The organism is Collinsella sp. SGI.095 (genome assembly GCF_050314535.1).
In the GTDB taxonomy this organism is placed as follows: domain Bacteria; phylum Actinomycetota; class Coriobacteriia; order Coriobacteriales; family Coriobacteriaceae; genus Collinsella.
The window spans coordinates 1-42,457 of sequence record NZ_JBNPNG010000016.1 but is presented as its reverse complement, the minus strand read 5'-3'; the positions used below and the strand labels follow the sequence as shown (position 1 = coordinate 42,457).

Sequence of the window (42,457 nt, the reverse complement as noted above, 5' to 3'; positions counted from 1 at the left end):
GGTAGGAGAAGTCGTTCTATATTGAAATCGCCCTTGAGTTATCCTGTCGTGCAATGAAAAACAGAGACTATCCGTAGTCTCTGTTTTTGTAAGGGGGTTCCTTTCAAAAGGAGGGCATCCCCTATTTTTGATTTAATCGTGCTGCTGACTGGATTGAAATGCTGGAAGTCATGCCGTTGGGCATTGTCGTTTCCCGTCAAACTTGGAAAGAATGAATAACGGGGAAATGAGAAACTGTGAAGTTGGAATTGGATGACATTGGGGGCGGCGATGCAATTCTGGCGCCATCTTCGATTGACAGTGAGGCAGATAGGGGATAGGCCATGGCTGAAACGTTCAATCCCAAGAACATCATCGTCACGGGCGGCTGCGGCTTCATCGGCAGCAACTTCGTGCACTACGTGGTCAACAACCACCCCGGGGTGCACGTCACCGTCCTGGACAGGCTGACCTACGCCGGAAACCCCGAGAACATCGCCGGGCTGCCCTCCGACCGCGTGGAGCTCGTCGTGGGCGACATCTGCGACGCGGAGCTGCTGGACCGCATCGTCCCCGGCCACGACGCCATCGTCCACTACGCCGCCGAGAGCCACAACGACAACTCAATCGCCGACCCCGAGCCGTTCCTTCGCACCAACGTGGAGGGCACCTTCCGCCTGCTGGAGGCCGTCCGCAAGCACGGCGTCCGCTACCACCACGTCTCCACCGACGAGGTCTACGGCGACCTGGCGCTCGACGACCCGGCGAAGTTCACCGAGGAGACGCCCTATAAGCCGTCCTCCCCGTACAGCTCCACCAAGGCCAGCTCCGACATGCTCGTGCGCGCCTGGACCCGCACCTACGGGCTTCGCACGACCATCTCCAACTGCTCCAACAACTAAGGCCCCTACCAGCACGTGGAGAAGTTCATCCCCAGGCAGATCACCAACATCGTCGACGGCGTCCGCCCCAAGCTCTACGGAAAGGGTGAGAACGTCCGCGACTGGATCCACACCGAGGACCACTCCTCGGCCGTCTGGGACATCCTCACCAAGGGTGAGATGGGGGAGACCTACCTCATCGGAGCCAATGGCGAGAAGAACAACATCACGGTCCTGCGCATGATCCTGGAGGCGATGGGAAAGGACCCCGAGGACTTCGACTGGGTTGCCGACCGCCCCGGCCACGACCGCCGCTACGCCATCGACAGCTCTAAACTCCAACGCGAGCTGGGCTGGAGGCCGATGCACACCGACTTCGCCGAGGGTCTGAAGCAGACCATCGACTGGTACGTGGCCAACGAGTCCTGGTGGCGCCCGGCCAAGGAGGCCACCGAGGCCCGCTACCGCTCCCAGGGTCAGTAGGGGGCGTGGCGCTGGGCTTTTGACGTTGTTAATGCGCGCCTGTCAGATTCGCATTGCAATGGGTTGCTTGGGTTTTGGTGCCCTGTGCGATGGCATTGATATGCTTTTGCATGTGACCTAAGAGTTGCCGTGCCGACTAAAGTGCCGTCGACCTAAGGAAGTTATTCCAAATAGATCAAGCGGCTTTATCGGCTTCGGGCCATTTATTCGCCATGGTTCTTTTGCTTTTAGCGGCGATATCCTGATTCTTGCCAGTATTGTTTTTGTATGCCTGTTCGTATTTCCTAATCTGGTCTTTGTATTCCTTAATGAGGACCTCTAAGGATTCATCGAGAAACAGCAGCATTTCGCTCCCGTCATATCCATCTACTGTATCGTCCATGAATCTGCATCCCGAGAGCGGGATATCGCAGGAGCATTTGCCGATCAGGTTTTCTAGTATTTCTAGTCGACGGAGCAGTACTCCTGCATCGTCAAGAATGTCGAGCCAGCTTCGTACCTCTTTGCAAAACAGCATGTTGATTCCTTTCGCGTTATGGCTTCGCATGACGTAAGGAATCTAAAGATTCGTGCGGACACATATGCGCCTATCATTAATTGGTCCAAATTGTTATGCATGAGCGTGGCGTTGTCACTTCGTTGTGCGGGCGAAAAGCTATGGAGACTTCCGGTTGCCTTGTGTCAAGTCCAAAATTGGAGTAAATTTGTGTCAGTGAAATTGACGTGGAGCTCCTGCGGGAACCACGTCCACCTGAAAGGCGGTCTCCGTTTGGCGGCCGCCTTTCGCATTTTCTATGAGGACTTGTGTCTAAGCCGTTTCTTACGATTGAGGAGCAGGTTGGATTGCTTAGTTCTCGTGGCCTCATCGCCGATTCGGAAACTGATCGCCTTTTGATGAGGGTGATCTAACCTTTGGTAATCTCGAGCACTTTTTAATTTAATGAAACCTCAAGAAAAGAAAGACGTCGCGAAGATGATTGCACTTTCAACTCGTGAACTCAACGCTCCTAATCCGGGCTTCCTTGAGGTAAATGACATGAGGACGCATCTGGAGGTGCTTGTAAAGATTCGCAATATTTGTGCTCATGACGAGCGCTTGTACTGCGCCAAGGTTGGTGGAAGAAAAGACGTTAGTTACCTCAAGATGACCTGGATGCTCGAGCACTACTTAACTCGCTCGGAATCCATGGAGTATTTGAAGGACTTGTTGGGGCTTATTTCTACGGGTGTTAACGACGCCTCTATTGGACACGTCTTGTCTGGACTTGGATATCGAGAGTTCAATGCTCAGCTCCAAAAGAGATTGCGCTAACTGAAATCGAAGTTCGCATACAATGATAATCAATACAAAGAAGTTGGTTGAGATCTTCTTATCGGGGACGCATTCGCTGAGTGTGCCCCGTTTTCTTTATGGCCGAAGTGGCGTATATTCCGATAGGACGCTTGTCACTCTGCCATTTGCTGCGAGGATGGGTTTATATTGGAGCGTTTCGAATTAACTGAAAGCTGAGAGTCCTTCGGGTAACGTTTTCTGTTGTGTTGAAGGCTTATTACATGAGCTGTTTCCGGAAGTGCGGGGGAAATCGAGACCTGTCGACCACGACCGGTTATTCGTCATTAAAACCGCAGGTCACAATTGTTTAAAAGTGTGGCTTGGTTGGCTTGAAGTCGTTTCCCCCGCACTTCTGAGAACCGATGCCGGAAGTATGCGTCAAATTCTGGAAACTCTGAGCACACGCCCCATTTTGTCCAAAGAACCCGCATGTAGATTGATTGCGGTGTTCCCGTGTGGTCGGCGTGTTTCAAATTTGCCGCATACTTCCGGATTTAACGTTCTGATGCAGCGCGTGCTGACGTATTTACTTGGCAAATTACTGCAATTTAGGGGGGTAAGTCGTTGAGTTACCCAAGTGTCATTCATTGCCCCGCCGTCCACAGATTGCAAAAACGATTTACGCCGAATTGTTCGCTTATCCCGGCGTACTTCGATTTGCCACGGATCAAATCTCGATACATTAATAGATGCTGCTACCAGGCCATTTTCTGGTGCAGGTCTATTGGCTTTCCGTGGAGATCGGAGCGGCCATGTCAGTCGTTTTTTCCAGTCATCATCGTCTTCAGTTTCTGTTTGTTGCCATGGCCTGCCTTTGCGTTTTGCTGGGCGGGCCTTCTTATGCCGCGGGTGCGGATAGCCTTACCATCGCGGGCCAAACATACGACGAGCCGGGTGTCTCGGGCACCGGCTGGGCCTGGACCGATGCCGACCATCTGCAGCTTAACGGCTACGCAGACGAGGCCATTGGCGCGGAGGGCGACCTGGTGGTAACGCTGGTGGGCCAAAATGTTGTGGACGAGGCGCAGGCCGAGGATGCGGACATGTGCACGAGGCGGCCTTGAGGTGTGGGGCAACCTTACGCTTTGCGGCGCGGACTCGCTGCGCGCGACGGGTTCGCAGTGCGGTGTCTTTGCGTTGGGCGCGCTGGTGATCGACGGCTGCTTGGTCGATGGCCGGGCTGACGGCAGGGGCATGATCGATGCTTCGGTGGCCGGCGTGCGCGGTGCCACCGTTAGCGTACGCGGCGGTGCGCATGTTGTTGCCGCCGGCAGCGGATCAGGCGACGATTGCCACTTCCTTGGTATGTACGCCTCCGATGGCCAGTTTGCCGTGGATGCCTCCTGGGTGGACGCGACCGGCGCCAAAGCCGGCGTTGCCTGCGAGAGCGGTTCACTTACCTCTGCACTGTTTGTGACGCCGATGGGCGGGGCGTTTGGTAGCACCAGCGTGATTGATGCCAACGGGTCTGTGACGCAGCATGTGGTAATTGAGCCCACGGGCGCCAATCCGCCGGCGGGGGAGACCCGGCCCGGTACCGATGAGTCCGCCGGCGGTGATCCCGCGGGGGATACAAAGTCCGGTAGCGAAGAAAAACCCAAGGACGAGAACAAGCCCAGCGAGGATCTCATGCCTATGCCCGATCCGGCTCCTGGGCCGGACGAAAAGCCGGTGCCTGCTTCCGCCAAGACGCCTGCGACCAAGACTGCCAAGAAGACCAAGCCCGCACCGACACCGGCCGCCGCTCTCGCCAAAACCGGCGACGGCGATTGGATGATTGTTTCTCTGGCATGCGTAACGATGGGGATGCTGCTACTTTGTTTAGCTTTACTGGCTGCGAAGTGATTGTCGCTAGACATGCCTCAAGTGGCTCATTAGTTTCCACGCGCATCTACCCTGCGACCTATGGCGTGTCCGTTGATGCCGCTGGCGCGAATGTGGCCTACCACGCGCTCAACATCTAGGCGAGCAATCGCCTATCGGCGCTATACTGCAGCCGTTGCCCACGATGTGGGAAACATCCGCATCGTGGGCTTTTGTTTTGAAGGGACGGTGTCACGTGGACGCACAACAGCTAGAAGAGGCCTGGGCTGCAAGGGCTGGCGCACGCGAGGCGCGACTGGTTGCGGCCTCGCATGTGCCGGCGGCGCTTTCGCTTCTGGGGATTGTGCGCCCCGGCGATCGCCTGGTGGCCTTTGCGGATGACTTTGCCGAAGCGTTTGCTTGCGGCTTTGAGGGCTGCGATGTCGTGCTGGTGGGCTCGCCGTCTGCCGAGGCGTTTGCTGCTGCGTCCGAGGGCTTTGATGCTTCGCTTGATGTCGAGGGGCCGCACCTGTGGTGGTTCGCCAACTCCATTGGCGCGTTCGGTCTGCGTGTGCCCGATTTGCGCGCGTTAGGCCGCGCCGCGCGTGAGGCCCATGCGCTGCTGGTTGTTGACAACACCGTGGCTGACGTCTTTGGCTGCAATCCGCTGCGCTTGGGCGCCGTGCTGTCGCTCGAGGCACTCGACCGCGTGTGTGCCGGTAAGGCCCCGCGTAAGCTCGTTGCCGCTTCGGTGGCGCGATCGCAGCTCAAGCGCCATCGTGTGGACGCTGCGGCTGAGTGCGCGCATGCGTTGTTTGCGGGCTGCGGTGCGTCGGCGCTCGATCTTTCTGCTGAGGAGGCCGACGTGCTGGAGCGCGGGCTTTCCTCGCTTAACGCTCGCATGCAGGCGCATTTCGACCGCGCCCGTGCGCTGGCCGAGTATCTGGCCGCGAACGAGATGGTGTGCAACGTGCGCTATCCCGGGCTGAGCTCGCATCCTGACCATGCGGTTGCAACGGGAATCCTCGAGCATGGCTTTGGCCCGGCAGTTGAGTTTGACCTTATCGAGCGTAGCGCGGGAGAGTTATTCGACGCTTTGCCGGGGGAGTTCCGCACATCGCCTGCCGGCGGCGCAACGACGCGTCTTTCGGCCCCACGTGGCAAGCAGGGGGACACCATCCGCCTCTTCGCCGGCACCGACGATCCCCTGACGGTAGCCGCCGCCCTCGATAACGCCCTCCGATAGTAGCTAATTTGGGACGGGGCTTTTTTAGCTACCCAATGTCAATTTTTGGCTATGAGTTAAGAATGCTCTGGATGGGTAGCTAAAAAAGCCCCGTCCCAAATTAGCTACTCTTTGATGGTGTCGATCAGGTCGTTGGCCCTTGCGGCTATGACTTCGTTGATCTCTGCCTGCAGCTCCTCGTAGGCCGCTATGGCTCGCTCGCCGGCGGGGGTGAGCGAGCTCCCGCGGGCGCCGTCGCGCTCGATGAGCTTGCACCCCAGCTGCCCCTCGGCCTCGTTCACAATGCGCCATGCCTTGGAATAGGCCATGCCCATGCTCTTGGCGGCGCGGTTGATCGAGTGTTCGCGGGCGATACCCTGCAGCAGCAAGACGCAGCCGTGGCCGAACACGCCCGGCAGATCTTTGTCGCACGACTGAATGACCAGTTTTGCCGTCGTCTTGTACTCCATGCGCTCCACGTCTCTCCGCTAAAGTGTCTGCTGGGCAAACGCAAAGCCTGCGTTAAGCCCTCGTGTGCTCTTCTTAAATCATGCATTGTAGCAGTCAAAGTGCGTTAAGATACTTGCCCAGTATTGGGCGCCCAAGGTTGGGCTGGGTCCTACGAGGCCTGCAGCCGACCGGTCGCATGGAAAAAGGAGAAACATGGCTACGTTCTTTCCCGGTGAGTCCCACACGTTTTCGGAGTATCTGCTGGTCCCTGGTTATTCGTCCTCGCAGTGCATCCCCAACAACGTCTCTCTTAAGACGCCGCTAACCCGCTTTAAGCGCGGCGAGAAGCCGGCAATCACCCTGAACATCCCCATGGTTTCCGCCATCATGCAGTCCGTCTCGGGCGTCGACATGGGTGTCGCGCTCGCTACCGAGGGTGGCCTGTCCTTCATTTACGGTTCCCAGACCCCCGAGTCCGAGGCCGCCATGGTCAAGGCCGTCAAGGATCACAAGGCCGGCTTTGTCCAGTCCGATTCCACGCTGACCCCCGATATGACCATGGAGCAGGTCATCGAGCTCAAGGAGAAGACCGGTCACTCCACCATGCCGGTCACCGACGACGGCACTCCCAAGGGCAAACTCCTGGGTATCGTTACCAGCCGTGACTATCGCCCCAGCCGCGATGACCACCAAAAGAAGGTCTCCGAGTTCATGACCCCGCGTGAGCAGCTCATCGTGGGCGACAAGAACATCAGCCTCAAGGTTGCCAATGACGTCATCTGGGACAACAAGCTCAACGCCCTGCCCATCGTCGACGACAACGATCACCTTATGGGCATTGTCTTCCGCAAGGACTACGACAGCCACAAGACCAACCCCAACGAGCTGCTCGACGGCGATAAGCGCTACATGGTCGGCGCCGGCATCAACACCCGCGACTATGCCGAGCGCGTGCCGCTGCTCATCGAGGCCGGCGCCGATGTCCTGTGCATCGACTCTTCCGAGGGCTTCAGCGAGTGGCAGAAGCGCACCATCGAGTGGATCCGCGCCAACTACGGCGAGGATGTTAAGGTTGGTGCCGGCAACGTCGTTGACGCCGAGGGCTTCCGCTTTTTGGCCGACTGCGGTGCCGACTTTATCAAGGTGGGTATCGGCGGCGGTTCCATCTGCATTACCCGCGAGACCAAGGGCATCGGTCGCGGCCAGGCCACCGCGCTGATCGACGTCTGCCGCGCTCGCGACGAGTACTACGAGGAGACCGGCGTCTACGTGCCCGTGTGCTCCGACGGCGGTATCGTCTACGACTACCACATGACGCTCGCCCTTGCCATGGGTGCCGACTTTATGATGCTGGGCCGCTACTTTGCCCGCTTTGACGAGAGCCCGACCGAGCGCGTCAACGTCAACGGTCAGTACATGAAGGAGTACTGGGGCGAGGGTTCTGCGCGTGCCCGCAACTGGCAGCGCTACGACCTGGGTGGCGCCGCGAAGCTCAGCTTTGTCGAGGGCGTCGACTCCTACGTTCCCTACGCCGGCTCCCTTAAGGACGGCGTGGGCGGCACGCTCTACAAGATCAAGTCCACGATGTGCAACTGCGGCGCCCTCTCGATTCCCGAGCTCCAGAAAAAGGCACGTCTGACCCTGGTGAGCTCGACCTCGATCGTCGAAGGCGGCGCCCACGACGTAGTCGTCAAGGATTCTCAGCAAAGCGTCAGCTACCGCTAAGCGGCTTTCCCAAGCACCGCACCTTGCCGTTCAAACCGTCGCTCGCGTACCAAAGTACGCGTCGCTCCTCTTTCACGGCAATCTGCGGCACTTGGAAAACCCGACCATGCTTGAGCGGGTAGCAATTAGCGGTTGATTCACAACCACGTTATTAAGATAAAGCGAGATGCCTGCAAGTCGCAGGTATCTCGCTTGTCGTATTTGCTATCATCAGTCAAGTTAACCTTAGGGTCGGTCGGCTTGGCTTTGTTCGCTACAAGTTCCGCACGCAAAGAAGAGCACTTAATGTGCTCTTCGTCTTGCGCAGGACTGTCCGCAGTAGCGAATAAAGCCAAGCCGACCGACCCCAGCTAAGATTAAAGGAGCTGATATGTGCGATTGCACAGATCATAAGGACGAGATCCCTGCCTACGACGCGCAGGCCATTGAGTCCAAGTGGATGAAGGCCTGGGAGGACTCCAACCTCTTTGCCGTCGACACCGACGACAGCAAGCCCAAGAAGTACGTGCTCGAGATGTTCCCGTATCCTTCGGGCGACCTGCACATGGGCCACGCGCGCAACTATACCATCGGCGATGCCATGGCCCGTCAGGCCCGCATGCGCGGCTTTGACGTGCTACACCCCATTGGCTTTGACGCCTTTGGCCTGCCCGCCGAGAACGCCGCCATCAAGCACAACACGCAGGCTGCCGCCTGGACGTATAAGAACATGGACCAGGCGCTCGCCACGATGAAGCGCATGGGCTTCTCCTACGATCTGGATCGCATGGTCAAGACCTGCAGCCCCGACTACTACCGCTGGGGTCAGTGGATCTTTGAGAAGATGTGGGAAAAGGGCCTGGTCTACCGCAAGAAGAACCCGGTCAACTGGTGCCCCAACTGCAAGACCGTTCTGGCCAACGAGCAGGTTACCGAGGGCAAGTGCTGGCGCTGCGGCACCGAGCCCGAGAAGCGCGACCTTGAGCAGTGGTACTACAAGATTACTGAGTACTCCCAGGAGCTGCTCGACGATCTGGAGAAGCTCCCCGGCTGGCCCGAGCGCGTTAAGCAGATGCAGGCCAACTGGATCGGCCGCTCCGAGGGCGCCGAGGTCGACTTTACCCTGTGTGATGCCAACGGCGATCCCATCGAGGGCGACGAGGGCAAGATCACCGTCTTCACCACGCGTGCCGACACGCTCTTTGGCGTCTCCTTCTTTGTCCTGGCTCCCGAGTACGCTCGTCTGCACGAGCTCGTCGAGGGCACGGAGTACGAGGAGGCCGTGACCAAGATCGTCGAGGACTCCAAGCATATCTCTGCCGTCGAGCGTGCCCAGGGCACCCTCGAGAAGCACGGTGCCTTTACGGGCCGCTACGTGGTTAACCCCGTCAACGGCGAGAAGGTTCCCGTGTGGGTTGCCGACTATGTCGTTGCCGATTACGGCACCGGCGCCGTCATGGCCGTTCCCTGCGGCGACCAGCGCGACTTTGAGTTTGCCCGCAAGTACGACCTCCCGATCGTCCCGATCATCCTGGACGATGACGACCGCGCTGCCGTTGAGGCCAGTGGCGAGACCATCGATACCTTCCATGCCGAGACCGTCGACTGGGATTGCGCCCACGCTGCCGAGGGCACGCTCGTCCAGTCCGGCAAGTACACCGGCATGCGCGGCGGTAAGCACTCCGAGGGCGAGGCTGCCATCGTGGCCGACCTCGAGGCCATGGGCTGCGGTCGTCGTAAGGTCGAGTTCCGCCTGCGCGACTGGCTCATCAGCCGTCAGCGCTATTGGGGCAACCCCATCCCGGCCATCCATTGCGAGCACTGCGGCATTGTGCCCGTGCCCGAGGACCAGCTGCCGGTGACGCTGCCCGAGAACCTGGACCTGGGCGCCGGCGAGACCCTCGCCGAGTGCAAGGACTTCTACGAGACCACTTGCCCGGTCTGCGGCCGCCCGGCCAAGCGCGAGACCGATACCATGGACACCTTCACCTGCTCCAGCTGGTATTACCTGCGCTATACCGACCCGCACAACACCGAGCTGCCCTTCTCCCGCGAGGCGGCAGACCGTTGGATGCCCGTCGATAACTACATCGGCGGCATCGAGCACGCCATTTTGCACCTTCTCTACAGCCGCTTCTTTACCAAGGCGCTGCGCGACCTGGGTCTGCTCAGCGTGGACGAGCCCTTTACCAACCTGCTGTGCCAGGGCATGGTCAAGGACGAGAACGGCGACACCATGTCCAAGTCCAAGGGCAACGTCGTGCCTCCGAGCTCGGTTATCGAGCCCTACGGCGCCGACACCATGCGTCTGGCGATCCTGTTTATCGCCCCGCCCGAGAAGGACTTTGACTGGGATCCCAAGGCCGTCGAGGGTGCCAACCGCTTTATCAAGCGCGCCTGGCGTATCGTGTGGCAGCTTGTCCAGTCGGGTGACGCCAACGTTGCCTTCGACAAGTCCGTGCTCGACGAGACCGCGATGAAGCTCTATCGCGAGCGTCACCGCACCATCGCCAAGTGCACCGAGGACTTCGATCGCGGCCAGTTTAACACCGCGATCTCGGCCGTCATGGAGCTCGTCAACGCAGTGAGCGCCTACCTCAACGCCACCGAGGGCGCATCGCGCGACAAGGCACTGTGCTACGGCGTGGCCAAGGACATCGTGAGCGTCCTTGCCCCCATCTGCCCGTTCTGGGCCGACGAGCTGTGGCACGAGGCGCTCGGCTGCGAGGGCAACGCCTACACCGCCTCCTGGCCCGAGTTTGACCTGGCCGAGTCCATCGAGGACACGGTGCAGATCGTCGTCCAGGTGCTCGGTAAGGTCCGCGGCCGCATCGATGTGGCCCGCGATGCCTCCAACGAGGAGATGCAGGCTGCCGCCGAGGCCGCTGTTGCCAAGTGGCTCGAGGGCAAGACGGTCGTCAAGGCCATCTGCGTGCCCGGCAAGCTGGTCAACCTGGTGGTTAAGTAAACCTCGCGCATATAGTTGATGCACAATAGACGAGGGACGATCCGGCTGGGTCGTCCCTCTTTTTGGATATGGATACTTGCGACTACATCCAATTATCCATTTCTTGTGGAGAACCTGTGCTCACGCTGACCTGCGGGTTTGTGCTATGGTTGCACGTTTTCGCAGGTATTGGTATAGTTTGGTTGCAAATGAAGTTGTAATTGAAAGAAGTGGGGTTTCGGCCCCGCTTCTTTTTTGTATGGATGGAGGTGCCGCAATGGTCAAGACCAAGACCGAGCAGGCGATCATCGACGCGCTCGAGGCCGTCGCCCCCCAGCACGATGTCGATATTGTCGACGTTGAGCTCGTGGGTGCCACCAAGGCCCCCTGCGTGCGTGTGCGTATCGAGGGTGCCGAGGGTCAGAGCCTGTCGCTCAACGACGTCACGGCCAACACCAAGTGGGTCGGCGACGTGATCGAGGAGCTCGACCCCATCTCTTCGAGCTATACGCTCGAGGTGTCGAGCGCGGGTATGGCGCGCCCGCTGCGCCGTCCGCGTGACTTTGCCCGCTTTGTGGGCGAGGACTGCGAGCTTTCCTCCACCGCCACCGAGGGCCGTCGCAAGTACTCCGGCAAGATTGCCGCCGCGACCGAGACCAACGTAACCCTCGAGCTCGAGGACGGCGATTCTGTCACCCTCGATTATTCCGATGTTAAAAAGTGTAAGTTGAAGCCCGTCTATGACTTCAAGCCCGCGAAGGAAGGAAACTAACATGGCAGCATCCGACATGATGTCCGCCCTGATGGAGCTTTGCCAGGAGAAGCACATCGACCAGCTCTACCTGATCGACCGCCTGGAGCAGTCGCTCGCCAAGAGCTATGCCGAGATCCTGCATCTTGAGTGGGGCGCCAAGGTGACCATCGACCGCACCACCGGCAAGATCTATGTCTACCGCCTGGAGCCGATCGACGATTCCATGGACGAGGAGGGCAACTTCACCGAGTTCGAGGAGATCGACGTCACCCCCAAGAACACCAGCCGTATCGCCGCCCAGCACGCCAAGGCCGAGATCAACGCCATCGTGCGCAACTCCGCCCGCGAGCAGATCTACGAGGAGTTCTCCGGCCGTATCGGCGACCTCATCAGCGGTACCGTACTGCAGTCCACACCCGACTTTACGATCGTCAAGATCCGCGAAGGCGTCGAGGCCGAGCTTCCGCACTTTGATCAGCGCCGCTACGAGAACGAGCGCAGCGAGCGCCCCATGGGCGAGCGCTATCTGCACAACCAGCACATCAAGGCCGTGATCATTGACGTTCGCGACCCCAACTCCACGCTTCCGCCGGTTCGCGGCGAGCACAGCCGTCCGCCGATCGTTATCTCGCGTACCCACCCCGAGCTCATGCGTCGTCTGTTTGAGCAGGAGGTGCCCGAGATCTATGAGGGCACCGTCCAGATCAAGTCGATCGCCCGCGAGCCCGGCCAGCGCTCCAAGGTCGCCGTCCACTCGCTCGACGACCGCCTGGATCCCGTGGGCGCCTGCGTCGGCCCCAAGGGCAGCCGTGTGCGCGCCGTCGTGGGTGAGCTGCGCGGTGAGCGCGTCGACGTCATCCTGTGGGATGCCGATCCGGCCGTCTACGTCGCCAACGCCCTGTCGCCCGCCAAGGTCACTCGCGTCCTTATCGACGAGGAGAAGGCCTATGCCGGCGTCATTGTGCCCGACGACCAGCTTTCGCTCGCCATTGGCAAGGAGGGCCAGAACGCCCGCCTGGCCGCACGCCTGACCGGCTGGCACATCGACATTAAGTCCGAGACCCTTGCCGCCGACATCCTCAAGAACGTTCCCGTTCACGAGGAGCCTGCCGCCGACCTGATCGGTGACGAGGAGGATGACGACGCCCGTCGCTGCGAGTACGTGTCCGAGGACGGCATCCAGTGCCGCAACCAGGCCCGTCCCGGTTCCCGTTTCTGCGGTGTCCACGACACCGACGCCTTCGATGATGCGGAGGACCTGATCTAGCGCGCGGTTGCGCTGGACAGGTTCCGGCGCACATCCCACGCTCGTTCAGTCTCTAGGCACCCAAGGTGCCAGAAAGGGTAGGTGAAGTCATATGGCAAAAGTCCGTGTTTCCACCCTGGCCAAAGAGTTCGGCATGACCTCCAAGGAACTGATGGGTCACCTCGCCGAAATGAAGATTCCCGCTAAGTCTGCTTCCTCCGCGCTGGAGGACGCTTATGTTGCCATGGTCCGCAAGCAGCTTGCCTCGGTGATCGAGGCCCGCGCCCAGGAAGTCGAGGCCGCCAAGCAGGCCGAGGAGGAGGCTGCCGCCGCCGAGGAGGCGGCGCGTGCCGCCGAGGCCGAGCGCGAGCGCATCGCCGCCGAGAAGGCACGCGAGGAGGAGCGCCGCCAGTTTGCCGCCGCCCAGGCCGCCGAGGAGGCAGCCCGTGCCGAGGCCGAGGCCAAGAAGAAGGCCGAGCAGGAGCGCCTTGCCCGCGAAAAGGAGGAGGCTGCTCGCGAGGCCCAGCGCCGCGCCGTTCCCGCTTCCGACTCCGGTTCGCGCTTCCGTTCGCTGCTCGATCAGATCGCCGCACAGGAGACCGTGCTCAAGGAGAAGAAGGACGCCGAGGACAAGGCCAAGGCCGAGCGCGGCAACCGTCGCGGCGGCAACAACGATCGTCGTGGCGGCCGTCGCAACGACCGCAACGCCTCCGAGAGCCGCCCGCACAGCCATCGCACCAATGCCAGCAACAATGTCGCTGCCGGCATGGATTTCCCCAACCCCGATAAGCAGGGCAAGGGCAAGAAGCGCAAGGGTGGTCACAACAGCGAAGAGGACCACTACAGCCGCATGGCGCGCGAGGCCGAGGAGTACAGCCGCGAGAAGGTTCTCGAGGAGGCCCGTGCCGCCGTCGAGGAGGCCTCTCGCGAGTCCACCGGTCGCCGCAAGAAGCGCAAGGAGAAGCGCGAGCGCGAGGCCGCTAGGGCTCAGGAGGAGCGCAAGATTGAGGAGGCGCTGGCCCAGGGCGTGAACCCCGAGGAGCTCGACGCCATCAAGGTCTCCCAGGGCGTTACCGTCCAGGAGCTTGCCGAGGCGCTCGACGTTCCGGCCAACGACATCATCAAGCGCCTGTTCCTGCTGGGCACGCCGCTCACCATGACGCAGTCCATGTCCGACGACCTTGTCGAGCTCGTTGCCGACGACTTGGGCCGTCAGATCAGGATCATCACCCCCGAGGAGGAGAACACCTTCTCGTTCTACGATGATCCTGCCGACCTTAAGCCCCGCGCCCCGGTCGTCACCGTCATGGGTCACGTCGACCACGGCAAGACGAGCTTGCTCGACGCCATCCGCCACACCGGCGTCGCTGCCGGCGAGGCTGGCGGCATTACCCAGGCCATCGGCGCTTCGCAGGTCATGATCAACGACCGCAAGATCACCTTCATCGATACCCCGGGCCACGCTACCTTTACGGCCATGCGTGCCCGTGGCGCCAAGGTGACCGACATCGTCATCCTGATCGTCGCCGCCGACGACGGCGTCATGCCCCAGACGGTCGAGTCGATCAACCACGCTAAGGCCGCCGGCGTTCCCATCGTCGTCGCCGTCAACAAGATCGATAAGCCCGGCGCCAACCCCGACCGTGTGCGCCAGGAACTCACCGAGTACGGCGTCATCCCCGAGGAGTGGGGCGGACAGAACATGTTCGTCAACATCTCGGCCAAGCAGAAGATCGGTATCGACGACCTTCTGGAGACCGTGCTGCTCCAGGCCGACGTGCTCGAGCTCAAGGCCAACCCCGATACCTTCGCCTCGGGCAACGTCCTCGAGGCCAAGCTCGACAAGGGCCGCGGCTCGGTCGCTACCGTGCTCGTGACCCGCGGTACCCTGCACGTGGGCGATACGCTGGTCGCCGGCCTTACCTATGGCCGCGTCCGCGCCATGCTCGACCCCAAGGGCCGCGCCGTCACCGAGGCCGGACCCTCCGACGCCGTCGAGATCCTGGGCCTGCAGTCCGTCCCCAACGCCGGTGACGAGTTCCGCGTGTTCGAGGACGAGCGCGAGGCGCGCGCCCTGGCCGATGAGCGCTCGCTCAAGGCCCGTATCGAGGAGCAGAGCCGCGTGAAGCACGTCACGCTCGAGAACCTCTTCGAGACCATCGCCGACGCCGAGGTCAAGGAGCTCAACCTGATCATCAAGGCCGACGTCCAGGGCTCCATCGAGGCCCTTCAGGACTCGCTCGACAAGATGGATCAGTCCGAGGTCCGCATCAACACGATCCACTCCGCGGTCGGTGCCATCAACGAGACCGACGTCGTCCTGGCCGACGCCTCCAACGCCATCATCATTGGCTTTGGCGTGCGTCCCGACGGTAAGGCCCGCTCCGCTGCCGAGCGCGAGGGCGTCGAGATTCGTTGCTACGACGTTATCTACAAGTGCCTCGAGGAGCTCGACGCTGCCCGTATCGGCATGCTCAAGCCCACCGAGGTCGAGGTCTCCACGGGTACCGCGACCGTCCTGGACACCTTTAAGGTGCCCAAAGTCGGTATCGCCGCCGGTGTCCGCGTCGAGGAGGGCGAGATCGCCGCGACCGATTCCGTGCGCCTGGTGCGCGACGGCATCGTTGTCTTTAATGGCAAGATCGCCTCGATGCGCCACTACAAGGACGAGGCCAAGAGCCTCAAGAGCGGTTCCGAGGGCGGCATTGGCCTGGAGAACTTCCAGGACATCAAGCCCGGCGACCAGATCGAGGGTTACCGTATCGACCAGGTTGCCCGTACCGAGTAGGGGGTAGCGCTATGAAGCAAACGCAGGCAACCCGCCGTCTGGGCGAGCAGCTTCGCGAGAAGCTCGGTTATATCCTTCTCTTTGAGGTTTCCGATCCGCGTCTCGACCTGGTCACCCTGACCGCGGTCGAGGTCGCGGTGGACCGTTCGTTCGCGCGCGTGTACGTGTCGTGCGATGCGAGCCGCTACGATGAGGTCATGGAGGCGCTCGCCAGCGCCAAGGGCCGCATTCGCAGCCTGTTGGCTCGCTCGCTCGACTGGCGCGTCACGCCCGAGCTCGATTTTCGCATCGATCGCTCGACCGATGAGGCCGAGCGCATTACGCGTGCGCTGGAGAATGTCCCGGCCACGCTGGCGATCGAAAAGGACGAGGACGGCTATCCCATAGCGGATGCCGCCCAGGAGGCAGCTTTAGATGACTAATTCCGCCGACCTCGTCTCGTGCGAGTCTGCAGATATTAAACGACGCATCCTCGAGCTTATCGAGGGTGCGTCCTCCATTGCGATCTCGGGTCATACCTCTCCCGACGGCGATGCCCTGGGCTCCGTGTTGGGCTTGGGTCTCTCGCTCATGAAGGCGTTCCCCGACAAGGACATCGCGCTGCTGCTCGCAGACGACGATCCCGTTCCGCGTATTTACCGCTTTATGGAAGGCGCCGATCGTCTGGTGCCGGCTTCGAGCTTTACGGGCGATCCCGACCTGTTTATCTCGGTGGATGTGCCGGTTGTCGAGCGTCTGAACAACTCGGCCGACGTGCTCCGCCGCTCCAAACATGTGGTGTGCTTTGACCACCATCCGGCGCGCGAGGAGTTTGCCGAGGTAAGCCTGAGGCGTGTCGATGCTGCGGCGTGCGCCATGATCATCGACCGCTTTTTGGATGATTGCGGCATTGTCGTTCGCGATCGCATCGCCACCTGTCTGCTCTGTGGCCTGGTTACCGATACCGGTCGTTTTCAGTATCAGAATGCCGATGCCGCCGCGTTCCATGCGGCTTCGCGCCTGGTGGCGCACGGTGCCGACCCGGCGCGTGTCGCGCTCGAGGTCTATCAGAGCATGCGCGTCGAGTTCTTGCACCTCAAGTCCATCGTCATGGGCCGCATCAAGACGGTCGCGCACGGGCGCGTGGCGTATAGCTACGCGTACGAAAGCGACCTTAAGGAATGTGGCGTCACCTCGGATGAGTGCGACGGCTTGGTCGATGTGGTGCGCTCGGTGATGGGTGTCGAGGTCTGCCTGTTCCTTAAGGGCATCGAGGGCGATACCAAGGTGCGCGGAAACCTGCGCTCCAAGGGCGACATGGATGTCTCCGAGATTGCGGCCAACTTTGGCGGAGGCGGACATCACGCTGCTGCCGGCTTTACCAATAACGGAACGATTTTCGAGACGCTCACCGCGGCACTTCCCATGCTGGCCGAGCTGGTGGGGGAGGATCCCGCTTCGGTGACCGTCGAGCTCTAACTTTTTGGATGGTACATGGCTCGTCGTACGCCTTCTCAATTGAATATGCTGCTCGCCGTCGATAAACCGGTGGGCTGCACGTCCCACGACGTGGTATCGCGGTGCCGGCGCGCCCTCCATGAGCGGCGCGTCGGTCATGCCGGCACGCTCGACCCCATGGCGTCGGGCGTCATGGTGGTGGGCGTGGGCCAGGCTACGCGTCTGCTGGGCATGCTTACCCTCGATACCAAAAGTTACGTCGCCGATATCTCGTTTGGCGCCGAGACCAATACCGACGATGCGGAAGGCGAGGCCGTCCGTACTGTTGCCATTGCACCTGATCTGCGAGATCCGGCCTATGCCCGTGAGCGCTTGAGCGCCATGCTGGGCCCTCAGATGCAGGTCCCGCCGGCGTTTTCGGCTATTTCGGTCAACGGCGTGCGCGCCTATAAGTCTGCACGTGAGGGCAATGCCGTTGAGTTGCCTGCGCGCCCGGTCGAGGTATATTCTGCCGACCTGATCGCCGTGAGTGGCGAGGGCGATTCCTGCATTTGGACCGTTGCCTTCTCGGTGAGCAAGGGCACCTATATCCGTGCGCTCGCTCGCGACCTGGGTCGCGCCTGCGATAGTGCCGCGCATATTTCCGCGCTGCGCCGTACCGCTTCTGGCATTGTCTCCATCGGTGCCTGCCATGCGGTCGAGGAACTTTCTGCCGAGTCCGCTGCCGGCTTTGCCTTGGACCCCATTGCGGCCCTCGGCGCCACGCGTGTCGACTTGCCGGGCAATCTTGCCGACGATCTGCTGTGCGGACGTCGTATTCCTATTGATCGCGCGCTTGCCGGCTTCGATGTGTCGAAGGCACCGTTTGCGCTGGTGCTCGATGGCGGGCTCAAGGCTTTGGCTCGTATCGAGGATGGTCGCTTTGTGATGGAGCACGTCTTTCCGCAGGCGATCGGCGGTGTTCGATGATGCTGGACCCTCGCGAGCTCGCGCGCACATTTTTTGTGGGTGCGGCGGCGGAGGCCCGCATCGTTTTGGCTGATGCTTTTGGTGACTGCGAGTCTATGGGTGCCGCCTCGATTGCCATCGGCGTGTTCGATGGCGTGCATAGGGGACATCGTGAGCTGATCGACGCGGTCATTCGCGATGCGCGCGTCCGCGGCTGCAAAGCGGTAGTCGTAACGTTTGACCCTGATCCAGATGTTGTGGTGAGCCCTGCGCCCGCTCAAAAATTGATGACGACTGCCGACCGTCTGCATGCCCTGGCTAAGACTGGGGTCGATGCCGTGGTGGCTGTTCCCTTTACGCCTGCGGTAGCGTCGCTCGACCACGTGGGCTTTCTTGAGCTGTTGGCGCATGTTGTCGACATTCGCTCCATTCGCGTTGGCAGCGATTTTAGGCTGGGCCGCGGCGGTGCCTCGGGCGTTGCCGAGATGCAGGCATGGGGCGCTGAGCGCGGTGTTGACGTGTATGGGCACAATTTGCTGTGCGAGGCCGGCGAGACTATCTGCGCCACCCGCATTCGACGTGAGCTGAGCTTGGGCCACGTTGAGCTGGCGGCCGATCTACTCGGCCGTCCCTATATGGTGCGCGGCGGCGTGATTCGCGGTCGCCACGAGGGCTCCGATATGGGATTTCCGACGGCAAACCTGCTGGTGCCAAACGGAATCCAGCTGCCTGCCGATGGCGTCTACGAGGGCCTTGTGCTGGTCGACGATACCGTGTGGCCTGCTGCCGTCAACGTGGGCCTGCCGCCGACATATGCCGACGATGCCGCCTCGGCGCATCTCGAGGCCAACTTGATCGGGTATGCGGGCGACCTGTATGGACGTTCGGTTTCGTTGGCGTTTACGCGTTGGCTGCGTCCTTCGCGCGTGTTCGATTCGCTGGACGAGCTTATTGAGACCGTCGAAGGTAATATTGACGATATCCGTCATAACTTGGGTGAGCAGGGGGTGAGCATCCGTGATTAGCGATGAGGAGAAAGACCAGGTGCGCGCTGCGTCCGACCTGGTTGCCATTGTGCAGGAAACGGTTGAGCTCAAACCCCGCGGCCATGAGTTTTGGGGTTGCTGCCCCTTCCATGGCGAAAAGACCCCATCGTTTCACATTATCCCCGCTACGCAGGTGTGGCACTGCTTTGGCTGTGGCGAGGGCGGCGACGTCTTCACCTACATCATGAAGCGCGAGAACCTGAGCTTTCCCGAGTCGATTCGCTACCTGGCCGATCGTGCCGGCATTGAGCTGCACGATACCGGCGCGCAGCGCGATCGCGGCACCAAGCGCGCCCGCATCTATGACCTGTGCGCCGAGACGGCCCAGTTCTATCACACCATGCTCATGCGCGGTAAGGACAGCCGTCCGCGCGAGTACTTTGCCAGCCGCGGTATGGGTGGCGACGTCTGCCGTCGCTACTGCCTGGGCTTTGCGCCGGGTCGCAATATGTTGGTGGCCCATCTGTCGCAGAAGGGCTTTACCCCGCAGGAGATGATCGACGCCAACGTGGCCGTGAGCCGCGGGCGCGGACAGCTCGCCGATCGTTTTTACGACCGCGTGATGTTTCCCATCTTTGACGAACAGGGTCATAACATCGCCTTTGGCGGTCGTATTATGGGCGACGGCCAACCCAAGTACCTCAACACCGCCGAGACGAGCGTGTTTCATAAAAAGAGAAACCTCTACGGCTTTAACTGGGCCAAGGAGTTTATCGTCGCGCAGGATACTGCCATCGTGGTGGAGGGATATACCGACTGCATCGCCTGCTGGGAGGCGGGGATCAAAAACGTCGTCGCCACGCTGGGCACGGCGCTGACGGAACATCACGTAAAGACGCTCACCCGTTTTGCCAAGCGCATCGTGTATATGTTCGATGGTGACGCCGCCGGTCAAAAGGCCGCGCGCCGCGCGATTCAGTTTATCGAGCAGGACTCGATGGACCTGCGCTGCGTGGTGCTTCCCGACGGCAACGACCCTATGGAGTTCGTCTCCGCGCATGGTGGCGAGGCACTGCAGGCGCGTATCGACGCCGCCGAGCCCCTCATGGACTTTGTGTACCGCTCACTGCAGGAGTCGAGCGACATTACCACGCCGGGCGGTCGCGCCAAGGCGCTCGAGGATGCGCTGACGCTCATCTATCCGCTGCGCGATAGCTACATGATCGATACGTACTTTATCCAGATCGCCGACCTTCTGGGCCTGGATTTGGAGACGGTACGCTCGAGCTCGGGCCGTGTGTTTCGCGATGTCGCCAAGCGCGAGGACGCCGAGCGTCGTCGCGAGCAGAACTACGAGCGCCAGCGGGCACAGGCCGAGCGCGCAGGCAGCGCGGGCGGTCGGGTGTCCGGTCCGCAGGGGGCATCTCGCGGCGCCTGGGCGTCGGGGACGACGCCGCCGGTATCCGCACCGGTCGAGGAGGAACCGTACGACTATGTGCCGCTCGAGGCCTACGGGGCCGCGCCGGTCGAGGTCGTCGACGATATGCCGCCGATCGATGTGCCTGCTGGCATGGACGCGGCGCCCGCGGGGTCTGCTTCGACCGCTTCCGTTCCGCCGACGCCGATTGTGCTGACCGATCTGGAGCGGAAGTCTCTGGCGGGGGAGCGCGAGCTGTTGACGATGCTCACCAGCTACCCCGACCTATTCCGCACGTACGCCGATCGCATCTGCTCGATCGAGTGGGTGGACCCCCGTCACGAGTCCATCGCGTGGGCCGTGCTCGCGACGCCGCCGGGCACCGATCCCGCGGCGTGCATGGACGCCGCGCGCGCGGTGTGCCCCGATGCGGCTTCGCTTGTCAGCGCCGGGCGCATCTCGGCGACGAGCAAGCACCCCACCGAGACGAACATCGTCTTTATGCTCGATACGCTTGAGCTTTACACCATCAAGCGCCGTATGCGGGCTGCTCAGGCCAAGCTGCGCCAGGACCGGTCGCTCGACGATGACGCGCGCCGTGCATTGACCATGCAGGCCGCGCAGGATTCTTTGCGCCAGCGCGAGCTCCAGAAGTCGATTGGCGGCGTGGCCGATCCGTTCCGGTTGATTGGTTTGGAGGCCGCGGGTCCCGATCAGGCCTAGATGTTGTGGTCAATCAGCATGTTATCTGCTATATCCAGTCTGAATTTTGGGTATAGACGTGTAAGTGTGTGCTAAAGTAATGTGTCCTGTGGACTACGAAGGGAGAATCTGTGCCAAATAAGACTGAGAGCACGGGTACTGGGCTGGAATCCTACGTTGCTAAGCTCATGGGCAACGGCTCAAACAGGACTTCGGTAACCGAGGACGAGATCCAGGTCGTCCTGAAGGATATCGATGTTTCTGACGAGCAGCTCAACGCGGTCTATTCCGCGCTGCGCAACAGCGGCATCCAGATTATCTCCGCGAGCGGAAACGACGACGCCCCCATGGACGTCGACGATGACGATAACGATACCGACGATTTCGATGACGACGAGGAGCACGATTCCGGCTCGCTCGACGATCATGAGCTTAAGATGGCCCGTCAGGCCGATGCCGAGATGGGTTCTTGCAAGAGCAAAAAGAAACGCACCGTCCGCACGTCCCGTTCTCGTTCTCGCGTGCGTGGCATCGATGCCTCCACGGTGATGCTGACCGGTGACCCGGTTCGTATGTACCTTAAGGAGATCGGCAAAGTCGACCTGCTGACTGCCTCCGAAGAGGTCGATCTGGCCATGAAGATCGAGGCCGGTCTCGAGGCCACCGAGAAGCTCGAGGCCGCCGAGGCGGGCGAGATCGAGCTCACTCGCGCCGAGATGCGTCGTCTGACTCGTATCGAGAACGTGGGCCTCGAGGCCAAGCAGGCGCTCATCAGCGCCAACCTCCGTCTGGTCGTCTCCATCGCCAAGCGCTACGTCGGTCGCGGCATGCTGTTCCTGGATCTGATCCAGGAGGGCAACCTCGGTCTGATCCGCGCCGTCGAGAAGTTCGACTACCAGAAGGGTTTCAAGTTTTCCACGTACGCCACGTGGTGGATCCGTCAGGCCATCACGCGCGCTATCGCCGACCAGGCCCGTACCATCCGTATTCCCGTACACATGGTCGAGACCATCAACAAGCTTGTCCGCGTGCAGCGCCAGCTCCTCCAGGATCTGGGTCGCGACCCGACCCCCGAGGAGATCGGTGCCGAGATGGACATGAGTGCCGACCGCGTCCGCGAGATTCAGAAGATCTCGCAGGAGCCCGTGTCGCTCGAGACTCCTATCGGCGAGGAAGAGGATTCCCAGCTGGGCGACTTTATCGAGGACTCCCAGGCCATCGTTCCGCCCGATGCCGCCAGCTTCTCCATGCTGCAGGAGCAGCTCACCCAGGTGCTCGACTCGCTTGCCGATCGTGAGCGCAAGGTTATTGAGCTGCGCTTTGGACTTGTCGACGGACATCCCCGCACGCTCGAGGAAGTCGGCCGCGAGTTTGGTGTCACGCGCGAGCGCATCCGCCAGATCGAGTCCAAGACCCTGGCCAAGCTCCGCCACCCCAGCCGCTCCAGCAAGCTCAAAGACTATATCGAAAGCTAGTCATGCAAGAAGCGCCCTCAAGCACATCCGCTTGAGGGCGCTTTCATGTAACAAGGGCCGGCAGTTGGGGCACGGGTAGTCTTTTTGGAACGGGGCTTTTTTAGCTGCCCTATCTCAATGCGCGGCTCAAGCTTTAAAGGCCCCAGATTGGGTAGCTAAAAAAGCCCCGTCCCAAAAAGACTACCCTGGGCGTCTGGTTGATTAGTCGTTGGGGACGTTCTTGAATGACTAGTCGTTTAAGAACGTCCCCAATGACTGGGTCGGAAAATTTCTTAAAAAAGTTCTTGCCCTGAGCTGATTCGTCCGTATAATAAACTTCGTTGCTTGAGAGCATGCACCTATTCCTCGGTAGCTCAATGGTAGAGCACGCGGCTGTTAACCGCGCTGTTGTAGGTTCGAGTCCTACCCGGGGAGCCAGAATTTCTCAGCCCAATCTGCTGGGCTTTAAATTCCTCGGTAGCTCAATGGTAGAGCACGCGGCTGTTAACCGCGCTGTTGTAGGTTCGAGTCCTACCCGGGGAGCCAGATTGTAAAACCCGTCGCTTTTGCGGCGGGTTTTTTCATGCCGCGATTGCTTAACGCAAACGTTGCCATATCAACATTTCGTGTCGAGGATGTAATCCCGCGACCCACCACCTCAACATGGCGCGGTCGTTGTAGAATATTGCAATGATTGCTCCCACGACATGGTGCCGCGAGCACCAGATAAGGAGATTCTTGTGTCTGAGACCATTAACGGCAGCCTGAGCGTCTCGAACGACGTTATTGCCGATATTGCCGGTTATGCCGCGATGACGTGCTATGGCGTCGTCGGTATGGCCGAGCAGCTCCAGGGCGCCGAGAGCGTGCGCCTGCTTGCCGGTCAGCGCCTCCGCAAGGGCGTGCTTGTCTCCGCCGACGAGAACGGCCTTACGGTCGACCTTCACGTCGTGCTCGAGAACGGCGTCAACATGAAGTCCGTCTGCCACAATCTTTCGAGCTCCGTTGCTTTCACCCTGCAGGAGATCGCCCAGATCGATCCCGCCAGCCTTAAGATCGGCATTCACATCGACGCGCTCAAGAGCCGTCTGAACTAGCATCCGAAAACGGAGATTCAAATACTCATGATTGTAAAGACCATTCGCACCTGTTTTCCGATCGCTGCGGCTGCCGTTTCCGACAAGGCCGAGGAGATCAATAAACTCAACGTCTTTCCCGTGCCCGACGGCGACACCGGCACCAACATGTCGCTCACGCTCGCCTCGGTGACCAAGGAGCTTTCCGCCCTTCCCGCCGATGCCGATCTGGAGGCCATCGCCGGCGCCATCACCCACGGCTCCCTCATGGGCGCCCGCGGCAACTCCGGCGTTATCACCTCGCAGATCCTGCGCGGCGTGGCCGAGGGTCTCGTCTCTGCCGATGAGCCCATCACGTCTGCCGACATCGCGCATGCTTTCCGTCGCGCCGTCAAGGTCGCCTTCCAGGCCGTCCGCAAGCCCATCGAGGGCACGATTCTTACGGTCCTGCGCGACGTCTCGACCAAGGCCGACGAGTGCGAGAAGAAGAAGTTCTCGGCCGAGGACGCGCTCGACGCCATCGTCGTCGAGGCCTACCAGTCTGTGGCTCGCACGCCCGACCTGCTGCCCGTTCTGAAGGAGAACGGCGTGGTCGACTCCGGCGCCTTTGGCTTTGCCATCTTCCTGGAAAACTTCGTTGCCGCTGCTCTGGGCCGCAGCACCGTTGTCGAGGATTTCTCCACCACGTTTGATTCCGCTGGCTCTGCCCGCGATGCGGCCCTCGGTCGCGTCGAGATCGAGGCCAACGACGACTGGGAGGGCTCGGAGTTCCGCTACTGCAACGAGTTCCTCTTTAAGGCCGACGCCCCGTTTGACGAGGACGAGTGCCTTAAGTTCCTGGGTTCCATGGGCGACTGCGAGCTGCTCGTGGGCGCCTACCCCGACTACAAGATCCACGTGCACTCCAACACCCCCAACCTGGTGCTCGAGCACATGCTGCAGCTTGGCCAGATCTACGAGGTCTTTATCCACAACATGGAGATGGAGGCCCACGACCGTACCGCTAAGATCCACGAGGACCAGCAAAAGGCCGCCGAGCCCGCCAAGGCCCTGGGTTTTGTCGCCGTTGCCGCCGGTTCCGGTGAGGCCGACATCCTCAAGTCCCTCGGCGTCGACGTGGTCGTTTCGGGTGGCCAGACCATGAACCCCTCGACCGCCGACCTGCTGGGCGCGGTGGACCAGGTCAACGCGACTTCGGTCATCATCCTGCCCAATAACGGCAACATCCGTATGGCTGCCGAGGCTGCCGCTTCTGCCTGCACCGACAAAAAGGTCGCCGTGGTTCCCACCAAGACCGTTCCGCAGGCGTTCTCCGCTCTGTTCGCGGTGCTGCCCGATTCCGAGCTCGAGGACGCCGTTGCCGCCATGGTCGATGCCATCAGCGAGGTTCGCGATGGCGAGGTCACCCGTGCCGTGCGCGATTCCAGCGCCTCTGACGGCTCGCCGATTCACTCCGGTGACGTCATGGGTATCATTGCCGGCTCCATCGACGTGGTCGGCTCCGATGTGAAGCAGGTCACGCTCGACTGTATCAACCGCATGCAGGAGGAAGAGGAGGGCGACGCGCTGACGATTCTGGCCGGCGAGGAGCTGTCCGATGAGGCCTTCCAGGAGATCGTCGACGCCATCGAGGAGGCTCAGCCCGACCTGGAGATTGACGCCCATCGTGGCGAGCAGCCGCTCTATCCCGTGATCTTCTCGATCGAGTAGGCATCTGCCCATGTCCGAGCTGTGCTCCGTGCCGCGCGTCTCGGAGCGCTTTGCCCAGAGCAATGCGCTCGACGAGGATATCGCGCGACTCAAATATGTTTCGGGTAAACGTGAGGAGGCCCTTCGCCGTCTGGGAATTAGGACGGTGGGGGACCTCCTTCTCCATATCCCTCATCGGTATCTGGACTTTACACGCTCCTGGTCCATCGAGATGGCGCCTATCGGTACGGTGTGCACGATCGTCGCCACGGTCGATCGTATCGTTCAAAAGCAGCCCCGCCCGCGTATGCAGGTTACCGAGGTCTCGCTTGTGGACGAGACGGGCGTGCTGCAAGTCGCTTTTTTCCGCCAGCCCTGGATTGCCCAGCAGCTCAAGCAGGGCGACCGCCTGGCCGTGATGGGTAAGGTCGAATTTGCCTACGGATTTAAGCAGATGGCCTCGCCGCATTTCGAAAAGCTCGAGGACGGGCGTGCCGCGGGCACCATCCTGCCGGTTCACTATGTGAGCGACGGTGTGAGCCAGGCTTGGATGCGCCGTATCGTGAGCGGCGCGCTCGAGATTGTTGGCAATCCTTTCGACCCGATTCCCGCGCCCCTGCGCGCCAAGCGCCGCCTTATGAGCAGCGCCCGTGCGCTGCGCTCGATTCACTTTCCCTCGAGTATGGCCGAGCGCGATATCGCGCGCGCGCGGCTTGCCTATGAGGAATGCCTCTATCTTCAGCTGGCGCTTCGTCTGCGCAACGACGGCGGTATGGTCGAGGTGGTTCCCTACACCCATACCGCGGGTGGTCATTTGACGGCGCTTAGGCGGGCCCTGCCGTTTTCGCTGAGCGACGAGCAGGAGGCCGCGTTCCAAGACATCCTGCATGACATGTGCGATGGCGACCACGTGATGAACCGCTTGCTGCTGGGCGATGTCGGTACCGGCAAGACCGCCGTCGCCGCCTGCGCGCTGGCAGTCGCGGCCGATTCGGGTACCCAGTCCTGCGTCATGGCACCCACGGGCGTGCTGGCGCGTCAATATGCCGATAAGACCGGTCCTTTGCTCTCGCAGGCCGGTATGTCCTGGGCGCTCCTGACGGGTGCTACCCCGGCCGCCGAGCGTGAGCGCATCCATGCACAGCTGCAGTCTGGTGAGCTCGATGTGCTCTTTGGTACCCATGCGGTCCTTTCGGATAACGTAACGTTTAAACATCTTTCACTCGTCGTTATCGACGAGCAGCACCGGTTTGGCGTGGGGCAGCGCAATGCCCTGCGTGCCAAAGGCCCAGGTGCGGACTTGCTCGTTATGACGGCCACGCCTATTCCGCGCACACTGGCGCTCTCGGTCTATGGCGACCTGGACACGTCCATCATTCGTCATCGCCCCGTTCCCGGGGCCGGCGTCTCGACGCGCGTGCTCACCGAGTCGAGCCGCGACTTGGCTTACGGTGCCATTCGCGAGGCGCATGCCCAAGGACAGCAGGCTTACGTTATCTGCCCGCTTGTGGAGCCGAGTGACTCCGCGGACGATTTAGAAGACGTTCCCGGCATTGCTCGCGACGATGAAGGTCGCGTGACGGTGTCCGTGCCGTTACACGACACCGCGACCGAGCTCGACCGCCTGCGTCTGGCATTGCCGGGGCTTTCCGTCGAGCGTCTTCACGGCCGCATGCCGGCGGGGGAGAAGGACCGCGTGATCGACGCCTTTAAGCGCGGCGAGATCGACGTGCTCGTCTCGACTACGGTGGTCGAGGTGGGCGTCGACGTACCTAACGCCACCGTCATGGTTATCGAGAACGGCGAGCGCTTTGGCTTGGCGGCCCTGCATCAGCTTAGAGGCCGCGTGGGCCGCGGCAGCGTGTCGGGCACGTGCCTGGTCATGACGCATTCCAAGGGCAATGGCGGTGTGTCTGCTGCGCAAGACCGCCTGCGGGCGCTCGAAAAGACCTCTGACGGTTTTGCACTTGCGCAGATGGACCTGCGTTTGCGCCACGAGGGCGAAATCTTGGGTTATCGCCAACATGGCGGTGTGACCCTGCGTTTTGTGGACCTGGACGCCGACGAGGATCTTATCGAATGGGCCCATTTGGACGCGGTCGAGCTCTTGCGGTATGCTTGCAACCTTGACTCCGTGGCGACGCGTCCCTTGCGCGATGCGGTCGCCACGCGTTATCGACATATCTTCAAGGAGGTCAGCGGAGGATGAGAATCATCGGCGGTGAATGGCGCGGCCGCAAGATCGAAGAGCCGCGTGGGCGCGATGTCACCCGTCCCACGACCGACCGCGTGCGCGAGGCATGTGCGTCCATGGTCATGTCGGCATTCGATTTCGATTTGGACGAGGTCCGCGTGCTGGATGCCTTTGGCGGCTCCGGTGCCCTGGGAATCGAGATGCTCTCGCGCGGCGCTCGCTCGCTCATCACGTTCGAGATCGATCGCAATGCCGCCCGACTGATCACTAAGAATATCGAGTCGCTGTGTCGTGACCGCTCGCGTTGGCGCGTCGTTACCGGCGATGTGTTGGCGAGCGCCTCGCGCGGCCGTGTTCCGGGCGGCCCCTTTGATCTGGTCCTGCTCGATCCACCCTATGCCTTTGGCGCCGAGCCGGTCGAGGAGCTGCTGCGCAATCTTGCCCAGCAGGGCCTGCTGGCACCAGGGGCCTTTGCCCTGTTTGAGCATGCCGCAAGCGATGCGGGCGCTCATCCGGCTGGTTTTGAGACCGTGCGAGAGAAACGCTACGGCATTACCTCGGTTGACTTGCTGCGCTGGGTGGCCGCGGACGAGTGCGACCATGCTAATGACAGCGATAATGACGAGGACGTGCCTTTGGAGGATACCCATGAATGACACTATCAACCGCGTGATCGTTCCGGGTACGTTTGACCCCATCACGTTTGGTCACATCGATGTAATCCGCCGCGCCCGCCGCATTTTTCCCAGCGTGATTGTCGCCGTGGCGGAGTCGCAGGGCAAAAACGGCGTGGGCACCACCTTTATGCTCGATGAGCGCGTGGCGTTGGCCCGCGAGGCCCTGGGCGATATTGACGGTGTCGAGGTACTGCCCTTTACCGGCCTGTTGGTCGATTTTGCCCGTGAGCAGGGTGCGGGTGCTGTGGTCAAGGGCCTGCGCGCCATGACCGACTTTGAGTACGAGCTGCAGCAGGCGGACCTCAACTATCGCCTGGACAACGAGCTCGAGTCCATTTTTGTCATGAGTGCGCCGCAGTACGGCTATATCTCGAGCTCGGTGGTTCGTCAGATCGCATCGCTCGGAAGCGATGTGTCGACGTTTGTGCCGCCCAATGTGGTCGAAGCGCTTAAACATCGCTTTTCGTGACGTTTCATATTGCCTGATGGCATGTGGTAAACTAACACGATGACATGTTACCTATGAAAGGAGACCGGATGCCGGGCGAGAATTTTCCTGGCGACAGGATCGTGAGCCTTGTCGAGGAGCTCGAGGGGCTCATCGAAGAGGCTAAGACGCCGTTCGGCAAGAATGCCCAGATGAAGGTTATCGATGCCGACGTCTTCTTTAACATCCTTGACGAGATTCGTATGAGCTACCCCGAGGAGTGGCAGAAGTCCCGTCGCATCCTCAAGGAGCGCGACGAGCTTATGGCTTCCGCCGCCGCTCAGGCCGATTCCATCATTGCCGATGCTCAGCAGCAGGCACTCACCATTGCCGGTGAGCAGGAGATCGTCCGTTTGGCGCAGCAGCAGGCCGACGATATCCGTGATCGTGCCCAGCAGTACGAGCGCGAGACGCGCTATGCGGCCGAGGATTATGCCGAACAGGTCTTTACGCACCTCGAGGAGAACCTCAAGAGCCTGACCGGCACCGTTACCCGTTGCCGTCAGCAGCTCAACGAGGGTGCCGCCCAGCAGAACGGTCAGTGGTAATGGCTGAGTTCCCGAGCGTTACCGTCGATCTTTCCGAGCAGCTCGAGTTTCCCGGAGACTCGTATCCGCTGACCGGCAAGGTCGATGTCGCCACCTACACGGTGGGCGAGAAGGAGTACCAGCTGCAGGACGGCATTGCTTACGACGTGGTTTTTACCAATGCGGGCACCGGTGTTCTGCTCTCCGGCATGGTTCGAGCGCACGCCACCGGCGAATGCGACCGCTGCCTTGAGCTCGCCTCGTTTGATATCGCCGGCGAGATCGAGGAGTTCTACCTCTTTGAGGAGCCCGAGGATCCCGAGGCCTACGAGGACGGTTACGAGCTTTTGGGCGAGGACCGCATTGTCGATCTGGGGGAGCCCATTAACGACGCCGTTGTCATGGACACGCCGTTTGTGGTGCTCTGCAAGCCCGATTGCCGCGGCCTGTGCCCCACCTGCGGCATCAATCTCAACGTCGAGCAATGCGATTGCGCCGCCCAGGCCGAGGCCGAATGGGCCGCTGCCACGGAAAATCCATTTGCAGCATTGAAGAATCTCAATCTTGATGAGTAAAAATGTGGTAGTATCGCTACTTGCGCGTAATCGCCACACTGGATAGTTCATAAGGAAGGTCACTATGCCCGTACCTAAACAAAAGCAGGGTCGTATCCGTACCCATACCCGTCGTTCCGCCAACATGAAGATTTCGGCTGCGGCTCAGTCCACGTGCCCCCGTTGCGGCGCTGTCAAGCTCCCGCACCACGTGTGCCCCAGCTGCGGTTTCTACAAGGACCGCGAGGTTATCGTTACCGAGTAACTGTATACTCTGGATACGATGCCGTTCCAACTGGAACCACAATGGCCGGCTCAATGAGTCGGCCATTTTTGTATAAGGAGCACTTGAAATGAGTAACGTTCGCGTTTGTGTAGACGTTGTGGGCGGAGACGAGAAGCCCCAAGTTGTCCTCGACGGTATTGAGGCCGCACTTGCCGCCGATCCCGATATCGAGGTCATCGCTGTTGGCCCCGCCGATATCGTCAACCCCTTTGCCGCGGCGCACGCGCGCGTGGAGGCTCTGGAGGCCCCCGATGTCATCGCCATGGACGACGATCCCATCCGCGCCGTGATGACCAAGCGTAAGTCTTCGATCGTGCTTGCCTGCCGTGCTATTAAGAAGGGCAACGCGGACGCGTTTTTCTCCGCGGGGTCGACCGGCGCCATGACGGCTGCCGCCACCGCCTACGTGACGCCGTTTAGATATTTGGTAGAGGGTAAGAAGCAGCCGGTGCGCCCATGCCTCACCAATGCGCTGCCCAACCGCGCCGGTGGCCTTACGGTACTGTGTGACATGGGGGCCAACCCCGATGTCGAGGTCGACGACATGGTTCGCTTTGCCCAGATGGGTGCAGCCTATGCCCGCGTGGTCCTGGGCATCGAACATCCGCGTGTGGGCCTGCTTGGCAACGGCACCGAGGACGAGAAAGGTTCTAACTTTACCAAGGCGTGCTTCCCGGCTATGAAAGCCGCGGTCCCCGGTTTTGTGGGCAACTGCGAGGGCACCGATCTTACGTCGGGCAATTTTGACGTTGTGGTCGCCGACGGCATGTCGGGCAATATTGCGCTCAAGGCAACCGAGGGCGCTGCCAAGTTTTTGCTGCAAGAGCTCAAGGGCGCCTTTATGTCTTCGCTCGGTACCAAGATCGCCGCGCTGCTCATCAAAAACCAGATGCGCCAGATGAAAGCCAAGCTCTCGGGCGATGCCAAGGGCGGCGCGATCCTGCTGGGCCTTCGCGGCGTCGTTTTGATTGGCCATGGCGCCACGTCGGCCGAAGCCGTTAAGAACGGTACGCTCGCCGCGGCTCAGGCCGTTCGAGCCGGGCTTATCGAAAGCATTGCCAATTCCATGGAAGGTATCGTTTAGCAAGAGCTCCGTTACGTGGCTCAAGCTATGCATCGTGGGGTAGAATCGGAGCCGTGCTGCAATGCGGCTTCCGCCCGCGCGACACATTGTATTCCACGACTTATGAGAGGATGCGCTATGGATCGCTCCGAAATCTTTGACAAGATCGCCGAGGTCGCTGCCGACGTGCTGGGCGTTGACGTTGCCGAGATCAGTGATGAGACGACTTTTGACGACCTCGATGCCAATTCGCTCGAGCGCCTGCAGCTGGTGACGGCCATCGAGGACGAGTTTGACCTCGAGATCGATGACGAGACCCTGTTGTCGCTTACCTCCGTTGCCGACGCCGTCGACGCTATCGAAAACGCCAGGGAGGCCTAGGTCTTGGCTTTATCTCAACGACTCACGCGCGCTCAGGAAATCCTGGGCCATGAGTTTAATAACAAGGTGCTGCTACGCGCGGCGCTCACCCACCCCTCGGCAGTAGAGGGGCAGCCGGTCTCTGCCAGCTATGAGCGGCTTGAGTTTTTGGGTGACTCCATTCTGGGCGCCGTGGTTGCCCGTTCGCTCTTTGAGTCTTATCCCGAGTTCGATGAAGGCAAGCTCACGCGTCTGAAGGTATCGCTTGTTTCGGGTGCCACGCTGTCCGAGGTGTCGCACGAGCTGGGCATCGACGACATCATCATCTTTGGCGCCTCCGAGACCGGTACCGGCGCGCGCGGCCTTAACTCGGCGCTCGAGAACGTCTATGAGTCGCTCGTGGGTGCGTTGTACCTCGATGCCGGCTGGGATGCGGCGGCGGAGTTCATCCACCGCACGCTTAAGCCCCATTTGGCCTCCGAGCGTGCCGAGCACCCCGCGAACCCCAAGTCGTTCTTGCAGGAGTGCGTGCAGGCAGACGGTCACGAGCCCCCGGCATACAAGCTGGTAGGCTCCGAGGGCCCGGCACATGCGCCCACCTTTACCGCCGTGGTGCTTGTCGACGGTATCCGTCAGGGCCGCGGCACCGGCGCCTCTAAGAAAGAGGCCGAGGGAGCCGCTGCACTCGAGGCGCTCGACCGCATGGGTTACACCACCAACGGTGTGATTCTCAACAAGAAGCCCGTTTAAGCGAGGAACCGTGTATCTCAAGTCCCTTACGCTCAAAGGGTTCAAGTCGTTTGCCGACCGCGCCCATATGACGTTTGAGCCGGGCCTGACCGTCATCGTCGGTCCTAACGGCTCGGGAAAATCGAATATCTCCGATTCGATTCTGTGGGTACTGGGTGAGCAGAGCGCCAAGCAGCTGCGCGGCCAGGCCATGGAGGACGTCATCTTCTCGGGCTCGTCGGCGCGCAAGCCGGTGGGCGTTGCCGAGGTCACGCTGGTGCTCGATAACTCGGACCATGTGCTGCCTGTCGACTTTGATGAGGTTGCCATCACCCGCCGCATGTATCGTTCGGGCGAGAGCGAATACCTCATCAACGCGAGTCCGTGCCGCCTGATGGATATCCAGGACATTTTGCACGATTCGGGCTTGGGTAAGGATACGCATTCCATTATCAGCCAGGGCAAGCTCGATGCCATTTTGCAGAGCCGTCCCGAGGAGCGCCGCGTCCTTATCGAGGAGGCTGCCGGCATTTCCAAGCACAAGCGCCGCAAGGAGCGTGCGCTCAAAAAGATTAAGTCGATGGACGAGCACCTTACCCGTGCCCGCGACATCAATAAGGAGATTGCCCGTCAGCTGCGACCGTTGGAGCGTCAGGTCGATCGCGCGCGCAAGTACAAAGAGCTGTCCTCGCGCGCGAACGAGCTTACGCAGATGCTGGCCGTTGACGAGCTTCGTTCGCTGCAGTCGCAGTGGAACGATCTGGAGAGCCGTTCCAAAGAGGGTGCCGCCGAGCTGGAGCTTGCGCAGTACCGCTTGGGCGAAAAGGAGCGTGAGCTCGAGAAGCTCCAGGTGATGCTCGAGGAAAAGGGCCTGTTTGTGGGCGACTTGGGCGAGCAGCGCCGTCATATGCAAGATGTGGTCGGTCGCATTAACTCCGATATGCGCCTGCTCGAGGAAAAGGGCCACAATATGGTGTCGCGCCTGTCCGATATGCGCGGCCAGATTTCGAGCTCCGAGCATCAGCGTCGTCGCGTGGTCGAGGAGCTCGAGGATGCACGTGCCCAGCTAGAGGAAGTGACCGGTGCGCACATGCAGGCCCAGGACGACGTTGACGCCGCCGGCCCTGCCGCCGCCGAGCTCCACGAGCGCCGTGTTGCGCTCGACAATCAGATTTCGCAGCTTACGCGCGAGCAACGCGATGTGCAGCGCGTGGCCGACAAGGCTGCGCTCGAGCTTGCCAAGGTGAAAGACTCGCTGAGCAATGCCGAGGTCGAGGACAACATGTACGCCTCGCGCCTGGAGCAGATTGACGAGCAGCTCGAGGAGGTCACGGCCTCGCTCGAGAGTCGTCGCGACCGCGCCGAGGAGCTCGACGGCGCGCTCGATCAGGCTCGCCAAGCCCAGGCCGATGCGCGCCAGGCCACCGAGGTCGCCCGTGCGGCGTTGAAGGACTTGCGCGCCCGTGAGAGCGAGTCGCGCAACAAGCTGTCCGAGGTGCGCTCTGAGCTTGCGAGCCAAAAGAAGCTCGATGCCCGTATGGCCGATAGCTCGCCGCTGGTGAGCCGTCTGGTAGGGGCATTGGGCGATGACGTAACGGGCCGTCTGGGCGACGTGCTCGAGGCGCCGCGTGAGCTTGAGGGCCTGGTCGAGCAGCTGCTTGCCGGCGATATCGATGCCCTGTTGTTTGATGACGCAGCCACGCTTGAGCGTGCCGGTCGTGCGGCTTTGGACCAAAAGAAGGCCTCGGGCGAGGCACTGCTGGTGGCGCGTGGTGTGAGCGGCTCTGCTGCTGCCGAGGGCGCTGCCGGTTCGCGTCTGGTTGATCGCCTGTCCGTGCGTGCCGGTTATGGCCCAATTGTCGAGGCGCTGCTCGGCGGCTATTACGTGGTCGATGACTTGCCTTGTGCGCTGGCGGCACCAGTCGTTGACGGTGTGACCTATGTGACGCCCGATGGCGCTCGCGTGAGCTTTGGTGGCCTGGTGCGCGTGGGACTCGATGCCGGCGAGGCCTCGGGTGCCCTGGAGCGGAAGCGCCGCATTCGCGAGCTCGAAGGCCTGGAGCCCGATTTGGCTGCCGTTTTTGAGCATGTGTCGAACCAGGTTATCGAGGCCAATGCGGCCGTCGAGGAGGCGCGTGCCGCCGAGGGTGATGCCGCCGGCGAGATCGCCCGTCTTGAGGGCGAGCGTCGCTCGCTGCTCTCCGAGATTGGCCGCCTGGAGCAAAGCGCCAACAACGCCGAGGTCGAGCGTGCGCGCATCTCCAGGCGCCGTGAGCAGGCGGCCGAGGCCGTTCGCGCCGCGCGCCCGCGCGTTGACGAGCTCACCCGTTCGCGCGACGAGGCCCGTGCGCAGGCAAGCGACCTGGGTCTCCAGATTGCCGAAGCCAACGACGAGCTCGATCGCGTGCGCCGTGACGATTCCGACGCAGCCGGTAAGCTCGCCGATGCCAAGGTGCGCCTGGCCCAGACGGGCGAGCGCCTGCGTTCGCTGAAGGGCCGCGTGCCCGATCTGGAGCATCGCCTGGAGGGCATTGACCGCCGTATCCGCGGAACACGTCAGGCTTCGCGCTCGCTCGAGCTGCTGCGCCTGCGTGTCGATCCCATGCACGAGCGCTATTCGGCCCTGCTGGAGCGTGCATCTGATTGGGCCGCGCGCCTGCGTGACCAGGCCTCACTCGAGGAGGCAGACTCGGCTTCGCTCAAGAAAACCATCGAGGATGCCAAGGCCGAGGTCTCCCGCGCCAAGGAGCGGGTCGATGCCGCCACGGCGACACAAAACGAGTTCAAGGTCGCGCGCGGCAAGCTCGAGGTGCAGGTAGAGGCGGCCATCAAGGCCATTACCACCGATGGCACCACGGTGCTTGAGGAAGCGCTCATGCTTCCTGCTCCCACCGATCGCGACGCCGCCGAGCGCGAGCTCAACCAGCTCGTGCGCCAGATCAACAACCTGGGCCCTGTGAACCAGGTTGCCATGGAGGAGTACGAGCAGCTCAAGCGCCGCGCCGATTACATCGAGGAGCAGCTGGCCGATCTGGAGAGCGCGCGCAAGGCGCTCACCAAGATTACCGTGGCCATCGACCGCAAGATGCGCAAAGCCTTCCTGGTGACCTTCGAAAAGGTCGATGCGAACTTCCGCGAGATCTTCGCCATGCTGTTCCCGGGTGGCCAGGCGCATCTGGAGATGACCGACCCTGAGCATCCGGCCGAGACGGGCATCGAGGTCGTGGCGCAGCCGCGCGGCAAGCGCATCACCAAGATGATGCTCATGTCGGGCGGCGAGAAGAGCCTGACGGCGCTCGCCCTGCTCTTTGCCGTGTATCGCACGCGTACGGTGCCGTTCTATGTGCTGGACGAGGTCGAGGCGGCGCTCGATGACGCCAACCTGTCCAAGCTCATCGGCGCGCTCGACGTGCTGCGATCCGATACGCAGCTCTTGGTTATCTCGCATCAGCGCCGTACTATGGAGGACGCTGACGTCCTCTACGGCGTCTCGATGCAAGCTGACGGCGTCAGTCGCGTCGTCTCGCAAAAACTCGATCGCGAAACCGGAAAGGTCGTGAATGCATAATGGGATTCTTCGATGCTCTCTCGCGCGGACTTGAGCGCAGCCGCGAGGCCCTCAACGAGGTCTTTTACTTTGGCGGCGAGGTCGACGAGGATTTTTGGGAGGACCTAGAGGACACCCTCGTCATGGGTGACATGGGTGCCGAGGTCGCCATCCAGGTCTCCGACGACCTGCGCGATGCCGCGGCCAAGAAGAACCTCAAGACCGCCCCGCAACTCCGTCGGGCCCTGGCCGAGCAGCTCGAGCAGCATTTTGTACCCGTCGAGCGCGATCCGTTCGCCGACACGCCGAGCTGCGTTCTGTTTGTGGGCATCAACGGTGCCGGCAAGACCACTACGGTCGGCAAGATCGCGAGCGCCATGGCCGCCCGCGGCAAGAACGTCGTGATCGGCTCGGCCGATACCTTCCGCGCTGCCGCCATCGAACAGCTCGATGTGTGGGGCCAGCGCGCCGGCGTCCCCGTCATAAAGCGCGACCGCGGCTCAGACCCGGCAAGCGTTTGCTACGACGTGCTCGACGAGGCCGATAAGCGCGGCAGCGACCTGGTGCTCATCGACACCGCCGGTCGTCTGCACACGAGCCCCGAGCTCATGCGCGAGCTTGCCAAGGTGGTCAACGTGACGCGTAAGCGCGCCGCCAATATGGCCGCCGGCCCCATGCCCGTCTCGGTCGTCCTCGTGATCGATGCCGCGACGGGCCAAAACGGCCTGAACCAGGCGCTCGAGTTTAACGAGGCGCTGGGTCTGGACGGTATTATCATGACTAAGCTCGACGGCACGGCAAAGGGCGGTATCGCCATGGCCGTGGCCGAGAAGCTCAAGCTCCCGATCCTGCGCGTGGGCGTGGGCGAGCAGGTCGATGACCTGCAGGAGTTTAATGCCAAAGATTTCTGCCGCGCCCTGGTGGGCGAGTCCAACTAAGGAGTGACCAGTGTTTGATTCTCTGAGCGATCGCCTCAACGACACATTTGACCGCCTGCGCGGCAAGGGCAAGCTGACCGAGGCCGATATCACCTCGGCCATGCGCGATATTCGCATGGCGCTGCTCGAGGCCGACGTCAACTTTAAGGTCGTCAAGGAGTTTGTCGCCAAGACCAAGGAGCGCTGCATGACCGCCGAGGTCATGGAATCGCTGACGCCGGCGCAAAACGTCGTCAAGATCGTGCTCGACGAGCTCACCGAGATGCTCGGCTCCACCGAGAGCAAGCTCGTCTTTAGCAACCGCATTCCCAACGTCATTATGCTCGTGGGCCTGCAGGGCTCCGGTAAGACCACGGCGGCTGTAAAGCTGGCATACCTGCTCAAGAAGCAGGGCCGCTCGCCGCTGCTCGCCGCGTGCGACGTCTACCGTCCCGCCGCTGCCGACCAGCTGGCCACGCTTGGTGGAGAGATCGGCGTGCCGGTCTTCCGCGGTGACGGCGAGCACCCGGTCGATATTGCCAAGGGCGCCATCAAGGAGGCCGTCGACCACCTGCGCGATGTGGTCATCGTCGATACCGCCGGTCGTCTGCAGATCGACGAGCAGATGATGCAGGAGGCCGTGGACATCAAGAAGGCCGTCAAGCCCGATCAGGTGCTGATGGTCGTCGATGCCATGACCGGCCAGGATATCGTCAATGTTGTCTCGACCTTCGCCGAGCGCACCGACTTTGACGGCGTGATCATCTCCAAGCTCGACGGCGATGCCCGTGGCGGCGGCGCGCTTTCGGTGCGCCAGGTGACCGGCAAGCCCATCAAGTTCGTGAGCATGGGCGAGAAGCCCGATTCGCTGGAGCCGTTCTATCCCGATCGCATGGCCAAGCGCATCTTGGGCATGGGAGACGTCGTCGGCATTATCGAGAAAGCCCAGGAGGCAGCCGATGCCGAGCAGCTCGAGGCTGCCGAGCGCATGCTGCGCGAGGGCTTTACCATGAACGACATGCTCGACCAGATGAAGGCCGTCAAGAAGATGGGCGGTATGAAGGGCATTCTGGGCATGCTTCCCGGCGGCCAGCGCGCGCTCAACCAGATGGGCGGCAACCTGGATGAGGGCATCTTCGACAAGAACGAGGCCATCATCATGTCGATGACCAAGGAGGAGCGCCTGCGTCCTTCCATCATCAACGGCCAGCGTCGCGCCCGCATCGCCAAGGGTGCCGGCGTGACCCCCACCGAGGTCAATAGCCTTATGAAGCAGTGGGGCGAGATGAACAAGATGATGGGCCGCATGCGCTCGATGGCCAACCAGGCGCAAGCCGGCGGCAAGAAGGGCAAGAAGGGTAAAAAAGGCAAAAAGATGCGCATGCCCAATATTCCCGGTCTGGATGCCATGGGCCTGGGCAGCATGGGCGGCCTGGGTGGCATGGGAACAGGTGGTCCCAAGTCCGATATGGACCTGCTGCGCCAGATGGAAGCGCAGATGCGTAATAAAAAGTAACGACTGGTTGAGTCGAGTATGGCGAAGGCCGCCTGGATGGTACTCCAGGCGGCCTTCGCCGTTCGTTCGCAGGTTTTCTCACGCGCGGAAGCGTGCTGGCGTTGAGGTGCTTGCCACTAGTGGCAGCCACAGCCCTCGTGCCCATCATGGTCGTGGTGGCCGTGGCAGCCGCAGGACTCGCCATGCTCGTGCTCGTGCTCGCGCCCATGGCAGTCGCAGGTGGCCTCGCCGGTCTGCGCGAGCGTGCCGGCAATGAGGGCCTCGACGCAGGCGTCGCAGCTGCCCTGGGCGCCCGCATAGACCGTGATGCCTGCCTGGGTGAGCGCGTTGATGGCGCCGCCGCCGATACCGCCGCAGATGAGCGTATCGACGCCACCGTTGGCGAGCAGACCCGCTAGGGCGCCGTGACCAGTGCCGCCGGTGCCTACGACCTGCTCGTTGAGTACCTTGCCATCCTGGATGTCATAGATTTTGAACTGCTCGCTGCGGCCAAAGTGCATAAAGATGTTGCCGTTGTCGTACGTCGTTGCCACCCTCATGGTGCCGACCTCCTTTGCTGGCCATATGGCCGTTGTCGTAGGTGTGGGGGAGTATGCGATATTGCCGCCCTCGATACTAAGTGCTCGCCCGTTGACCAGCGCGTTTGCCACCTTCCGATGCGCGCGGCTGCAGATGGCCGCCACGGTGGCACGGCCGATGCCCATTTGCTGGGCGACGGCCTCCTGATTGAGGCCTTCCAGGTCGCAAAGCCGTAGGACTTCGAGCTCATCGACCGTCATGTCGATGGCGTCTCCGCTGGCAAGGCCGTCAGGGGTAAAGCCGCGATATTCGGGAATGATCCCAACACGGCGCAATTTTTCGCGTCTTCCTGCCATACACTCCCCAAATCTGACATATGTCAATAATAGGATAGCGCGTATACGAAACCGTTCAAGCTATTTTTGGCATATGTCAAAAAAGCTAAAGGTACAGCATTTGCGAATGCGGTGCCGTACTGCCGTGCATTGCGTGTGCCGCCCCAAGTGTGCAATTCGATGCTGCGCGCCTGGGCTACAATAAAAATCGCTTATAGGCGACTGACAGGAGGGTCAATGAGCAAAGCTGATCAACAGTTTGTAGCCATGTGCCGCGATATTCTGGACCGTGGCACCACTACCGAGGGCCAAAAGGTTCGTCCGGTGTGGGAGGACGGCACCCCTGCCTATACTATTAAAAACTTTGGCGTTACGGCACGCTACGACCTGCGTGAGGAGTTTCCGGCGCTTACCCTGCGTCGTACGGCCCTCAAATCTGCCATGGACGAGATTCTATGGATCTATCAAAAGAAGTCCAATAACGTGCATGACCTCAACAGCCATATTTGGGATGAGTGGGCCGACGAGACCGGCTCCATCGGCAAGGCCTACGGGTACCAGATTGGGCAGAAGAGCCATTATGCCGAGGGTGACTTTGACCAGATGGACCGCGTGCTGTACGACCTTAAGCACACGCCGTACAGCCGCCGCATCATGACCAATACGTACGTGTTTAGCGACCTGTCCGAGATGCACCTGTATCCGTGCGCCTACAGCGTGACCTATAACGTCACGCAGCGCCCGCAGGACGATAAGCCCACACTCAACATGATTCTCAACCAGCGCAGCCAGGACATTTTAGCCGCGAACAACTGGAATGTGTGCCAGTACGCCATTTTGCTGATGATGGTCGCGCAGTCGGTCGATATGATCGCTGGCGAGTTGCTGCATGTGATCGCCGATGCCCATATTTACGACCGTCATGTCGATATCGTTCGCGAGCTTATCGAGCGTCCGCAGTTTTCGGCTCCTAAGGTAACGCTCAACCCCGATGTGCATGATTTCTACGCGTTTACGACTGATGATCTGATCGTTGAGGGCTATGAGCACGGCCCGCAGGTCAAGAACATCCCCATTGCGGTGTAGGTGACGCGCATGACGTGTAAGCTTTCTGCCATTGTCGCCGTGTGCGATGACTGGGGCATTGGGTGCGAGGGTGACATGGTCGTGTCCAACCGTGCCGACATGCGCCATTTTGTGGCGTGCACCAAAGGTTGCCCGGTCATTATGGGACGCAAGACCCTGCTGAGTTTTCCCGGCGGGCGTCCGCTTAAGAACCGTCGCAACATTGTGCTCACGCGCGACGAGGGCTTTGCCCCCGAGGGCGTCGACGTGGTGCATAGTATCGACGAGGCGCTCGCCGCGGTTGCCGATGAGCCCGTTGCGTGGGTGATCGGTGGCGGCGAGGTGTATCGGCAATTTCTGCCGTACTGCGTGGAGGCCGAGGTCACGCATAACCATTGCGTACATGACGTGGACACGTACTTTCCCAATTTGGATGTCGATCCTGCGTGGGAAGTTGCGCGGCGCGACGGGGTTGCCACGATTGCCGCGGGCGAGGGTGACGAAGGCCTCGATTATGAGTTCGTGACATATCGTCGTGTTGATGCTTAAATCGTCTGGCGTGAACGGTATCACCGGGTTGATTGAATGCATGGGGCGGCGCTTAGCGTCGCCTCGTTTGGTATAGATGTGCTGTAAAGAAGGGTACGGGCTGGCTGCTATGACTGATGCCGTTGAGGTGCTGCGAATCGATTCCCTTAATGATGAGCGGCTCGACGCCTACGTGCGACTGACGGAGCGAGAGCTGCGCTGCGTGCTGGAGCCGCAAAAGGGCATCTTTATCGCCGAGAGCGCCAAGGTCATCGAGCGTGCGGTGCGTGCCGGATACGAGCCGGTGAGCTTTCTTTTGGGTGAGCGATGGCTCGATCAGATGATGCCGCTGTTCGAGCGTCTGGTTGTACGCGAGGGCGCAGGTCCGGTTCCTGTGTTCGTGGCCTCCATGGAGCTCATGGAGCAGTTGACGGGCTTTAACGTGACGCGTGGTGCGCTCGCGGCGTTCCGTCGCCCGCGTCAGATTCCGGTTGATGAGTTCTTGGGCGGCGTCGTCGAGGTGGCGGGTGAGCGCCCGGTGCGCGTGTGCGTGCTCGAGGGTATTGTCGACCATACTAATGTGGGTGCGATTTTCCGCTCGGCGGCAGCGTTGAATGTCGATGGCATTTTGGTGAGCCCCACTTGCTGTGACCCGCTGTATCGCCGCTCAGCCCGCGTGAGCATGGGCACGGTGTTTCAGGTGCCCTGGACGCGCATTGGCAGCGAGGCGCGCGTATGGCCGCATGATGGGCTGGCGGCGCTGCACGATGCCGGCTTTTCGTGTGCCGCCATGGCATTGACGGATGATTCGGTGTCGTTGGACGATCCCGCGTTGCGGGAGATTGACCGGTTGGCGATCTTTATGGGCACCGAGGGCGCCGGCCTGGGCGCCAAGACCATCGCGGGCTGTGACCGGGCTGTGCGTATTCCGATGGCGCACGGGGTCGATTCGCTCAACGTGGCCGCGGCGAGTGCTGTCGCTTTTTGGCAGTTGTGTCCGCACGTGAGCAACGAGTATCACTACCAGCCGGGACTGTATCACTAGGCAGATATTTTGCACCGGGCTCTGATTCCGTGTGTTTCGGTTGACGCCGGTCGGTGCTAAGCTGGTGTCGGCTTTGGTCATTAATTGACGTTTTGTTGTTTGACGTGCGCTGGTGGGGAGGGCGTGTGGCTAAGAAATCTACGGCTATCGATGTAACACAGGGTGTTATTTGGCAGCAGTTGCTTTCGCTGTGCGTTCCCATCTTTTTTAGTTCGTTCTTTCAGCAGGCCTACACACTTATCGGTACCTATATCGTCGGTCAGTTTGGCGGCAAGCTCGCGCTGGGTGGCATCCAGGCCACGATGGTGCTCACGGAGCTCTGCATCGGTTTTTGCGTCGGTGTTGGCGCCGGCTGTGCTGTTATTACGGGTCAGTATTTTGGCCAGCACGATGATGAGCGACTGAGTCGTTCGGTCCATACGGCCATGACGCTCGCTCTGGTGGGCGGTATCGTCGTCTCGATTCTGGGCATAGTGTTCGTTGAGCCCATGCTGGTGCTTATGAATACGCCGCATGAACTATTAGCCGAGGGTGTGGCCTATGCTCGTTGCTATTTTGCCGCTATGGTTGCGGCGCTGCTGCTCAATATGGGAACGGCACTGCTGCGCGCCGTGGGCGACACGCGTGGACCTGCCGTGATCATCGCTTCCGGCTGCCTCGTTAATGTGGTGCTGGATATCATTTTTGTTGCCGTGCTGCATATGGAGGCTCTGGGCTGCGGCATTGCGGTGGCGCTGACCATTTGCTCCAACGCCACGATGATCGTGATTCGCATGATGCACGCACCGGGTGCGTGGCGGCTTTCA

36 protein-coding genes, 2 tRNA genes and 1 pseudogene are annotated in these 42,457 nt (G+C 61.1%); 36 read left to right on the top strand and 3 right to left on the bottom strand.

What is annotated here, in order from left to right; all coding sequences use genetic code 11:
• Positions 1-323 precede the first annotated feature (323 nt).
• Positions 324-1,343, top strand: a pseudogene (rfbB, locus tag ACQRCA_RS06795) (dTDP-glucose 4,6-dehydratase).
• A 175-nt stretch (positions 1,344-1,518) separates the two neighbouring features.
• On the opposite strand, the gene ACQRCA_RS06790 reads toward rfbB, so the two are convergent.
• Positions 1,519-1,860 (bottom strand): hypothetical protein, encoded by a 342-nt coding sequence (locus tag ACQRCA_RS06790; RefSeq protein ID WP_427719642.1) that lies wholly within the window; start codon positions 1,858-1,860, stop codon positions 1,519-1,521.
• A 423-nt stretch (positions 1,861-2,283) separates the two neighbouring features.
• On the opposite strand from ACQRCA_RS06790, the gene ACQRCA_RS06785 reads away from it, so the two are divergent.
• From ACQRCA_RS06785 to ACQRCA_RS06770, 4 genes are all read left to right on the top strand, one after another.
• Positions 2,284-2,655, top strand: coding sequence for a hypothetical protein (locus ACQRCA_RS06785; protein WP_427719641.1), 372 nt, complete (start codon positions 2,284-2,286; stop codon positions 2,653-2,655).
• A 773-nt stretch (positions 2,656-3,428) separates the two neighbouring features.
• Positions 3,429-3,740, top strand: coding sequence for a hypothetical protein (locus tag ACQRCA_RS06780; RefSeq protein ID WP_427719640.1), 312 nt, complete (start codon positions 3,429-3,431; stop codon positions 3,738-3,740).
• Positions 3,712-4,521: a hypothetical protein gene (locus ACQRCA_RS06775; protein WP_427719639.1), complete on the top strand. Its 810-nt coding sequence runs from the start codon at positions 3,712-3,714 to the stop codon at positions 4,519-4,521. The genes ACQRCA_RS06780 and ACQRCA_RS06775 overlap by 29 nt, the downstream gene beginning before the upstream one ends.
• A 214-nt stretch (positions 4,522-4,735) precedes the next feature.
• A complete protein-coding gene (locus ACQRCA_RS06770; protein WP_427719638.1) occupies positions 4,736-5,725 on the top strand; it encodes a PLP-dependent transferase in 990 nt (329 codons plus the stop codon).
• 104 nt (positions 5,726-5,829) lie between these two features.
• Here ACQRCA_RS06770 and ACQRCA_RS06765 read toward each other — a convergent pair whose 3' ends face one another.
• Positions 5,830-6,174, bottom strand: a complete 345-nt coding sequence (locus ACQRCA_RS06765; RefSeq protein ID WP_427719637.1) for a winged helix-turn-helix domain-containing protein — start codon at positions 6,172-6,174, stop codon at positions 5,830-5,832.
• A 193-nt stretch (positions 6,175-6,367) separates the two neighbouring features.
• Here ACQRCA_RS06765 and ACQRCA_RS06760 point away from each other — a divergent pair, with 193 nt between their 5' ends.
• From ACQRCA_RS06760 to ffh, 27 genes are all read left to right on the top strand, one after another.
• Complete coding sequence (locus ACQRCA_RS06760; RefSeq protein WP_154515410.1) at positions 6,368-7,879, top strand: IMP dehydrogenase; 1,512 nt, start codon at positions 6,368-6,370, stop codon at positions 7,877-7,879.
• A gap of 370 nt (positions 7,880-8,249) precedes the next feature.
• Positions 8,250-10,826, top strand: a complete 2,577-nt coding sequence (gene leuS / locus ACQRCA_RS06755; protein WP_427719636.1) for a leucine--tRNA ligase — start codon at positions 8,250-8,252, stop codon at positions 10,824-10,826.
• A gap of 256 nt (positions 10,827-11,082) precedes the next feature.
• Entirely contained in the window at positions 11,083-11,577 is a 495-nt protein-coding gene (rimP, locus tag ACQRCA_RS06750; protein ID WP_427719635.1) for a ribosome maturation factor RimP, read from the top strand.
• A gap of 1 nt (position 11,578) precedes the next feature.
• Positions 11,579-12,826 carry a transcription termination factor NusA gene (nusA, locus tag ACQRCA_RS06745; protein ID WP_427719634.1) on the top strand — a complete coding sequence of 416 codons (1,248 nt, stop codon included), beginning with the start codon at positions 11,579-11,581 and terminating at the stop codon, positions 12,824-12,826.
• A 91-nt stretch (positions 12,827-12,917) separates the two neighbouring features.
• On the top strand, positions 12,918-15,593 hold the full coding sequence (gene infB, locus ACQRCA_RS06740) for a translation initiation factor IF-2 (RefSeq protein ID WP_427719633.1): 2,676 nt from the start codon (positions 12,918-12,920) through the stop codon (positions 15,591-15,593).
• 11 nt (positions 15,594-15,604) lie between these two features.
• Positions 15,605-16,015 carry a 30S ribosome-binding factor RbfA gene (rbfA, locus tag ACQRCA_RS06735; RefSeq protein ID WP_006234038.1) on the top strand — a complete coding sequence of 137 codons (411 nt, stop codon included), beginning with the start codon at positions 15,605-15,607 and terminating at the stop codon, positions 16,013-16,015.
• Entirely contained in the window at positions 16,008-17,051 is a 1,044-nt protein-coding gene (locus tag ACQRCA_RS06730; protein WP_427719632.1) for a DHH family phosphoesterase, read from the top strand. Before rbfA ends, ACQRCA_RS06730 begins: the two co-directional genes overlap by 8 nt.
• 15 nt (positions 17,052-17,066) lie before the next feature.
• The gene (truB, locus tag ACQRCA_RS06725; RefSeq protein WP_427719631.1) at positions 17,067-17,999 is read left to right on the top strand and encodes a tRNA pseudouridine(55) synthase TruB; all 933 of its coding nucleotides are present in this window, start codon (positions 17,067-17,069) and stop codon (positions 17,997-17,999) included.
• Complete coding sequence (gene ribF / locus ACQRCA_RS06720; RefSeq protein WP_427719630.1) at positions 17,996-19,003, top strand: riboflavin biosynthesis protein RibF; 1,008 nt, start codon at positions 17,996-17,998, stop codon at positions 19,001-19,003. The genes truB and ribF overlap by 4 nt, the downstream gene beginning before the upstream one ends.
• Positions 18,996-21,104, top strand: a complete 2,109-nt coding sequence (dnaG, locus tag ACQRCA_RS06715; protein WP_427719629.1) for a DNA primase — start codon at positions 18,996-18,998, stop codon at positions 21,102-21,104. The genes ribF and dnaG overlap by 8 nt, the downstream gene beginning before the upstream one ends.
• A gap of 110 nt (positions 21,105-21,214) precedes the next feature.
• Positions 21,215-22,558 (top strand): RNA polymerase sigma factor RpoD, encoded by a 1,344-nt coding sequence (gene rpoD, locus ACQRCA_RS06710; RefSeq protein ID WP_370450567.1) that lies wholly within the window; start codon positions 21,215-21,217, stop codon positions 22,556-22,558.
• A 342-nt stretch (positions 22,559-22,900) separates the two neighbouring features.
• Positions 22,901-22,975 (top strand) — tRNA-Asn (locus tag ACQRCA_RS06705).
• Positions 22,976-23,008: 33 nt separating this feature from the next.
• Positions 23,009-23,083: transfer RNA gene (locus ACQRCA_RS06700), tRNA-Asn, on the top strand.
• Between the two features lie 161 nt (positions 23,084-23,244).
• Complete coding sequence (locus ACQRCA_RS06695; protein WP_187361832.1) at positions 23,245-23,634, top strand: Asp23/Gls24 family envelope stress response protein; 390 nt, start codon at positions 23,245-23,247, stop codon at positions 23,632-23,634.
• Positions 23,635-23,661: 27 nt separating this feature from the next.
• Positions 23,662-25,323: a DAK2 domain-containing protein gene (locus ACQRCA_RS06690; protein ID WP_427719628.1), complete on the top strand. Its 1,662-nt coding sequence runs from the start codon at positions 23,662-23,664 to the stop codon at positions 25,321-25,323.
• A gap of 10 nt (positions 25,324-25,333) precedes the next feature.
• The gene (gene recG / locus ACQRCA_RS06685; RefSeq protein ID WP_427719627.1) at positions 25,334-27,511 is read left to right on the top strand and encodes an ATP-dependent DNA helicase RecG; all 2,178 of its coding nucleotides are present in this window, start codon (positions 25,334-25,336) and stop codon (positions 27,509-27,511) included.
• Positions 27,508-28,152, top strand: a complete 645-nt coding sequence (gene rsmD, locus ACQRCA_RS06680; protein ID WP_427719626.1) for a 16S rRNA (guanine(966)-N(2))-methyltransferase RsmD — start codon at positions 27,508-27,510, stop codon at positions 28,150-28,152. The genes recG and rsmD overlap by 4 nt, the downstream gene beginning before the upstream one ends.
• Positions 28,145-28,642 carry a pantetheine-phosphate adenylyltransferase gene (gene coaD / locus ACQRCA_RS06675; RefSeq protein WP_154515440.1) on the top strand — a complete coding sequence of 166 codons (498 nt, stop codon included), beginning with the start codon at positions 28,145-28,147 and terminating at the stop codon, positions 28,640-28,642. Before rsmD ends, coaD begins: the two co-directional genes overlap by 8 nt.
• 68 nt (positions 28,643-28,710) lie before the next feature.
• Positions 28,711-29,208 (top strand): ATPase, encoded by a 498-nt coding sequence (locus tag ACQRCA_RS06670; RefSeq protein ID WP_154515443.1) that lies wholly within the window; start codon positions 28,711-28,713, stop codon positions 29,206-29,208.
• Complete coding sequence (locus tag ACQRCA_RS06665) at positions 29,208-29,762, top strand: YceD family protein (protein WP_154515446.1); 555 nt, start codon at positions 29,208-29,210, stop codon at positions 29,760-29,762. Before ACQRCA_RS06670 ends, ACQRCA_RS06665 begins: the two co-directional genes overlap by 1 nt.
• 64 nt (positions 29,763-29,826) lie before the next feature.
• Positions 29,827-30,006: a 50S ribosomal protein L32 gene (gene rpmF / locus ACQRCA_RS06660; RefSeq protein ID WP_022094017.1), complete on the top strand. Its 180-nt coding sequence runs from the start codon at positions 29,827-29,829 to the stop codon at positions 30,004-30,006.
• An 88-nt stretch (positions 30,007-30,094) separates the two neighbouring features.
• A complete protein-coding gene (plsX, locus tag ACQRCA_RS06655) occupies positions 30,095-31,111 on the top strand; it encodes a phosphate acyltransferase PlsX (RefSeq protein WP_427719625.1) in 1,017 nt (338 codons plus the stop codon).
• 117 nt (positions 31,112-31,228) lie between these two features.
• Complete coding sequence (locus tag ACQRCA_RS06650) at positions 31,229-31,471, top strand: acyl carrier protein (protein ID WP_154515452.1); 243 nt, start codon at positions 31,229-31,231, stop codon at positions 31,469-31,471.
• A 3-nt stretch (positions 31,472-31,474) separates the two neighbouring features.
• Positions 31,475-32,200, top strand: a complete 726-nt coding sequence (gene rnc, locus ACQRCA_RS06645) for a ribonuclease III (protein ID WP_154515455.1) — start codon at positions 31,475-31,477, stop codon at positions 32,198-32,200.
• A gap of 10 nt (positions 32,201-32,210) precedes the next feature.
• Entirely contained in the window at positions 32,211-35,747 is a 3,537-nt protein-coding gene (gene smc, locus ACQRCA_RS06640; protein ID WP_427719624.1) for a chromosome segregation protein SMC, read from the top strand.
• Positions 35,747-36,664 (top strand): signal recognition particle-docking protein FtsY, encoded by a 918-nt coding sequence (gene ftsY / locus ACQRCA_RS06635; protein ID WP_271807278.1) that lies wholly within the window; start codon positions 35,747-35,749, stop codon positions 36,662-36,664. The genes smc and ftsY overlap by 1 nt, the downstream gene beginning before the upstream one ends.
• Positions 36,665-36,674: 10 nt before the next feature.
• Positions 36,675-38,159 (top strand): signal recognition particle protein, encoded by a 1,485-nt coding sequence (ffh, locus tag ACQRCA_RS06630; RefSeq protein ID WP_427719623.1) that lies wholly within the window; start codon positions 36,675-36,677, stop codon positions 38,157-38,159.
• 116 nt (positions 38,160-38,275) lie between these two features.
• Here ffh and ACQRCA_RS06625 read toward each other — a convergent pair whose 3' ends face one another.
• Positions 38,276-39,034 (bottom strand): NifB/NifX family molybdenum-iron cluster-binding protein, encoded by a 759-nt coding sequence (locus ACQRCA_RS06625; protein ID WP_427719622.1) that lies wholly within the window; start codon positions 39,032-39,034, stop codon positions 38,276-38,278.
• A gap of 216 nt (positions 39,035-39,250) precedes the next feature.
• Between ACQRCA_RS06625 and thyA the strand changes: the two genes are divergently transcribed.
• From thyA to ACQRCA_RS06605, 4 genes are all read left to right on the top strand, one after another.
• Complete coding sequence (gene thyA, locus ACQRCA_RS06620; protein WP_427719621.1) at positions 39,251-40,099, top strand: thymidylate synthase; 849 nt, start codon at positions 39,251-39,253, stop codon at positions 40,097-40,099.
• A 9-nt stretch (positions 40,100-40,108) separates the two neighbouring features.
• Positions 40,109-40,627: a dihydrofolate reductase gene (locus ACQRCA_RS06615; protein ID WP_427719620.1), complete on the top strand. Its 519-nt coding sequence runs from the start codon at positions 40,109-40,111 to the stop codon at positions 40,625-40,627.
• Between the two features lie 109 nt (positions 40,628-40,736).
• On the top strand, positions 40,737-41,651 hold the full coding sequence (locus ACQRCA_RS06610; protein WP_427719619.1) for a TrmH family RNA methyltransferase: 915 nt from the start codon (positions 40,737-40,739) through the stop codon (positions 41,649-41,651).
• Between the two features lie 125 nt (positions 41,652-41,776).
• A partial coding sequence (locus ACQRCA_RS06605) for an MATE family efflux transporter (protein WP_427719618.1) occupies positions 41,777-42,457 on the top strand: 681 nt, incomplete at its 3' end.

Coding starts and splice junctions, on each gene's coding strand:
- ACQRCA_RS06790 (WP_427719642.1), bottom strand. CDS start 1,860: ATGCTGTTTTGCAAAGAGGTACGAAGCTGGCTCGACATTCTTGACGAT.
- ACQRCA_RS06785 (WP_427719641.1), top strand. CDS start 2,284: ATGAAACCTCAAGAAAAGAAAGACGTCGCGAAGATGATTGCACTTTCA.
- ACQRCA_RS06780 (WP_427719640.1), top strand. CDS start 3,429: ATGTCAGTCGTTTTTTCCAGTCATCATCGTCTTCAGTTTCTGTTTGTT.
- ACQRCA_RS06775 (WP_427719639.1), top strand. CDS start 3,712: ATGCGGACATGTGCACGAGGCGGCCTTGAGGTGTGGGGCAACCTTACG.
- ACQRCA_RS06765 (WP_427719637.1), bottom strand. CDS start 6,174: ATGGAGTACAAGACGACGGCAAAACTGGTCATTCAGTCGTGCGACAAA.
- ACQRCA_RS06760 (WP_154515410.1), top strand. CDS start 6,368: ATGGCTACGTTCTTTCCCGGTGAGTCCCACACGTTTTCGGAGTATCTG.
- leuS (WP_427719636.1), top strand. CDS start 8,250: ATGTGCGATTGCACAGATCATAAGGACGAGATCCCTGCCTACGACGCG.
- rimP (WP_427719635.1), top strand. CDS start 11,083: ATGGTCAAGACCAAGACCGAGCAGGCGATCATCGACGCGCTCGAGGCC.
- nusA (WP_427719634.1), top strand. CDS start 11,579: ATGGCAGCATCCGACATGATGTCCGCCCTGATGGAGCTTTGCCAGGAG.
- infB (WP_427719633.1), top strand. CDS start 12,918: ATGGCAAAAGTCCGTGTTTCCACCCTGGCCAAAGAGTTCGGCATGACC.
- rbfA (WP_006234038.1), top strand. CDS start 15,605: ATGAAGCAAACGCAGGCAACCCGCCGTCTGGGCGAGCAGCTTCGCGAG.
- ACQRCA_RS06730 (WP_427719632.1), top strand. CDS start 16,008: ATGACTAATTCCGCCGACCTCGTCTCGTGCGAGTCTGCAGATATTAAA.
- truB (WP_427719631.1), top strand. CDS start 17,067: ATGGCTCGTCGTACGCCTTCTCAATTGAATATGCTGCTCGCCGTCGAT.
- ribF (WP_427719630.1), top strand. CDS start 17,996: ATGATGCTGGACCCTCGCGAGCTCGCGCGCACATTTTTTGTGGGTGCG.
- ACQRCA_RS06695 (WP_187361832.1), top strand. CDS start 23,245: ATGGTGCCGCGAGCACCAGATAAGGAGATTCTTGTGTCTGAGACCATT.
- ACQRCA_RS06690 (WP_427719628.1), top strand. CDS start 23,662: ATGATTGTAAAGACCATTCGCACCTGTTTTCCGATCGCTGCGGCTGCC.
- recG (WP_427719627.1), top strand. CDS start 25,334: ATGTCCGAGCTGTGCTCCGTGCCGCGCGTCTCGGAGCGCTTTGCCCAG.
- rsmD (WP_427719626.1), top strand. CDS start 27,508: ATGAGAATCATCGGCGGTGAATGGCGCGGCCGCAAGATCGAAGAGCCG.
- coaD (WP_154515440.1), top strand. CDS start 28,145: ATGAATGACACTATCAACCGCGTGATCGTTCCGGGTACGTTTGACCCC.
- ACQRCA_RS06670 (WP_154515443.1), top strand. CDS start 28,711: ATGCCGGGCGAGAATTTTCCTGGCGACAGGATCGTGAGCCTTGTCGAG.
- ACQRCA_RS06665 (WP_154515446.1), top strand. CDS start 29,208: ATGGCTGAGTTCCCGAGCGTTACCGTCGATCTTTCCGAGCAGCTCGAG.
- rpmF (WP_022094017.1), top strand. CDS start 29,827: ATGCCCGTACCTAAACAAAAGCAGGGTCGTATCCGTACCCATACCCGT.
- plsX (WP_427719625.1), top strand. CDS start 30,095: ATGAGTAACGTTCGCGTTTGTGTAGACGTTGTGGGCGGAGACGAGAAG.
- ACQRCA_RS06650 (WP_154515452.1), top strand. CDS start 31,229: ATGGATCGCTCCGAAATCTTTGACAAGATCGCCGAGGTCGCTGCCGAC.
- ftsY (WP_271807278.1), top strand. CDS start 35,747: ATGGGATTCTTCGATGCTCTCTCGCGCGGACTTGAGCGCAGCCGCGAG.
- ACQRCA_RS06625 (WP_427719622.1), bottom strand. CDS start 39,034: ATGGCAGGAAGACGCGAAAAATTGCGCCGTGTTGGGATCATTCCCGAA.
- thyA (WP_427719621.1), top strand. CDS start 39,251: ATGAGCAAAGCTGATCAACAGTTTGTAGCCATGTGCCGCGATATTCTG.
- ACQRCA_RS06615 (WP_427719620.1), top strand. CDS start 40,109: ATGACGTGTAAGCTTTCTGCCATTGTCGCCGTGTGCGATGACTGGGGC.
- ACQRCA_RS06610 (WP_427719619.1), top strand. CDS start 40,737: ATGACTGATGCCGTTGAGGTGCTGCGAATCGATTCCCTTAATGATGAG.